At 63.8% G+C, this 54,394-nt stretch carries 61 protein-coding genes, 1 tRNA gene, 1 other RNA gene and 1 riboswitch (2 of these 64 cut by a window edge); of the genes, 30 read left to right on the plus strand and 33 right to left on the minus strand.

Annotation, left to right across the window (positions count from 1 at the left end; all coding sequences use genetic code 11):
* Both KTQ36_RS07410 and KTQ36_RS07415 read left to right on the plus strand, forming a co-directional pair.
* On the plus strand, nt 1–671 hold the 3' portion of the coding sequence (locus tag KTQ36_RS07410; protein ID WP_255554425.1) for a bifunctional 2-C-methyl-D-erythritol 4-phosphate cytidylyltransferase/2-C-methyl-D-erythritol 2,4-cyclodiphosphate synthase. 469 nt of this gene lie to the left of the window's left edge; 671 of the gene's 1,140 nt are visible here — the last part of the coding sequence; its start codon lies off the left edge, out of view; its stop codon occupies nt 669–671.
* The gene (locus tag KTQ36_RS07415) at nt 668–1,165 is read left to right on the plus strand and encodes a CinA family protein (protein WP_218633055.1); all 498 of its coding nucleotides are present in this window, start codon (nt 668–670) and stop codon (nt 1,163–1,165) included. Before KTQ36_RS07410 ends, KTQ36_RS07415 begins: the two co-directional genes overlap by 4 nt.
* Here the strand turns inward: KTQ36_RS07415 and KTQ36_RS07420 are convergent.
* From KTQ36_RS07420 to KTQ36_RS07430, 3 genes are read right to left on the minus strand one after another with little or no spacing between them, the layout of a single operon-like run.
* Entirely contained in the window at nt 1,126–1,587 is a 462-nt protein-coding gene (locus KTQ36_RS07420) for a type II toxin-antitoxin system RatA family toxin (RefSeq protein WP_218633056.1), read from the minus strand. The two genes, KTQ36_RS07415 and KTQ36_RS07420, sit on opposite strands and share 40 nt — an antisense overlap.
* 5 nt (nt 1,588–1,592) lie before the next feature.
* Nucleotides 1,593–2,516 (minus strand): lipoyl synthase, encoded by a 924-nt coding sequence (gene lipA, locus KTQ36_RS07425; protein ID WP_345777683.1) that lies wholly within the window; start codon nt 2,514–2,516, stop codon nt 1,593–1,595.
* A 47-nt stretch (nt 2,517–2,563) separates the two neighbouring features.
* Nucleotides 2,564–3,049 carry a hypothetical protein gene (locus KTQ36_RS07430; RefSeq protein ID WP_218633057.1) on the minus strand — a complete coding sequence of 162 codons (486 nt, stop codon included), beginning with the start codon at nt 3,047–3,049 and terminating at the stop codon, nt 2,564–2,566.
* Between the two features lie 101 nt (nt 3,050–3,150).
* On the opposite strand from KTQ36_RS07430, the gene KTQ36_RS07435 reads away from it, so the two are divergent.
* On the plus strand, nt 3,151–3,783 hold the full coding sequence (locus KTQ36_RS07435) for a carbonic anhydrase (protein ID WP_218633058.1): 633 nt from the start codon (nt 3,151–3,153) through the stop codon (nt 3,781–3,783).
* Between the two features lie 54 nt (nt 3,784–3,837).
* Here the strand turns inward: KTQ36_RS07435 and KTQ36_RS07440 are convergent, their stop codons facing one another.
* Nucleotides 3,838–4,167: a YMGG-like glycine zipper-containing protein gene (locus tag KTQ36_RS07440; protein ID WP_218633059.1), complete on the minus strand. Its 330-nt coding sequence runs from the start codon at nt 4,165–4,167 to the stop codon at nt 3,838–3,840.
* 107 nt (nt 4,168–4,274) lie between these two features.
* Here KTQ36_RS07440 and KTQ36_RS07445 point away from each other — a divergent pair, with 107 nt between their 5' ends.
* From KTQ36_RS07445 to KTQ36_RS07475, 7 genes are all read left to right on the plus strand, one after another.
* Nucleotides 4,275–4,991, plus strand: a complete 717-nt coding sequence (locus tag KTQ36_RS07445; protein ID WP_218633060.1) for an NYN domain-containing protein — start codon at nt 4,275–4,277, stop codon at nt 4,989–4,991.
* Nucleotides 4,992–5,071: 80 nt separating this feature from the next.
* A complete protein-coding gene (locus KTQ36_RS07450) occupies nt 5,072–5,599 on the plus strand; it encodes a pyridoxamine 5'-phosphate oxidase family protein (RefSeq protein ID WP_218633061.1) in 528 nt (175 codons plus the stop codon).
* A complete protein-coding gene (locus KTQ36_RS07455; protein WP_218633062.1) occupies nt 5,599–5,844 on the plus strand; it encodes a hypothetical protein in 246 nt (81 codons plus the stop codon). The genes KTQ36_RS07450 and KTQ36_RS07455 overlap by 1 nt, the downstream gene beginning before the upstream one ends.
* 425 nt (nt 5,845–6,269) lie before the next feature.
* The gene (locus tag KTQ36_RS07460; RefSeq protein WP_218633063.1) at nt 6,270–6,776 is read left to right on the plus strand and encodes a hypothetical protein; all 507 of its coding nucleotides are present in this window, start codon (nt 6,270–6,272) and stop codon (nt 6,774–6,776) included.
* A gap of 59 nt (nt 6,777–6,835) precedes the next feature.
* Complete coding sequence (locus KTQ36_RS07465) at nt 6,836–7,420, plus strand: pyridoxamine 5'-phosphate oxidase family protein (RefSeq protein WP_255554428.1); 585 nt, start codon at nt 6,836–6,838, stop codon at nt 7,418–7,420.
* 60 nt (nt 7,421–7,480) lie between these two features.
* Nucleotides 7,481–7,873, plus strand: a complete 393-nt coding sequence (locus KTQ36_RS07470; protein WP_218633064.1) for a hypothetical protein — start codon at nt 7,481–7,483, stop codon at nt 7,871–7,873.
* 10 nt (nt 7,874–7,883) lie between these two features.
* On the plus strand, nt 7,884–8,348 hold the full coding sequence (locus KTQ36_RS07475; protein ID WP_218633065.1) for a hypothetical protein: 465 nt from the start codon (nt 7,884–7,886) through the stop codon (nt 8,346–8,348).
* A gap of 6 nt (nt 8,349–8,354) precedes the next feature.
* On the opposite strand, the gene KTQ36_RS07480 is transcribed toward KTQ36_RS07475, so the two are convergent.
* The 5 genes from KTQ36_RS07480 to KTQ36_RS07500 all read right to left on the minus strand — a co-directional run bounded on the left by KTQ36_RS07480 (nt 8,355) and on the right by KTQ36_RS07500 (nt 15,356).
* Nucleotides 8,355–9,740 (minus strand): GGDEF domain-containing protein, encoded by a 1,386-nt coding sequence (locus tag KTQ36_RS07480; protein WP_218633066.1) that lies wholly within the window; start codon nt 9,738–9,740, stop codon nt 8,355–8,357.
* 87 nt (nt 9,741–9,827) lie between these two features.
* Nucleotides 9,828–11,507, minus strand: a complete 1,680-nt coding sequence (gene ettA, locus KTQ36_RS07485) for an energy-dependent translational throttle protein EttA (RefSeq protein WP_218633067.1) — start codon at nt 11,505–11,507, stop codon at nt 9,828–9,830.
* 68 nt (nt 11,508–11,575) lie between these two features.
* Nucleotides 11,576–13,207, minus strand: coding sequence for a long-chain fatty acid--CoA ligase (locus KTQ36_RS07490; RefSeq protein WP_255554429.1), 1,632 nt, complete (start codon nt 13,205–13,207; stop codon nt 11,576–11,578).
* Nucleotides 13,208–13,236: 29 nt separating this feature from the next.
* Nucleotides 13,237–13,566: a YbaB/EbfC family nucleoid-associated protein gene (locus KTQ36_RS07495; protein ID WP_218633068.1), complete on the minus strand. Its 330-nt coding sequence runs from the start codon at nt 13,564–13,566 to the stop codon at nt 13,237–13,239.
* On the minus strand, nt 13,566–15,356 hold the full coding sequence (locus tag KTQ36_RS07500; RefSeq protein WP_218633069.1) for a DNA polymerase III subunit gamma/tau: 1,791 nt from the start codon (nt 15,354–15,356) through the stop codon (nt 13,566–13,568). Before KTQ36_RS07500 ends, KTQ36_RS07495 begins: the two co-directional genes overlap by 1 nt.
* Before the next feature lie 98 nt (nt 15,357–15,454).
* Between KTQ36_RS07500 and ffs the strand changes: the two genes are divergently transcribed.
* Nucleotides 15,455–15,548, plus strand: an RNA gene (ffs, locus tag KTQ36_RS07505) — signal recognition particle sRNA small type.
* 173 nt (nt 15,549–15,721) lie between these two features.
* Here the strand turns inward: ffs and bla are convergent.
* From bla to KTQ36_RS07525, 4 genes are read right to left on the minus strand one after another with little or no spacing between them, the layout of a single operon-like run.
* Complete coding sequence (gene bla / locus KTQ36_RS07510; protein WP_218633070.1) at nt 15,722–16,594, minus strand: class A beta-lactamase; 873 nt, start codon at nt 16,592–16,594, stop codon at nt 15,722–15,724.
* Nucleotides 16,591–16,926, minus strand: a complete 336-nt coding sequence (locus KTQ36_RS07515) for a 2Fe-2S iron-sulfur cluster-binding protein (protein ID WP_218633071.1) — start codon at nt 16,924–16,926, stop codon at nt 16,591–16,593. Before KTQ36_RS07515 ends, bla begins: the two co-directional genes overlap by 4 nt.
* Entirely contained in the window at nt 16,923–18,020 is a 1,098-nt protein-coding gene (locus KTQ36_RS07520; RefSeq protein WP_218633072.1) for a cysteine desulfurase family protein, read from the minus strand. Before KTQ36_RS07520 ends, KTQ36_RS07515 begins: the two co-directional genes overlap by 4 nt.
* Nucleotides 18,017–19,078 (minus strand): cysteine desulfurase family protein, encoded by a 1,062-nt coding sequence (locus tag KTQ36_RS07525; protein ID WP_218633073.1) that lies wholly within the window; start codon nt 19,076–19,078, stop codon nt 18,017–18,019. The genes KTQ36_RS07520 and KTQ36_RS07525 overlap by 4 nt, the downstream gene beginning before the upstream one ends.
* A 111-nt stretch (nt 19,079–19,189) precedes the next feature.
* On the opposite strand from KTQ36_RS07525, the gene KTQ36_RS07530 reads away from it, so the two are divergent.
* Both KTQ36_RS07530 and KTQ36_RS07535 read left to right on the plus strand, forming a co-directional pair.
* Nucleotides 19,190–19,846 carry an alpha/beta hydrolase gene (locus tag KTQ36_RS07530; RefSeq protein WP_218633074.1) on the plus strand — a complete coding sequence of 219 codons (657 nt, stop codon included), beginning with the start codon at nt 19,190–19,192 and terminating at the stop codon, nt 19,844–19,846.
* Entirely contained in the window at nt 19,843–20,307 is a 465-nt protein-coding gene (locus tag KTQ36_RS07535) for a GNAT family N-acetyltransferase (protein ID WP_218633075.1), read from the plus strand. Before KTQ36_RS07530 ends, KTQ36_RS07535 begins: the two co-directional genes overlap by 4 nt.
* Here the strand turns inward: KTQ36_RS07535 and KTQ36_RS07540 are convergent.
* Entirely contained in the window at nt 20,304–20,480 is a 177-nt protein-coding gene (locus KTQ36_RS07540) for a hypothetical protein (protein WP_218633076.1), read from the minus strand. The two genes, KTQ36_RS07535 and KTQ36_RS07540, sit on opposite strands and share 4 nt — an antisense overlap.
* Before the next feature lie 51 nt (nt 20,481–20,531).
* On the opposite strand from KTQ36_RS07540, the gene KTQ36_RS07545 reads away from it, so the two are divergent.
* Nucleotides 20,532–20,807: a hypothetical protein gene (locus KTQ36_RS07545; RefSeq protein ID WP_218633077.1), complete on the plus strand. Its 276-nt coding sequence runs from the start codon at nt 20,532–20,534 to the stop codon at nt 20,805–20,807.
* On the opposite strand, the gene KTQ36_RS07550 is transcribed toward KTQ36_RS07545, so the two are convergent.
* Nucleotides 20,804–21,739 (minus strand): threonine ammonia-lyase, encoded by a 936-nt coding sequence (locus tag KTQ36_RS07550; protein WP_345777684.1) that lies wholly within the window; start codon nt 21,737–21,739, stop codon nt 20,804–20,806. The genes KTQ36_RS07545 and KTQ36_RS07550 overlap by 4 nt on opposite strands.
* A 187-nt stretch (nt 21,740–21,926) precedes the next feature.
* Between KTQ36_RS07550 and KTQ36_RS07555 the strand changes: the two genes are divergently transcribed.
* The 5 genes from KTQ36_RS07555 to KTQ36_RS07575 all read left to right on the plus strand — a co-directional run bounded on the left by KTQ36_RS07555 (nt 21,927) and on the right by KTQ36_RS07575 (nt 25,654).
* A complete protein-coding gene (locus KTQ36_RS07555) occupies nt 21,927–23,114 on the plus strand; it encodes a type III PLP-dependent enzyme domain-containing protein (protein ID WP_218633078.1) in 1,188 nt (395 codons plus the stop codon).
* Nucleotides 23,115–23,183: 69 nt separating this feature from the next.
* On the plus strand, nt 23,184–24,257 hold the full coding sequence (locus KTQ36_RS07560; RefSeq protein ID WP_218633079.1) for a 1,9-bis(guanidino)-5-aza-nonane synthase: 1,074 nt from the start codon (nt 23,184–23,186) through the stop codon (nt 24,255–24,257).
* 63 nt (nt 24,258–24,320) lie between these two features.
* Entirely contained in the window at nt 24,321–24,749 is a 429-nt protein-coding gene (locus KTQ36_RS07565; RefSeq protein ID WP_218633080.1) for an MAPEG family protein, read from the plus strand.
* Nucleotides 24,750–24,758: 9 nt separating this feature from the next.
* Complete coding sequence (locus KTQ36_RS07570; protein ID WP_218633081.1) at nt 24,759–25,178, plus strand: MAPEG family protein; 420 nt, start codon at nt 24,759–24,761, stop codon at nt 25,176–25,178.
* Between the two features lie 44 nt (nt 25,179–25,222).
* Nucleotides 25,223–25,654 carry an MAPEG family protein gene (locus KTQ36_RS07575; protein ID WP_218633082.1) on the plus strand — a complete coding sequence of 144 codons (432 nt, stop codon included), beginning with the start codon at nt 25,223–25,225 and terminating at the stop codon, nt 25,652–25,654.
* On the opposite strand, the gene KTQ36_RS07580 is transcribed toward KTQ36_RS07575, so the two are convergent.
* The 5 genes from KTQ36_RS07580 to KTQ36_RS07600 are packed head-to-tail and all read right to left on the minus strand — an operon-like array spanning nt 25,651 to nt 32,276.
* The gene (locus KTQ36_RS07580; RefSeq protein ID WP_218633083.1) at nt 25,651–26,835 is read right to left on the minus strand and encodes a class I SAM-dependent RNA methyltransferase; all 1,185 of its coding nucleotides are present in this window, start codon (nt 26,833–26,835) and stop codon (nt 25,651–25,653) included. The two genes, KTQ36_RS07575 and KTQ36_RS07580, sit on opposite strands and share 4 nt — an antisense overlap.
* Nucleotides 26,832–28,169: an NAD(P)H-hydrate dehydratase gene (locus KTQ36_RS07585; protein ID WP_218633084.1), complete on the minus strand. Its 1,338-nt coding sequence runs from the start codon at nt 28,167–28,169 to the stop codon at nt 26,832–26,834. The genes KTQ36_RS07580 and KTQ36_RS07585 overlap by 4 nt, the downstream gene beginning before the upstream one ends.
* Before the next feature lie 10 nt (nt 28,170–28,179).
* Nucleotides 28,180–29,001, minus strand: a complete 822-nt coding sequence (locus tag KTQ36_RS07590) for a 4-(cytidine 5'-diphospho)-2-C-methyl-D-erythritol kinase (RefSeq protein ID WP_218633085.1) — start codon at nt 28,999–29,001, stop codon at nt 28,180–28,182.
* Complete coding sequence (locus KTQ36_RS11495; protein WP_218633086.1) at nt 28,988–30,655, minus strand: tetratricopeptide repeat protein; 1,668 nt, start codon at nt 30,653–30,655, stop codon at nt 28,988–28,990. The genes KTQ36_RS07590 and KTQ36_RS11495 overlap by 14 nt, the downstream gene beginning before the upstream one ends.
* Entirely contained in the window at nt 30,627–32,276 is a 1,650-nt protein-coding gene (locus KTQ36_RS07600; RefSeq protein WP_218633087.1) for an electron transfer flavoprotein-ubiquinone oxidoreductase, read from the minus strand. Before KTQ36_RS07600 ends, KTQ36_RS11495 begins: the two co-directional genes overlap by 29 nt.
* A 95-nt stretch (nt 32,277–32,371) precedes the next feature.
* Here KTQ36_RS07600 and KTQ36_RS07605 point away from each other — a divergent pair, with 95 nt between their 5' ends.
* Both KTQ36_RS07605 and KTQ36_RS07610 read left to right on the plus strand, forming a co-directional pair.
* The gene (locus tag KTQ36_RS07605; protein ID WP_218633088.1) at nt 32,372–33,106 is read left to right on the plus strand and encodes a uracil-DNA glycosylase family protein; all 735 of its coding nucleotides are present in this window, start codon (nt 32,372–32,374) and stop codon (nt 33,104–33,106) included.
* Nucleotides 33,103–34,824 carry a lytic transglycosylase domain-containing protein gene (locus KTQ36_RS07610; protein WP_218633089.1) on the plus strand — a complete coding sequence of 574 codons (1,722 nt, stop codon included), beginning with the start codon at nt 33,103–33,105 and terminating at the stop codon, nt 34,822–34,824. Before KTQ36_RS07605 ends, KTQ36_RS07610 begins: the two co-directional genes overlap by 4 nt.
* Here KTQ36_RS07610 and KTQ36_RS07615 read toward each other — a convergent pair.
* Genes KTQ36_RS07615 through KTQ36_RS07650 form a run of 8 tightly spaced genes read right to left on the minus strand, consistent with a single transcriptional unit; the run spans nt 34,821 to nt 42,333 of the window.
* Nucleotides 34,821–35,399, minus strand: a complete 579-nt coding sequence (locus KTQ36_RS07615) for a retropepsin-like aspartic protease family protein (protein ID WP_218633090.1) — start codon at nt 35,397–35,399, stop codon at nt 34,821–34,823. The two genes, KTQ36_RS07610 and KTQ36_RS07615, sit on opposite strands and share 4 nt — an antisense overlap.
* On the minus strand, nt 35,399–36,160 hold the full coding sequence (locus KTQ36_RS07620) for an MBL fold metallo-hydrolase (RefSeq protein WP_218633091.1): 762 nt from the start codon (nt 36,158–36,160) through the stop codon (nt 35,399–35,401). The genes KTQ36_RS07615 and KTQ36_RS07620 overlap by 1 nt, the downstream gene beginning before the upstream one ends.
* Entirely contained in the window at nt 36,157–36,942 is a 786-nt protein-coding gene (locus tag KTQ36_RS07625) for a TatD family hydrolase (protein ID WP_218633092.1), read from the minus strand. The genes KTQ36_RS07620 and KTQ36_RS07625 overlap by 4 nt, the downstream gene beginning before the upstream one ends.
* Complete coding sequence (metG, locus tag KTQ36_RS07630; protein ID WP_218633093.1) at nt 36,939–38,441, minus strand: methionine--tRNA ligase; 1,503 nt, start codon at nt 38,439–38,441, stop codon at nt 36,939–36,941. Before metG ends, KTQ36_RS07625 begins: the two co-directional genes overlap by 4 nt.
* Before the next feature lie 20 nt (nt 38,442–38,461).
* Nucleotides 38,462–39,421, minus strand: coding sequence for a DNA polymerase III subunit delta' (locus KTQ36_RS07635; protein ID WP_345777685.1), 960 nt, complete (start codon nt 39,419–39,421; stop codon nt 38,462–38,464).
* Nucleotides 39,418–40,044, minus strand: a complete 627-nt coding sequence (tmk, locus tag KTQ36_RS07640; RefSeq protein WP_218633094.1) for a dTMP kinase — start codon at nt 40,042–40,044, stop codon at nt 39,418–39,420. The genes KTQ36_RS07635 and tmk overlap by 4 nt, the downstream gene beginning before the upstream one ends.
* A 3-nt stretch (nt 40,045–40,047) precedes the next feature.
* A complete protein-coding gene (locus KTQ36_RS07645) occupies nt 40,048–41,205 on the minus strand; it encodes a D-alanyl-D-alanine carboxypeptidase family protein (RefSeq protein WP_218633095.1) in 1,158 nt (385 codons plus the stop codon).
* A 54-nt stretch (nt 41,206–41,259) separates the two neighbouring features.
* Nucleotides 41,260–42,333: a lytic murein transglycosylase gene (locus tag KTQ36_RS07650; protein ID WP_255554430.1), complete on the minus strand. Its 1,074-nt coding sequence runs from the start codon at nt 42,331–42,333 to the stop codon at nt 41,260–41,262.
* A 136-nt stretch (nt 42,334–42,469) separates the two neighbouring features.
* On the opposite strand from KTQ36_RS07650, the gene KTQ36_RS07655 reads away from it, so the two are divergent.
* From KTQ36_RS07655 to rimK, 3 genes are all read left to right on the plus strand, one after another.
* Nucleotides 42,470–42,559, plus strand: a tRNA-Ser gene (locus tag KTQ36_RS07655).
* Nucleotides 42,560–42,567: 8 nt separating this feature from the next.
* Nucleotides 42,568–43,050, plus strand: coding sequence for an ATP-dependent zinc protease family protein (locus KTQ36_RS07660; RefSeq protein ID WP_255554792.1), 483 nt, complete (start codon nt 42,568–42,570; stop codon nt 43,048–43,050).
* On the plus strand, nt 43,047–43,952 hold the full coding sequence (gene rimK / locus KTQ36_RS07665; protein WP_218633098.1) for a 30S ribosomal protein S6--L-glutamate ligase: 906 nt from the start codon (nt 43,047–43,049) through the stop codon (nt 43,950–43,952). Before KTQ36_RS07660 ends, rimK begins: the two co-directional genes overlap by 4 nt.
* On the opposite strand, the gene KTQ36_RS07670 is transcribed toward rimK, so the two are convergent.
* Genes KTQ36_RS07670 through msrA form a run of 3 tightly spaced genes read right to left on the minus strand, consistent with a single transcriptional unit; the run spans nt 43,949 to nt 46,694 of the window.
* On the minus strand, nt 43,949–44,455 hold the full coding sequence (locus KTQ36_RS07670) for a sterol desaturase family protein (RefSeq protein ID WP_255554431.1): 507 nt from the start codon (nt 44,453–44,455) through the stop codon (nt 43,949–43,951). The two genes, rimK and KTQ36_RS07670, sit on opposite strands and share 4 nt — an antisense overlap.
* A gap of 32 nt (nt 44,456–44,487) precedes the next feature.
* Entirely contained in the window at nt 44,488–45,969 is a 1,482-nt protein-coding gene (locus KTQ36_RS07675) for an FMN-binding glutamate synthase family protein (RefSeq protein ID WP_218633099.1), read from the minus strand.
* A gap of 56 nt (nt 45,970–46,025) precedes the next feature.
* Nucleotides 46,026–46,694: a peptide-methionine (S)-S-oxide reductase MsrA gene (gene msrA, locus KTQ36_RS07680; RefSeq protein WP_218633100.1), complete on the minus strand. Its 669-nt coding sequence runs from the start codon at nt 46,692–46,694 to the stop codon at nt 46,026–46,028.
* 20 nt (nt 46,695–46,714) lie between these two features.
* Here msrA and KTQ36_RS07685 point away from each other — a divergent pair, with 20 nt between their 5' ends.
* The 4 genes from KTQ36_RS07685 (at nt 46,715) to KTQ36_RS07700 (ending at nt 51,185) form a co-directional block, all read left to right on the plus strand.
* Nucleotides 46,715–47,395, plus strand: a complete 681-nt coding sequence (locus KTQ36_RS07685; protein WP_218633101.1) for a TetR/AcrR family transcriptional regulator — start codon at nt 46,715–46,717, stop codon at nt 47,393–47,395.
* 46 nt (nt 47,396–47,441) lie between these two features.
* Complete coding sequence (locus KTQ36_RS07690; protein ID WP_218633102.1) at nt 47,442–48,638, plus strand: acyl-CoA dehydrogenase; 1,197 nt, start codon at nt 47,442–47,444, stop codon at nt 48,636–48,638.
* 61 nt (nt 48,639–48,699) lie between these two features.
* On the plus strand, nt 48,700–49,254 hold the full coding sequence (locus tag KTQ36_RS07695; RefSeq protein WP_218633103.1) for a LemA family protein: 555 nt from the start codon (nt 48,700–48,702) through the stop codon (nt 49,252–49,254).
* An 11-nt stretch (nt 49,255–49,265) separates the two neighbouring features.
* Nucleotides 49,266–51,185, plus strand: a complete 1,920-nt coding sequence (locus tag KTQ36_RS07700; RefSeq protein ID WP_218633104.1) for a DUF2207 domain-containing protein — start codon at nt 49,266–49,268, stop codon at nt 51,183–51,185.
* On the opposite strand, the gene KTQ36_RS07705 is transcribed toward KTQ36_RS07700, so the two are convergent.
* On the minus strand, nt 51,186–51,722 hold the full coding sequence (locus KTQ36_RS07705) for a GNAT family N-acetyltransferase (protein ID WP_218633105.1): 537 nt from the start codon (nt 51,720–51,722) through the stop codon (nt 51,186–51,188).
* Nucleotides 51,722–51,955, minus strand: coding sequence for a 50S ribosomal protein L31 (gene rpmE / locus KTQ36_RS07710; RefSeq protein ID WP_218633106.1), 234 nt, complete (start codon nt 51,953–51,955; stop codon nt 51,722–51,724). The genes KTQ36_RS07705 and rpmE overlap by 1 nt, the downstream gene beginning before the upstream one ends.
* A gap of 104 nt (nt 51,956–52,059) precedes the next feature.
* Nucleotides 52,060–52,201: riboswitch (cobalamin riboswitch) on the plus strand.
* Between the two features lie 98 nt (nt 52,202–52,299).
* Between rpmE and KTQ36_RS07715 the strand changes: the two genes are divergently transcribed.
* Both KTQ36_RS07715 and KTQ36_RS07720 read left to right on the plus strand, forming a co-directional pair.
* A complete protein-coding gene (locus tag KTQ36_RS07715; RefSeq protein ID WP_218633107.1) occupies nt 52,300–54,138 on the plus strand; it encodes a TonB-dependent receptor in 1,839 nt (612 codons plus the stop codon).
* Nucleotides 54,113–54,394, plus strand: partial view of an ABC transporter substrate-binding protein gene (locus KTQ36_RS07720; protein WP_218633108.1) — the 5' portion only. 477 nt of this gene lie beyond the right edge of the window; only the first 282 of its 759 coding nucleotides appear in the window; it begins with the start codon at nt 54,113–54,115; its stop codon lies off the right edge, out of view. Before KTQ36_RS07715 ends, KTQ36_RS07720 begins: the two co-directional genes overlap by 26 nt.

The raw sequence follows: 54,394 nt of genomic DNA on the forward strand, positions 1-54,394 counted from the left end.
CGCAAGCGTTTCGGACCGACATCCTCGCCAAGGCCTACGCCGCGTGGACCGGCGAGGAACCCACGGACGAAGCGCAGGTTGTGCAATCATTCGGCGCCGAGGTGGCGCTGGTCGCGGGGAGCCCGATGCTCGACAAGCTGACAACGGCCGAAGATTTCGCACACGCCGAGCAAATGCTCGCCGCCAATCTGGTGTCGCGCACCGGAATGGGGTTCGACGTGCATGGCTTTGCCGGATCCGGCCCCGTGATGCTCGGCGGCGTTGCCATCGACCATGAGAAGGGACTTTCGGGTCACAGCGATGCCGACGTCTGCCTCCATACCATCACCGACGCTCTGCTAGGCGCAGCGGCGCTCGGCGATATCGGCCAGCATTTCCCGCCTTCCGACCCGCAATGGAAGGGCGCGGACAGCGAGACTTTCCTCGCCCACGCCGCCAATCTGGTGCGCGAAAAGGGCGGTGTGATCGACCATGTCGACTGCACGATCATCTGCGAAGCGCCCAAGGTCGGCCCGCATCGCGATGCCATTCGCGCCAATGTCGCGCGCATCCTCGAGCTGGACGAAGGCGGGGTCAGCATCAAAGCCACCACCACCGAGAAATTGGGCTTCACCGGACGCCGCGAAGGTATCGCCGCGCAAGCCGTTGCAACAGTGAGGATGCCGACATGAGCCTCGTTCCGCAGAAACTCTTCGACCTCGCAGGCAAGGTCTTGGACGCCAACCGCGATGCGGGTCGGCGGATCGTAACCGCAGAAAGCTGCACCGGCGGGATCGTCGCCGCGGCCTTGACCGAGCATGCAGGCTCCTCCGACGTCGTACAGGCCGGCTTCGTCACCTATGCCAATCAGGCCAAGAGCCAGATGCTGCTCATCCCCGAGGCCATGATCGTCGCCCAAGGCGCGGTTAGCGAAAATATTGCGCTTGCGATGGCCAAGGGCGCACTCGACAAGGTCAAGACCGCGGATGTCGCCGTCGCGATCACCGGGATCGCGGGCCCGGGCGGCGGCACGTTCGACAAGCCTGTCGGCACCGTCTGGATCGCAAAGGCGCTACGCCGCGGCGATGTCGCCGAAGCCCATCTGCATCAGTTCGACAAGAATGGGAGCCGCGAGGAAATCCGGCTTCAGGCAGCGTCGGCGGCGCTCGAACTGCTGCTCCCGTAGAGCGCGGCAGCGCGCTGCTCGAAGGCGTTTGTCATCCGCCGTAGCGCACGATCGAACATCGAGCCTGCAAGGCTTTCGAATATCCGGTTCTTGAACGCAAAATCGACGCAGAAATGGACGTTCGTCCCGCCATCGTCGGCGGGCTCGAACTTCCAGTCATTCTTGAGATATTTGAGCGGCCCTTCGACATACTCAACTGTGATCTCTTCCGGACGCTTCTTCGTGACGCGGCTGGTGAAACGCTCCTTGAAGGCATTGAAGCCCACCACAAGGTCGGCGAGCATTTCGGTCTCGCTGTTCGAGCGGACGCGGACCGCGGTCACCCAGGGCAGGAATTCGTCATAGCGTCCGACATCGGCAACGAGGTCGAACAATTGCTCGGGCGTATAGGGAAGATGCTTCGTCTCGCTGTGACGCGGCATTCGGCTCAGGCCCCCATCCGCGCAAGCTTCTTGGCGCGCGCGTCCTGCATCTTCTTGAAATCGTCGCCGGCGTGATAGCTCGACCGTGTCAGCGGGCTCGCCGCGACCAGCAGGAAGCCCTTCGCACGCGCAATCGAGGCGTAGGCATCGAACGCCTTGGGCGTGACATATTCCTTCACCTCATGGTGCTTGGGCGTCGGCTGGAGATATTGGCCCATGGTGAGAAAATCGATGTCGGCGGAACGCATGTCGTCCATCACCTGGTGCACTTCGAGCCGCTCTTCTCCAAGGCCCACCATGACACCCGACTTGGTGAAGATCGACGGGTCGAGCTTCTTCACCTGCTCGAGCAGGCGTAGCGACGCGTAGTAGCGCGCACCCGGACGCACCGTCGGATAAAGGCGCGGCACGGTTTCGAGATTGTGGTTGAAGACGTCGGGACGCGCCTCGACGATCTTTTCGATCGCAGCCTCGTGCTTGTTGCGGAAGTCCGGCGTCAGGATTTCGATGGTCGTATCCGGCGTCTTGTCGCGCAGCTGTTGGATGACCTTCACAAACTGGTCCGCGCCGCCGTCGGGCAGGTCGTCGCGGTCGACGCTTGTGATGACGATATGCTCTAGCCCCATCTCCGCGGCAGCCGTCGCGACATGCTCGGGCTCTTTCGCGTCGACCGCGCGCGGCATCCCCGTCTTCACGTTGCAGAAGGCGCAGGCCCGCGTACACGTGTCGCCAAGGATCATCACGGTCGCATGCTTCTTGGTCCAGCATTCGCCGATATTGGGGCACGCCGCCTCTTCGCACACCGTGGCGAGGCCCAGATCACGCATCAGCTTGCGCGTTTCGGCATAGCCCTTGGACACCGGCGCCTTGACGCGGATCCAGTCGGGTTTGCGCTTCTTGGGCGCGTTCTGGTCGAAGGGGGCATTCATGAGGCGCGAGATAGCGATGAAGGCGCGCAATGCCAACCCGTGGGCGACTATTTCGCGCGGGCTTCCCACTCGTCGAGCGTGTAGCGTCGACCCGTCGTCAATTCTCCGGGCTGCAACGGATCGACCTCCCCCTCTCCAAGCGGCTGCAGTTCGACGAGGAGCAGCCCCTCATCGAGGACTGCAATCCGCTTCGGGCCCGAGAAGGAGGTGGACGCCCCGACCGAAACGCCCGACCAGCGACCTCCCGTGAACACCGAGGCGCTGACCGTCGTCGGCGGTGGCGTAACGACAAGATATTCACTCCCCACCAGATGCCGCTGCGAGGCATGGCCGGGCGCCGAAATCGTCACCTTGCCTCCGCGATCGGCAAGCAGCGGAATGTTGCACGGCGTCCGGCAGCTGTCGCCATATTCGCTTGTCACGAGCGCCCCGTCGACGTTGGCGTCGACGAACAGGAATTGCGCCTGACTGGTCGGGTGCCCGGATACGAAATTCTTTGCTCCGCATGACGCGAGCATGGGAACCAGGAGCAAGACAGCGAACTTTTTCACGACGACAGGATGGCGCAATCGCGCACGCTTGCAAAGTGCGGAAGCGCCGACTAGCCGAGACGCAGCAATCGTAGGGAGGCCTCATGAAGGGTTTTGGCAATCTTCTCGAAGGATATCGCCGCTTTCGCGACCGCAAGGTATCTGGCGAAGAAGGGAAATGGGTCGAGTTAGCTGAAGGACAAAGCCCGCGCGCCATCATTATCGCCTGCTCCGACAGTCGCGTCGATCCCGCGACCATCTTCGATACCGATCCGGGTGAAATGTTCGTGGTTCGCAACGTTGCCAACCTAGTGCCGCCCTTTGAAGAAAATGAAGGGCGCCACGGTGTGTCCGCTGCACTGGAATTTGCGGTCACCCAGCTCAAAGTACCCGAAGTCATCGTCATGGGGCACGAACGCTGTGGCGGCATCGGTGCCGCGCTGACCGGCTGCTTCCACGACGCGCCTCCGGGCGAAGGCGGCTTTGTGCATCGCTGGATGGAACAGGTCGACCAACTCGCCCAGGGCATCGCGAAAGAACATGGTGAAGGCCCTGATGCCGCGCGCATTCTTGAGGAAGCGGCAATTCGTCGCAGTCTTGCCAATCTCCGGACGTTCCCCTTCGTGAAGGAGCGCGAAGATGGCGGGACGCTCAAGGTTCTCGGCTGTCATTTCTCGATCAGCGAGGGGCAACTCTACCTCCTCGACGAGCAAGCGGACGAATTCCGCCCAATCTGACAAAAAGGGGCGGTATCGCTACCGCCCCTCTTCAGGTCTTTATGACGTCAGCGACTAGCAGCGCACGTCATAGTCGTAGACCGGGTTGCCGTTGTCATCGACGTAATAGCAATAGCCGCGTGTATCGCGGTAGTACTGCTTGCCCTTGATGACCGCACCGGCGACACCACCAAGCACTGCGCCAGCGGCCGCACCTTCCACGGTGGAAACGCCCGGGATGACCGCACCGGCAACAGCACCGGCAGCCGCGCCGATCGCAGCGCCCTTCACGGCGCGCTCGGTCTGCGTGTCACGATAGGGGTCGCCATAGCCATAGCGGTCCTGCGCACAGGCGGTCAGCGTGAGGCCGGTGGCCGTGGCGGCCATGATTGCGAATTTTCTCATCCTTACTCTCCCTTGGGCGGAATGAATTTGTGTACGCTTCGACGCTCGGAAGGGGGTTTCGTTCCGACGACGAGCGGCTATGTGAGACGAATGGGAATGAATGAACGATGAGCAGGCGAAACGATCACGATCCGGAGTCGCTCAATATCGCGCTCCTTATCGATGCCGATAATGCCAGCCCCGAACATCTCGACGAAGTGCTCCTGGTCCTTGGCGAGCTGGGCACGATCAACATCCGACGCGCTTATGCGAACTGGCGAAAACCCGCCCTGAAGGGATGGGTCGACCGTCGCGGCGACTACTCGATCTTCCCGGTCCAGCAGTTCGATATCGTCAAGGGGAAGTCGGTCACCGACATGCTGATGGTGATCGAGGCGATGGACCTGCTGCATGGCGGCACGGTCGACGGCTTCGGGATCATGAGCTCGGACAGCGATTTCCAACCGCTCGTGCTGCGAATCCGGCAGGAAGGCCTTCCCGTCTACGGCTTCGGCACCGCCAAGGCGCCGATTAGCTTCAAGAAGGCTTGCAACCGCTTCTTCGACGTCGCCAAGCTCTCGGAACGCGGGACCGACGGCAAGATCGAGGAAAGCAAGATCGACGAGGAACTGCTCAAGGTGCTCGGCGACGCCTTTCGCGCATCCACCCGCGACGAAGAAGGGTACACGACCCTGTCCGAACTCGGTCAGCGCGCGACCCAGATTTCCAGCTTTTCGGTGCGCAATTACGGCTTCCGCAGCCTTAAGGACATGGTCCGCTCGCTCCCGCATTATGACGTGAAGGCCAATGGCGACAGCGGCATCCGCGTGAAGCGCATGCGCTGATAGGACCTTTTGCCGTAGACCAGTCGAGCAACGCCTCCCCCGCCCGAACGTTGATGAGGGAAAGAAAGGAGAAGCGTTACATGTTCTTCGACAAAGACAAGAGCGACGCACAAGTCGCTCAGGAACTTGAGAAAAAGTTCTGGAAGGAGCTCGGCAGCAGCCCCTTTATCATGCTCGGCCTCCAAGGGGTCGAGGATAGCCGGACCCGTCCGATGACCGCACAGGTCGACGGAGAAGACGGGTCACGCACGATCTATTTCTTCGCCGATAATCGCGAACATCTTGTCCAGGGAATGGGGCAGCGCCATCGCGCGGTCGCCGCGTTCACCTCCAAAGGGCATGACATCTTCGCGCATATCCATGGCGAACTTGTGATCGACAATGATCGGGAGGTCATCGACCGTCTCTGGAATCCGATGATCGCCGCCTGGTTCGAAGACGGCAAGACGGATCCCAATCTTGTCCTGCTCCGCTTCGACACCGAACAGGCCGACATCTGGGAAGCCGATGCGGGCGCGACGCTCAAGGCAGCTGCGCTTTCCATGCTCGGCAAGGATCCGGGCGACGACTTCCAGGATGACAATCGCACGACGGTGGAGATCGACTAATGGCTGACGACAAACTCAATCGCCGAACCGAGACGGCCAAGCGCAACGATAATGCTGGCATGATCGAAACGTTGGTCGAGACGCCGTCCCAGCAAGGTCGCAATGGCGGCGTGCTGAATAAGGATGTCGCAACGCAGGCCGCCGAAGAGCGCATCGACGATCCCGATGCGACCGAAGGCGTGACCAAGGAAGACCAGATCGCCCACGGCATGTTCGAATTCTCGGACAAACGCGGCGACGTCTGACGAGAGCGAAATATTGCCGAAACCTTGGCGGGCCGCTCCGTTCTGGGACCCTTCCGGTTCCTGACGGGTCGGCCCGTCGCCATATCTGTTCGCTTCGTCTTTAACTGTTCACCCTCGATTATCGCTCACTTGCCGCGCGCCGGAAAACACTCTCTCGTTCCTGCACAAGTTGAGCGGGGGACTGCAGGTGCCGGGGTGGTGAGACCCCGGCACCTGCACCATTTTCGGGGAGGGTTTGCGTGCAACCGGACTTTGCCAAATGGCCGGCGGGTATCTTCGGCTTCGTCATCGGAATATGCGGGACGTCTGCATTCCTGCTGGCGTTCTAGCACCGGATCGACAGTCCCATTCTAGGGTTCCTTATAAGATATATCTCTTGAACGACACGCCTTCGTCCCCAATTATGGGACTGAAAGGACGGACCGATGCTCAAGAGTCTATTCTGGATCGGCGCCACCGGCGTGGCGCTGATCGCCGGCATCGCCTTGCACCATGGCGAGGACATCGAACGCGGGATCGAACATGGCGCTGCGGCCATCGAGGCCAATGTCGAACAATGGGAAGACGTCGGCGACCACTTCGAGCGCGAGATCGACCTGGCCGAAGAGGCGGTCGATAATGGTGCCGATGCCGAACAGAGCTATGAAGAAGCGCTCGCCACCGCATTGGTCAGCTCCGGCCTGTTCACGCTTGATAACATAGAAGAGATCGATGCCGCTGACGGCCAGACCGTCATGACCGTGGAAAACGGCACCGACGTGCATCTCGACGATGTCGTCGCACTCGCGCGTGAAAAGCTCCAAGCCGCCAATGACAGCGGCGACCCGTTGCCCGAGAGCCGAGGCCTCGATGCCGACGAGATCAACGACGTGATCGAGGCGTTGGACGAGTTGGGCGCATTCGACGGCAATGGCCGCATCCGCATTCAATAGGCGACGTCTTCGTCAAAGAGGCGGAACAAAGGTGCGGTGCAATCGATCATCCCAGCAGCATGAGCACCCCGCAAACTTTCGACCAGGTCCTCGCGGACGCTTCCGCCATGCTCGCCAACGGCGTCGTCGATCGCAGCCGCGCGGCGCATACGCCCGTCGTCGGAACCGCAGACGGCGACCAACGCATCATGGTGCTCCGCGCGTTCGATTCCGATGCCATGACTTTGCGATTTCATACCGATTCAAGAGCGCCGAAATGCGCGGTGATTGAGCAAGACCCAGCTGTCCACGTTCTCATCTACGACCGCGACCGCAAGGTCCAACTCCGTCTCGCTGGCGTCGGATCGATCGAGACTGAGGGACAACAGGTCGACGACGCCTGGTCGGAAGCGACCAACTTTGCGCGGCGATGCTACTTGGGGTCTGCGCCCGGCGCCCCGTCCGATATACCGACGAGCGGGCTGCCCGACCATCTCGAGGGCGTTGCGCCCACCGACGAGCAGCTCGTCGAAGCGCGTGAGAACTTCGCTCTTCTGCTCGTCGAAATCGAGACCATTGACTGGTTTTTCCTCGACCATCATGGCCATCGCCGCGCACGCATCGACCTGCGCGACCGCGGACAGGAAACGTGGCTCGCTCCATAAGACTTGTAACTGTATTGTTGTAGTGATACACTAAGCCTCTGAACTGGAGGTTTGAGTCGCATGAACAAGGAAGAAGCCCGCAACCGCGCCCGCGAGCATTTCGAACGAGCTCGCGCTGCTGCTGCCCAGGCCCGCGACGAGGCGCTCGCTGCGGCCGCCGAGGCGCGCACTGTTGCGCTGGAAGAAGCACACGAGGCAGTCGAACGGGCCCGCGAAGAAGCAGGCAATCTGCGCGAGGAAGCGTCATCGATCGCCGAACGCGTTCGCCTCGCGATCCTCGAGGCAGCCGAGAAGGCCGCAGAAGCCGCCGAACGCGCCGCCGAACGCGCACGCCGCGCGGCCGAAGACGACATCCACGAGATCGAACTCAAGATCGTGACCGAAGTCGACGACGAAGACGATGCGGACGAGAAACCGTCGGCCAAGAAACCCAAGAAAAAGAAAAAGAAGTAGGAGCGCTCAGGTGGGACGATTTGGCTGGATCGCGTTGACCGGCGTCGCCATGGCGGGCGGCGTGATGATCCACAGCGACACTTTCCGCGAGGGCGTCATCATCTCCGACCACCGGATCGAGGACAAGGCGGAGATCATCGAGCAACGCATCGACGAGATTGGCGAGCGCATCGAACGGGGCGAGATCGAACCCGACGAAATCGGCCAAGCCGTTGCCGAGGCCATCGAAGAGGCTGATGCGGAGATCGACGCACAGGCGGAGGTCGCGACTAGCGAGGCAGCCGACCAGACGGACGATGTGGACGCCAACGCACGCGCTCGCATCAACGGCGTAACCGACGAGATCGAACAGCTCCGCGAAGACGGTCTACTCTTGCAGGAGCAGTATAGCGCCCTGATCGCACAGCTTTCCGCGACAGTAGATGCAGACGGCGAAGAGGCGGCGGAAAATACGGAAGCCGAACCTGTCGAGTAGCGCGCCTTAGCTCGCCGCAAGACGCTCCATTTCCGTCTGTTCGTAGACCAGCACGAGGTTTCGTCCCTCATCCTTGGCGCGGTAGAGCGCGACGTCGGCATCGCGAAGCATCTGGCCGGCGATCTCGTGGCTCGGACGGAATTGCGCGATGCCGATGCTCAGCGTCACCTTGTCGGGCCCGTCGACCGGCCATTTTGTCGTCGCAGCGCGTTCGCGCAACGCATCGCATCGATCGAAGATGTCGCGTGCCGTTTCATCTGAAAAAATGGCGATGAACTCCTCGCCGCCAAGACGCCCCAATTCCCCGGTCGCCGCCAATTCCGCGCGCATCATGTCGGAGAGTGCGGCCAGGATCCGGTCGCCATGGATATGGCCAAATTCGTCGTTGATCGACTTGAAGTGGTCGATATCGATCATCGCGATCGCCAGCGGTTTCTTCGAGGCGCGGGCGTGCTCCATCGCGTCCTCGAGCCTGGCAAGGATTTTCCGGCGCGTGGCCAGGTTGGTGAGTTCGTCGGTTTCGGCCAGCACACGATTGCGCTCCGCCTCGCCCTGGTGACGGCTCAGCATGAACGCCAATGGAATGATCGAGGCGATCAGGCAGAGAAGATAGGCCTGGAAATAGATGACCTGTGCATCGAGCGTTTCGAACGCCGTGCTGACCGGCCCTGTTTCGTTGGCAGTGTAATAGCTGCCGATCGCAGTCACGAGCACCAGCGCCATCGACGCGCCCGACAGGCCGACCATGTAGGTCGCCGCTGCGATCCCCGCCATCGGCAGGAACAGCACCGGATATTGCGACTGCGCGAACGCCGCAGCCGTGAGTGCGGCCACGAAGCCGATCACGAGGAATCCACGCAGCGAAACCAGCGCGCGACGGCTCGCCTTGTCATGCATCATGAACATGATGGTCGGCGTCACCGTCGCCATGCCCAGAAACACCGTGCTCGACCAACTGGAGAGGAAACTGAGCGTGAAAGTGCCCGCTAAGACCCCAGCCATGATTGCGCTGGCGAGCGAACCGACGGCGATCGAAAGGACGAAGCGGGCCAGTGTCTTGGGATCGATGAACGACGCGCGTCGCCGGCTGCCCATCAGCAGCCAGACGAACAGTCCCTCCAAGATATTGGCGATCGTGTAGAGAAACGAGGTGACGACCCCTACCCCGCCGATCAGGTTCGCGGCGAAGCTGGCGACCGCAACGCCCATGATCAGCACGCCATGATGATCCTGACGAACACGCAGCAGCCCGGCGACGAAGATGCCGCTAGCGGGCCAGATGGCGGCGACATTGTCTTCCGCCCCGCTGACGACAAGCGCCAGAAGCGCGCAGGCGAAATAAAGCAGCGAATACGCCACCAACCTCGTCTGCTCGATGAAACGCCCGTCCATGCCAACCCCACTCGCGGGCTCCCCTGCCCGAACGGAGCTTCTATCGGGTAAACCCGCGCTTGTCAGCAACGGGTTTACCAAGGCGATTTAGCGCGTCAACTTCTTGTACTGGAGCCTCGTCGGACGGTCCGCGGCGTCACCAAGACGACGACGCTTATCCTCTTCATAGGCTTCGAAGTTGCCTTCGAACCATTCGACGTGGCTGTCGCCTTCGAACGCGAGAATGTGCGTCGCCAGGCGGTCGAGGAAGAAGCGGTCGTGCGAGATGACCACGGCGCAGCCCGCGAAATTCTCGATGGCTTCTTCTAGCGCACCCAGCGTTTCGACGTCGAGATCGTTGGTCGGTTCGTCGAGCAGCAGCACGTTGCCGCCCTGCTTGAGCATCTTGGCGATGTGGACGCGGTTGCGCTCACCACCCGACAGCTTGCCGACATTCTTCTGCTGGTCCTGACCCTTGAAATTGAAGGCGCCGACATAGGCGCGCGTCGAGGTATCGTGACCGTTGACCTGCATATAATCGAGCCCGTCGGAGATTTCTTCCCAGACATTGTTCTTTGGGTCGAGATCGTCGCGGGACTGGTCGACATAGCCAAGGCGCACCGTGTCGCCGATGTCGATTGTACCGCTATCGGGTTCTTCCTGACCGGTGATGATCTTGAAAAGGGTCGACTTACCCGCGCCGTTGGGCCCGATCACGCCGACAATGCCGCCCGGGGGCAGCGTGAAGCTCAGGTTCTCGAACAGCAGCTTATCGCCATAAGCCTTCGAGATGTTGTTCGCCTCGATCACCTTGCCGCCGAGACGCTCGGGGACCTGGATGACGATCTGCGCCTTGCCCGGCTTACGGTCGGACTGCGCGTCCTGGAGCTGTTCGAACTTGCGGATACGCGCTTTCGATTTAGTCTGGCGCGCCTTGGGCGACTGCCGGATCCATTCGAGCTCGCGCGACAGCGACTTCTGGCGCCCGCTTTCCTCGCGCGCTTCTTGCTCGAGGCGCTTGGCCTTCTTCTCGAGGTAGGTCGAATAGTTGCCCTCGTAAGGGAAATATTTTCCGCGATCGAGCTCGAGGATCCAGCCCACGACATTGTCGAGGAAATAGCGGTCGTGGGTGATCATCAGCACCGCGCCGGCATATTCCTTCAGGTGGTTTTCGAGCCATTCGACGCTCTCGGCATCGAGGTGGTTGGTCGGTTCGTCAAGCAGCAGGATGTCCGGCTTCTGGATCAGGAGACGTGTCAGCGCGACGCGGCGCTTTTCACCGCCCGAGAGGTTTTCGACCGACGCGTCCGAAGGCGGGCAACGGAGCGCTTCCATTGCGATCTCGAGCTGGTTGTCGAGCGTCCACCCGTCGACCGCATCGATCTCTTCCTGCAGCGTGCCCATCTCTTCCATGAGCGCGTCAAAATCGGTGTCGTCCTTGGGATCGCCCATCTCGGCGGAGATGGCATTGAAGCGATCGACCTTGTCGGCAATGTCACGCGCGCCATCCTTGACGTTTTCGAGCACCGTCTTGCTCTCGTCGAGCTGCGGCTCCTGCGGCAGGTAGCCGACAGTGATGTTCTCGCCCGGCCACGCCTCGCCCTGGAAGTCGGTGTCGATGCCCGCCATGATCTTCATGAGGGTCGACTTACCCGCGCCGTTGGGACCGACGATGCCGATCTTCGCGCCCTGATAGAATTGCAGGTTGATGTTAGAGAGCACCGGCTTGCTGGCACCGGGGAAGGACTTGGTCATGTCCTTCATGACGAAAGCATATTGGGCGGCCATGGGTCGCTTGTTCCTTGAATCGATAGGGAAATCGAGGCGCGGTTAGCCTATCGCGCGCGCTCGTGCAATCAGTCGCGTCCGGCGAGTTCCTCGACGCCCTCGAAACGATACTCGGCGAACTGTTCGCGGAGGGTCTTCTTGGAGAGCTTTCCGGTGGCGGTGTGGGGCAGCTCGTCGACAAACTCGACCGCGTCGGGCAGCCACCATTTGGCGACTTGGCCCTTCAACCCTTCAATCACTTCGTCGCCCGAAAGCTCGCAGCCGTCGCGCTTCACGCACACCAGCAGCGGCCGCTCGTCCCACTTGGGATGGTAGATGCCGATGCAGGCGGCCTCGGCGATCCCGTCGATGCCGACTGCGGCATTTTCAAGTTCGATCGAGCTGATCCACTCTCCGCCGGACTTGATGACATCCTTGGAGCGATCGGTGATCTGCATCGACCCGTCGGGATGCATCGCGGCGACGTCGCCCGTGTCGAACCAGCCATCGGCGTCGGCAGCATCCTCGTCGGCCTTGAAATAGCGCTGGATCGCCCAGGCGCCGCGGACTTGCAAATTCCCCGACGACGTTCCGTCGCGGGGCAGCTCGTTGCCCTCGTCGTCGACCGTGCGCAGTTCGAGCCCGAAGGGCACCCTGCCCTGCCGCGCCGTATAGTCGACCTGCTCCGCATCGCTCATGTCGTCCCAGCCATCGGGCTTGCCCGGCAGCGTGCCGATGGGCGCGAGTTCGGTCATGCCCCAGGCGTGGCCGACGGTGACGTCGCGGTCGCGGAACCACTTGATCATCGCGCGCGGCGCGGCGGAACCGCCGATCGTGACGCGTTTCAACGGCCCCAGCTCTTCTCCGGTCTTGGCGATATGCTGGATCATGTCGATCCAGATCGTCGGCACGCCCGCGCTATGCGTGACTTCTTCCTCTCGGAACAGGCTTACCATGCGCGGCGCGCTATAGTCGGCCGAGAGCACCATCTTGCACCCCACCAGCGGCGCGGCCCAGGGCAGTCCCCAGGCGTTGGCGTGGAACATCGGCACGATGGGCAGCGCCACGCTGGTCTTGGACAGGTCGAAACAGTCGGGCTGGATCTCGGCATAGGCGTGCAGGATCATCCCACGATGCTCGTAGGTGACGCCCTTGGGATTGCCCGTCGTGCCCGAGGTATAGCAAAGCCCGATCGGATCGCGCTCGTCGGCATTGACCCAGGCGAAATCATCGCCCTCACCGCCGATCCAGTCCTCGAACCCCTGGTCCGGAGCGCCGCCCTCGGGCGGGTCGAAACAGACATACTTCTCGACCGTGGGCCATTTGTCGCGCATCGCCGCCACCAAGGGCGTGGTCAGCGCGTCGTAGAGCATCACCTTATCTTCGGCATGATTGACGATATAAGCGAGCTGTTCGGGAAAAAGCCGCGGATTGAGCGTGTGCAGCACCGCGCCCACCCCGATCGCGCCATACCAGGCGATCAGGTGCCGCTCATGGTTCATCGCCAGCGTCGCGACACGGTCGCCCTTGCCGACGCCCATGGCAGTGAGCGCGCGGCTCATCTGCCGCGCCTTGCGCGCAACCTCGCCCCAATTGGTGCGGGTGGTGGAACCGTCCGCCCAGGCGGAGACGATCTCGCGAGACCCATGTTCACGTTCGGCATGGTCGACCAGCCTCATGACGTTCATGGGCCAATCCTGCATTCCGCCGAACAGGGTCATCGCTTAACTCCTATATTGAAATCAGTCCTTTAGAATGGCATCTTCATGCCGGGCGGCAACGGCATTCCGCTCGTTGCCTTCTTCATTTCCTCGGCCGCGGCCTGATCGGCTTTCATCCGCGCATCGTTGATCGCGGCGGCGACGAGGTCTTCGAGCATGCCCTTGTCTTCGGGCTTCATCAGGCTGTCGTCGATCTCGACGCCATTGATCTGGCCTTTCGCGGTCGCGCGGACCTTGACCAGACCGCCGCCGGCAGCGCCCTCGACCTCGATCTTGCCGAGCTCGTCCTGCGCCTTCTGGAGGTCTTCCTGCGCTTTTTGCGCCATTGCCATGATGTCTTCGATGCTGGGCCCTGCCATCAGCCTTGCTCCTGTACCTTTTCCAATGTTGCTTCCGGGAAGGCGTCGGTGACCGCCTTGACCATCGGATCGTTCAGTATCGCGTCTTTCGCGCGCTGCTCTTCCATCAACTCCTGTTCACGCAGGGAAGGTCCGCCGCCGCTTTCGACCATCTCGACCTGCCACGCCTGTCCGGTCGCCTCCTTGGCCTTTATCGCCAGTTCGCGCGCGAAATTGGCGTCGAGCGGCGACTTGGGCTGCAGCTTGAGCACGGGCGGCTCGAAGGCGGCAAGTCCGCACTGGTTGTGCAGCACCGCGCCGAGCGTCATCGACCCCGCATCCTCGATCGCCTTCACGAAGCCACGGAAATCCTGCGGCATCGGTTTGGCGTCGGGCTTCGACACGCTGTCGGGCGCCCCCTGCCCCATCGGCCCCGGAATGGGCGGCGGAGGTGCCGGGTCTGCGGGCGCAGTGCCCGCAGTCGCCTGTGGCACCGGCTTGCCGCCATTCAACGCATCGATGACCGCCCCCGGATCGGGCATGCCGGCGGCGTGAATGCAGCGCAGTAGCGCCATGTCCGCCGCCTCGCGCGGATCGGGCGCGACGCGCACGTCCTCGAGACCCTTGAGCAGCAGCTGCCAGAGCGCATGAAGCTGCGGCCAGCCAAGCTTGCCCGCGGTTTCCTCGGCATGCGCGCGTTCCTCGGCGGACCGCATAACGTCTCCGGCTCCGCCGGCCTTTGCGCGGCTGAGGCCATGCAATTGGTCGAGCAGCCCGCGCAGCAGAGCAGCCGGTTCGAGACCCAGCACATGCGCTTCGTCGAGCTTCTCCAGCATCGCCGCCCCATCGCCGGCCAGCAGTGTATCGAGGATGGTCGACACCCGCCGACGATCCGCCAGCCCGAGCATTTCGCGCACCTGGTCGGCAGTCACGCCCGCCTCGCCATGCGCGATGGCCTGGTCGAGCAGCGACAACCCATCGCGCGCCGACCCCTCGGCCACGCGCGCGATGATCGACAGCGCTTCCGGCTCGACCTCGACGCCTTCCTTGGCGGCGATCTTGCCGAAATGGTCCGACAGCAATTCAGCCGGGATCCGCTTGAGGTCGAAGCGCTGGGTGCGCGACAGGACCGTGATCGGCACCTTGTCCACCTCGGTCGTCGCGAAGATGAACTTCACGCGGGGCGGCGGTTCCTCGAGCGTCTTCAGGAGCGCGTTGAAGGCGCTCTTCGACAGCATGTGGACTTCGTCAATGATGTAAATCTTGTAGCGCGCCGACACGCTCGAATAGCGCACCGCCTCGATAATCTCGCGCACGTCGTCGACGCCGGTATGGCTGGCGGCGTCCATCTCGACCACGTCGATGTGGCGCCCCTCGGCAATCGCCTGGCACGGTTCGCATTTGCCGCACGGATTGATCGTCGGCCCGCCCTCGCCGTCCGGCCCGATACAGTTGAGCGCCTTGGCGATCAGACGCGCGGTCGAGGTTTTCCCGACCCCGCGCACGCCGGTCATCAGAAAGGCGTGAGCGATGCGGTCCTTGGCGATGGCGTTGGCCAACGTCTGGACCATCGCGTCCTGACCGATCAGCTGCGAAAAAGTCTGCGGACGATATTTGCGCGCTAGGACCTGATAGTCGTCTTTCTTCGGCGCCTCAGCCGGCGCGGGCTCCACGGCCTTGGTCTCCGTCGCGGGAGCCGGCTCGGCCTTGGCCTCTTCCTTCGGCTGCGGCGGCTCATCGAGCCCAAGCCCCATGGTCAGCGTATCGCGTTCTTCTTCGGCGTCCGGGAGAGGCGAATCATCGTCTTGCATCGCCATGAGCGTAGGCGAGCGCGCGCAGGGGTGGAAGGGCAATCGGCGCAACCCGTATCAGCCACTTGCATCGACGCGACTTCATCGCCATATGGCCTCTCGGAAGTCGGCGGACGACTTGCCCGTGAACCTGGTCAGGCCCGGAAGGGAGCAGCCACAGCGGTTTCGGTCGGGTCGTCGGCTTCCACCTTTTCCTTCCATCGCAGCAATCAACCCTCCCGGTCCTTCGGTTCGGTCGGGTCGTCGGCTTCCACCCTCCAAAATGCCGAGAGCAGCTTTAGCTGGTCGAGAGACATGACGGAGCGGCCAGCGGGTCACGACGCGAACCCGTCTGACGGCTTCAGGCCGCCCTGAAGCCGCTGCAGCTAATCAGCCAAGCTCGCCGCAATAATCTCACCGACCCGCGCATGCATTGCCTTCGCCTCGGCACCGGAAACGGTCGGTCGGTCAAGCATGACGGCGAACCAATACAGCCTTCCGTCGGGCGCTCGCACCCAACCGACATCGTTGACCTGTTGCCCCGGCTGGCCTTCAGGCTTGCACGTGCCGGTCTTGCCTCCTGCGCTCCACCCCTCCGGAAGGCCCGCCCGGACCCGGTCGAGACCGGTTGTCGCCTTGTGAGTCAGCCGCGCCAGCTGGTCGGCGTTTTCCTGCGGCAAAAGACCGCCGTCGATCAGCCGACGCATCATGTCGGCCATGGCGCGTGGGCTGCTCGAATCGCGCGGGTCGCCTGCCGCATTCTCATTGAGCGCCGTCTCGCGCCGATCGAGCCGGGTCACCGGGTCATGCCAACTGCGCCAAAATGACGTCACTTCTTCAGGCCCGCCGATCGCGTCGATCAGCAGGTTGGCCGCCAAATTGTCGCTGACCGACACGGTGGCATCGATGGCTTCGCGCAGCGTGGTCGTGCCGCTCTCACCGTCGAGCTTCGCCTCCATCACGGGCTGGTAGCCGGGAAAGTCATCTCGCGAGAAAGTCACCGAGGCGTCGAGATCGATGGCACCCTGGCGCGCCTTCTCGAACGCCGCGCCCGCCAACGCGACTTTGAATGACGAGCAAAAGGCGAACCGCTCTTCATCGCGATGAGAGAGAAGCACCTTCCCCTCATCGTCCAGCAGCACGACGCCAAGGCGTCCACCACTCGCCTCCTCGATCATCGCGAGAGATGCCGGTCGCTCCACCACTGGTGGCACCGCGGCACAGGTTGCGAGCGCCAGAGCGGCGGCAAGCGCCTTCATCGCCCGCTCCAATCCCTCGCGCCCGGCGGCACCTTGACCGTCAACGGCGTGTCGCTGTCGGGAATGACGATTTGGCAGGCGAGCCGCGATGTCCTGGTGACGTGCATGGCAAGGTCGAGCAGGTCGTCTTCTTCTTCGCTCTCGATCGGCAATCGATCGAAATCATCCTTGGACAGGATGACGTGGCAGGTCGAACAGGCCATTTGCCCCTCGCACGTGCCTTCGAGCGGCTGCCCATTCTTCTGCGCGACATCGAGCAGCACGCTACCGGGCTCCGCCTCGACGACCCGGTCGACCTCGCCATCCGCCTTGAGGAAACGGACCAGCGTCATTGGGCGCGTGCCGCCGCGTCGATGCGCTGGATCGCCTCGCGTAGCGCCTTTTCGTCCGTGTAGCGCCCGAAGCTGATCCGGATCGACGAGCGCGCCTCGCGGTCCGACAGCCCGATCGCCTTGAGCACGTGGCTCGGGCGACCCGACCCGCTCGCACAGGCACTGCCGAGCGAAATCTGGAGATCGCGCAGGTCGGATATCAGCCGCGCGGCATCGAGGCCTCCGCGCCTAATGTTGAGATTGCCCCTGTAACGATGCTCGGTCGATCCGTTGATGATCCAATCGTCGCCCAGTGCCAGCGTCGCGGTTTGCCAAAGCGCCTCGACATGCGCGCGATCCTGCTCGAACCGCTCTTCGGCGACCTTGGCGGCAGTGCCGAACCCGACGCTCAGCATCGGCGACAGCGTGCCCGACCGCAGCCCCTGTTCCTGCCCGCCACCATGAAGCAACGGCTCGGGTGCGAGCCCCTTGTCGAGCCAGAGCGCGCCAATGCCCTTGGGCCCATGGATCTTGTGCCCGCTGACCGCGATCATGTCGGGGCCGGACGGAATGACGATCCGTCCCAGTGCCTGCACCGCGTCGCACAGCATCAGCGCACCGGCCGCTTTCGCTTTCGCAGCGATCTCGGCGATGGGCTGGATCACCCCGATCTCGTTATTGACCAGCATCGCCGCGACGAAGTCCACGCCCCCGGTCAGCGCCGCATCGAGCGCCTCCATATTGACCAGCCCGTCTTGTCCCACCGGCACGATCTCGACCTCGTGCCCCACGCTGCGCGCCCATTCCGCGCAATCGAGCACGGCGGCATGTTCGGTGGCGAGCGTCACGAACCGCTTCACTCGCCGCGTTCTGAGCACCCCCTTGATCGCCCAGTTGATCGCCTCGGTCGCCGATCCGGTGAAGACACACTGCCCGTCGGGAACGCCCATCGCGCGCTCGATCCGCCCGCGCGCCAGTTCGATCGCCGCCGCTGCCTCACGTCCTGCGGTATAGGGGGCATGCGGATTGGCGAATTTGTCGCCCAGCCAGGGCTGCATCGCATCCACGACTTCAGGCGCCACCGGTGTCGTCGCCTGATAGTCGAGATAGGTCATGCAGCGAATTTCTGCAGCGCCTCGAGCAGTCGGTCAACATCTTCGCGGCTTGTGTCCGGGCCGAAGCTCACACGGATGAAATGGTTGGACACGCTTTCGGGCAGGCCCATCGCGGCGACCACTCGGCTCCCCTTCATCGCACCCGACGAACAGGCCGAACCCGAGCTTACCGCGATCCCCGCCAGGTCGAGCTGGACCAGCATCGCAGCCGAGGTCGCCCCCGGCATCGCGATCCCGCCGATCGTCGGAGTGCGCGGCGCGCCCTCGCCGATGATCGACCCGCCCATTTCCTTGACCTGGGCTTCGAAATAGTCGCGCAATTCCTTCAGGCGCGGCATCGCCTTGCGATAGCGCCCGGCCTCGATCGCTGCGGCAAAGCCCACCGCGTCGGGCACGTTCTGCGTGCCCCGCCGATAGCCCTTCTCCTGACCGCCGCCGACCGGCTCGAGCTGCCCCATGTCCTTGACCAGCAACGCACCGATGCCGGCAGGCCCACCCAGCTTGTGCGCCGACACGCAGATCATGTCGGCATCGGGCAGGTCCTTTTTGCCCGCGCCCTGTGCGGCATCGCACAGCAGGATCGATCCCGCCGCCTTCACCTTCTCGTAAATCGCATCGATCGGCTGCATCACGCCGGTCTCGTTGTTGACCATCTGGATTGCGACCAGCGCCGGTCCCTTGGCCAACGCCTCATCAAGCGCATCCATCTTCACGATGCCGTTCTCGTCGACCGGAAGCTCGATGCTGTCCTCGCCCATGCCGTAGGGCACGATGGCGTGCTCGGTGCAGCAGTGGATACGCCCCGGCACCCGCGCCAGCTGCGAGGCGACCAGCACCGCTTCGGAAGCGCCGCTGGTGAAGATGACGTCATGCTCCCAGCCCAGCGCCGCCGCTACCCGCTTGCGCGCCTTTTCCAGCATAGCATGACAATCGCGCGCTTCCTTGTAGGGCGAATTGGGGTTCGCCCAGCAATCGAACGCCTCGAGCATTTCCGCCCGCGCCTCGGGATGCAGCGGAGTCGCTGCCGCATGATCGAAATAGAGCCGCTGCCCACTCATTTCATCGCCCTCGCACCAATCACATTGCCCATTACGCGCTACCCCCTATATAGAAGCGCGTCCGCGCGAAACCCTTTCGTGCAACATTATTACATCGGAACCGAGTTTTTCATGCCCGAAGTCATTTTTCCCGGCCCTGAAGGTCGTCTCGAAGGTCGTTTCACCCCGGGTCCGCGCCCCCGCGCCCCCGTCGCGCTGATCCTTCACTCGCATCCGCAGGCCGGCGGGACGATGAACAACCGAATCGTCCAGATGCTGCACAAGGACTTCGTCCGCCGCGGCTTCGCGACGCTGCGCTTCAACTTCCGCGGCGTGGGCAAGAGTCAGGGCACGTTCGACAACGGCATCGGCGAACTTTCCGATGCCGCCGCCGCGCTCGACTGGGTCCAGCAGGTCCATCCCGAAGCCGAGGTGACCTGGGTCGCCGGTGTCAGCTTCGGCGCGTGGATCGGCATGCAGCTCTTGATGCGCCGCCCCGAGATTCGCGGCTTCATCTCGATCGCGCCGCCCGCCAACATGTACGACTTCGCCTTCCTCGCCCCCTGCCCCGCAAGCGGCATCATTATCCAGGGCACCAATGACGAGGTCGTGACCCCGTCCGCAGTCCAGAAGCTGGTCGACAAGCTGCGCACGCAAAAGCACATCACGATCGAACACAAGGAAATCCAGGGCGCGAACCACTTCTTCGCCGACGAGATTGACGAGCTGTTCAAGGAAATCGACACCTATCTCGACTTCCGCCTCGACCCGGATTGCCCGATCCGGTGAGCGACGTTGCGATCCGGCGGATCGGTGACGGTGACGTCGCCGACCTCCGGTCGCTCAACGCGCTCTTCCACGAAGTCTTCAACGCCGACGAACCCGACTATCGGGATTATGCCGAGGCGCCGCCATCGGACGCTTATCTCGCGGCACGCTGCACCGATCCCGACTTTCTCGCTCTCGGGGCATGGGAAGGCGACCGACCCGTCGGTGCCCTCGCTGGCTACATCCTGCGCAAATGGGAGCAGGAGCGCGCCGAAATCTTCATCTACGATCTCGCCGTCGCTGCCGACCGCAGACGCAGAGGCATTGCGACCGCTTTGATCGAGGCTGCGCGCGAGGTCGCACGCGACGTCGGCGCCTGGACATTATTCCTTGGCGCCGACCAGGGCGACGAAGGACCCATCGCACTCTACAGCAAGCTGGGACGCCGCGAGGACGTCCACCATTTCGACATCGAGCCCTAGATCGTCCAGATCAGCACGTTGCCGATCAGGATGATCGCCATCGCGACCATCATAAGCCCTCGCTGACGAGCGATCTTGTCGTCCTTCTTGAGAATCTGTTTGAAGCCGACCCCGCCAAGCAGGGCGGCGGCGATCATGGCGATGGACAGCGCGGCGGCAGCGATTCCGGACATGGGGCCATTCTATACGGCTTCTTAACGCTCGTCAGCCTAAACAGCGTGCTCATGAACGCCATCACGCCCATCAACGCCGGTGTCGGCCCCGAGCAGCGCCTCGAAGAAGCCTTCGAGCGTATCGAGGAAACCATCCTGCCGTGCATCGCCATGATGCTCGAGACTTTGATGGAATCGACTGCAGGCCTCGGCGATGCCGATCCCAAGGCGCTGGCAGCGGAATTGCAGATCCTCGCGGCCGAGCTCGAAGAGCTGATCCAGGCGGTCGAGCGTTCGAGCCCTGCCCAGCTCAATCCCGGCCCCTACCAGAGCCGCCAGGCGAGCTAGCCCACCAGCTCGGCGTGCAGCGCCGGGTCGATATTGCCCCCCGACACGATCGCGACATCGCCTGCGCGCGGTGTGACCACACCCGATAGCAGAGCCGCCAGCGCTACCGAGCCCCCCGGCTCGACCGTCTCGCCACATTCATGATGGGCAAAGGCGACCGCTTCACGCACCGCCTGTTCACTCACCTGGACCGCCTGCGCCCCGCGTGCTCGCAATACGTCGAGCGTCAACTGCGCGGGCTGCAGGGTCTGGATGGCATCGCACAGCGTTTCTGGCAGTGGCGGCGAAAGCCGCTCCGGCCGCCCGCTTTCGAGCGAACGCGCCATATCGTCCCAACCCTCCGGCTCGACGATCACGATTTCGGCCTCGGGGCATGCGAGCGCGATCCCCGATGCGAGCCCGCCGCCCCCGCAGCAGATGATGATACGCTCGAGGTCCGGAACCTGCTCGAGTAGCTCGAGCCCGATCGTGCCCTGTCCTGCGGCGATGTAAGGATCGTCGAAGCTCGGCACCAAGGTCGCCCCGCGTCGTTCGGCGATCTCGGCGGCGAGCTTTTCGCGGCTTTCGGTAAGCCGGTCATAGGTCACGATCTCGGCGCCTTCGGCTCGGGTGGCGTCCAGTTTCACGCGCGGAGCGTCTTCCGGCATGACGATGATGGCGTTCATACCAAGCCGTCGCGCCGCGATCGCCACACCGCGCGCATGATTGCCGCTCGAAAAGGCCACCACCCCCCGCGCGCGCTCCTCGGGCGTGAGCGCCAACAACCGGTTCGACGCGCCCCGCAATTTGAAGGCACCGCCCTCCTGGCGATTCTCCCATTTGACCGCGACATCGACCCCGGCAATCGGCACGGCGGTCACCGGTGTAAGGCGAACCGAGCCGGCAATCCGTTGGCCCGCGTCCAGCACATCTTGTCTGTCGATGCTCGCCACCCCAGCTAACCCCTTATGAAGACGATCGATTTTCTCGAGCCATTCACTATTCGGACAGCCCGTTTCGGCTAGTCCCAATCACCGCTTTACATTGCATTTCCGGCAAAATATATCGCCCCCGCTGCCCCATGGGACTTCCTCCGCAAGGCAGCCTGTTGAACACGACACCACCAGGAGGTCCCTTGAGTTGCACAAGCATCATTCCGCGCTGGGGCTAGCGACCGCCAAACGGCCGGTCCAACCCGTGACATTGCTGCGTCCACACGCTGCGCACCGCGCGGCGCGTTTCTTCGTGGAGAATTTCCCCGGCAAGTCGCTCTATGCGGTGAAGGCCAACCCGTCCGCCGACCTGCTGCAGGTGCTCTGGGATGCGGGCATTACCCATTATGACGTCGCCTCGATGGGCGAAGTCCGGCTCGTCGCGCGGACGCTGCCCGACGCCACCTTGTGCTTCATGCACCCGGTCAAGGCCGAGGAAGCGATCGCCGAGGCCTATTTCGTGCACGGCGTGAAGACCTTCTCGCTCGACAGCTATGACGAGCTGCTCAAGATTCGCCGCGCGACCAAGGGCGCCGCAGACCTGAACCTGCTTGTGCGTCTCAAGGTCTCGTCGGAGCACAGCAAGCTGAGCCTCGCGACCAAGTTCGGGACCGATCCCGACGAGCTCACCCACCTGCTGTTCGAAACCCGCCAGACCGCGGATGCGCTCGGCATCTGCTTCCACGTCGGCAGCCAGGCGATGACCCCGGCCGCGTTCACCGACGCGCTCGAACGCGTGCGCGACGCCATCGTGCAGAGTGCGGTCACCGTCGACGTCGTCGATGTCGGTGGCGGCTTTCCGTCGGCCTATCCCGGCATGGAGCCTCCCGCGCTCACCACCTACTTCGCCGCGATTCACGAGAAGTTCGAGGACCTGCCGATCAGCTATTCGGCCGAATTGTGGTGCGAGCCGGGCCGTGCCCTGTGCGCCGAGTATTCGAGCGTGCTGGTGCGCGTCGAGCGCCGCCGTGGCCAGGATCTCTACATCAACGACGGTGCCTATGGCGCCTTGTTTGACGCCGCGCATATTGGCTGGACTTATCCGGTCCGGTTGATCCGACAGGAGGAGAGCCATGCCGAGCTGGCCGAATTCTCCTTTTATGGACCGACTTGCGACGACATGGACTTCATGAAGGGTCCCTTCATGCTTCCGTCGGACATCCAGCAGGGCGATTTCATCGAGATCGGCATGCTGGGCGCCTATGGCTGTGCCATGCGCACCGGCTTCAACGGGTTTGGCGTCGAAGACCGCGTGGTGGTCAGTGACGAACCGATGCTGAGCCTGTACGGCTACGGCGCGGAACAGGCCGAGCCCTCAAACGTCGTCCGCCTGTAACAGGCTTTTGACATTAGCGAAGACGAGCGTCCGTGGCGCTGGCCGCGGCGTAGACGATAAGGATTTTTCATGAGCGACATTGCCACTCATCCCGCCGAAGACCAGATCGACCGCCAGAAAAAGGCCGAGCTGCTGTCGAACGTGGTCGAACATATCGACATCAAATCGTTCGACGCGCGCCCGATCGTCGATGCCATGGGCAAGATGAGCTTCACCTCGCGCGACCTCGCGCGCGCCACGCGCATCTACAACCAGATGCTCGAGGACGAAGATTGTTCGGTCATTCTCGTCGTCGCCGGCTCGACCTCGGCGGGCGGCTGCATGGATCTCTACGCCGACCTCGTGAAGCACAACATGGTCGACGCCATCGTCGCCACGGGCGCCACAATCGTCGACATGGATTTCTTCGAAGGTCTTGGCCACAAGCATTACCAGGCGCTCGAGATCCCCGACGACAAGGTGCTGCGTTCGCTCTACATCGACCGCATCTACGACACCTATATCGACGAGGAAGCGCTTCAGGACACCGATCACACGATCGCCGACATCGCCAACTCGCTCGACCCCAAGCCCTATTCGAGCCGCGCCTTCATCCGCGAGATGGGCAAATATCTCTCGGAGAACGGCAAGAAGGACAACAGCCTCGTCAAGCTCGCCTACGAGCATGACGTGCCGATCTTCTGCCCGGCATTCGTCGACAGCTCGGCGGGCTTTGGTCTCGTCAAGCACCAGGTCGACCGCATGAAGGCGGGCAAGGACTATATGGTGCTCGACGCCATCGCCGACTTCCGCGAACTGACCGATATCAAGATCAAGGCGGGCACCACCGGCCTCCTGATGATTGGCGGCGGCGTGCCGAAGAATTTTGCGCAGGACACGGTCGTGTGCGCCGAAATCCTCGGCCACGAAGACGTCGAGATGCACAAATATGCCGTACAGATCACGGTCGCCGACGTCCGCGACGGCGCGTGCTCTTCCTCTACGCTCCAGGAAGCGTGCAGCTGGGGCAAGGTCGATACCGCGCTTGAACAGATGGTCTATGCCGAGGCGACCTCGGTGCTCCCGCTGCTTGCCAGCGACGCCTATCACCGCGGCCACTGGAAGACTCGCGCCAAGCGCGCCTTCGGAAAGATGTTCGAATAGGTTCGCATTCGAAACGAACTTTGCTAGAAGGCCCTCCGAGACTTGAACTCGGGGGCCTTTTTCATGAAACCGCTGCTGCAACCGGCTGCCGTCCTCATCCTCTGGTCGATGGTGATGTGGGCCTGGCTTTATGCCACCCGTATCCCGGCCATGCGCAAGGCCGGCATCGATCTCACCGACCGCCATGGCGGCACGGGAAAGGATCTCGACGGCAACATTCCCGACAAGGTCCAGTGGAAAGCGCATAACTACAACCACCTCATGGAGCAGCCGACGCTCTTCTATGCCGTGGTCGTGATCCTCGCCCTGCTCGGTGACACCAGCGAAACGACGCGGCAGATCGCCTGGGACTATGTCGGCCTGCGTATCCTCCACTCGTTGATCCAGGCGCTCTGGAACCGCACTATCGTGCGCTGGGCAATCTTCATGCTCGCCTCGATCGCGCTCCTGCTCCTCTCGATCCGCGCCGTCGTCGGCGCCTTCTCCGCTTAAGGAAACTCTATGAACGACTACCCGCTGCTCGGCCCTGTGATCATCCTCGTCGGGTGGACGCTCGTCATGCTCATTTGGGCCAGCATCTCAATCCAGCGCGGGCTCAAGACCGCCGACACAAAGGGACTGACCAAAGGCGCGCGTGCCCGCGATCTCGAGGGACGCATGGACGACCGCTTCAGCTTTCCGCGCCGCAATTACGAGCATCTCGTCGAACAGCCGACGCTGTTCTATGCGATCGCCTTGGCGCTAGCTCTAATGGGCGAACGTGGCATCATCGCCCTCAGCCTCGCCTGGGCCTACGTCGCAGCCCGCATCCTCCATTCCATCGCGCAGGGCACCGGAGGCTCCCGCACGATCGGCTTTGCAGTCTCCTCGCTCGCGCTGCTCGGCTTGTTCATCATCGCGCTCATTGCATTCCTGAACTAGTTTCCAGTCGCGTTGCGTCAAACTAACCAAAAAGGGGGAAGATCATGGACTTTAATCCGCTCCTCGGCCCGGTCGTGGCACTCGCCTGCTGGACCATCCTCATGCTGCTCTGGTTCGCCGCGATGCTGGCGCCGGTGCTGGTCAAGAGCTGGGGCAAGATCCCCAAAGGCACGCGCGTGCGCGACATCGCCGAACTGCCCGGCATGGTGCAGTGGAAAAACCACAATTACATGCACCTCGTCGAGCAGCCGACCATCTTCTACGCGCTGGTCATCGCGCTGATCCTGATGGGCGACAACAACGCGATCAACGTCACGCTCGCATGGGGCTATGTTGTCTTTCGCGTTCTGCACAGCCTCGTCCAGGCGACCGTCAACAAGGTGGAAATCCGCTTCCTCCTGTTCATCGCCTCGACGCTGTGCCTCGCAGGCCTAGCGGTCCACGCAGGGCTCGAAGCCGCCCATCATCTCGCCTAGCGCGAGAAGCGGCTCGCCAGCTCGACATGGGTCGACCAGCGGAATTGTCCGACCGGTCGCACCCAGTCGAGCCGGTAACCGCCGTCGATGAGCTTTCGCGCATCGCGCGCGAACGTGGACGGGTTGCAGCTGACATAGGCGATCGAGGACACCGAGCTGTCCGCCAGCGCGCGCACCTGCGCTTCGGCCCCCGATCGGGGTGGATCGAGCACGACCGACCCGAAGCCCGCAAGCTCGTTCGGCTGGAAGGGATTGCGATAGAGATCGCGATGCTGCGCGGTGACCGAGCGCCCGGACCGGCGCGCGGCTTGCTGCAATGACAGGACCGCGTCGCGCCCCGCCTCCGCTGCAGTCACCTCGCGATCCTTCAGCGCGAAGGAAAACGTCCCCAATCCTGCAAACAGGTCGAGAATGGCGCCCTCACCCACCGCTTCTCTAACGGCCAGCGCCAGCGCTTCCTCGCCATCTTTGGTGGCCTGAAGGAACGCGCCCGGCGGCAGCCCGACCGGCACTCCGGACAGCGTGATCGTCACTGGCTCGGGTGCCCAGCGCGGCTCCGCCCCATAGCCCTCGTCGATGGTCAGCCGAGCGAGCTGCTGCGATGTCGCGAAGTCGGTCATGCCCTCGATTGCCGCCAGACCCTCGGCGCGTACCCCCGACAGCATCAGGTCGACGCCCTGGTCGGCGAGCGTCATGTGGACTTCGGCCACGCGCTTGGGCGGCACGAGATGGCGTAGCAAGTCGCGCAGCGGGCCGATCAGCGCGAACTGCTCGGGCCGCAGGATGTGACATTCCGCCAGGTCGACGACGCGGTGCGAGCGCTCCTCGTTGAAACCGAGCTTGATCCTGCCTCCGACGTTCAGTGCCTTGAGGCTTGCACGCCTCCGGCTTCGCGGCGGCGAGAGATGCGGCGGGCGGATTTCCGCCTCCAAGTCCTGCTTTCCCAGCGCCACGACAAGCCGGTCGACGCAATATTGCGCGTAGGCAGCGTCCGAGAGGTGCTGCAGCTGGCAACCGCCGCATTGCGGGAAATGCCGGCATGGTGGCTGCTGGAAATTGGGACCGCGCGCTGCGACCTGCCCGTTTTCGATCACATCGCCCGGCGCGGTCATGGGGAAATATTGCCCCGACGCCGTCACCCCTTCCCCGCGCGCCGCGACCTTGACGATCACTTCGGTCATGTGAGGTCCGGCAAGGCTGCGATCAAATCGTCGGCGATCAGCGGATCTCCCGCCCGCTCCGCTGCCCGCCCGTGGATCCAAACCCCGGCACAGGCCGCCTCGAACGCGTCCATCCCGCGTGCCCGGAGCGTCGCGATGATCCCCGACAGCACATCGCCCGTTCCCGCCGTCGCCAGCGCGGAGGGCGCGGGGGGCGCGAAGCCGAGCCGCCCGTCGGGCGCTGCGACCAGCGTGTCGGCGCCCTTGTAGACGACGACATTCTGGCAGCGCTGCGCCGCGACCAGCGCGCGGTCCGCCTTGCTGCCTTCGATATCGCCGAAGAGCGCCTTGAGCTCGCCTTCGTGCGGCGTGAGGATCACGTCGTGCCCGACGAGCCGCTCGGGGTCGCCGACATGCCGGATCGCGTCCGCGTCGAACACGATCGGCTTGGGCGCGGTCAGCGCTAGCGTAATGAGCACCGGAATATCTCCCATCCCAGGCCCCACCAGCAGGCACCCGATACGCTCGTCCTGCACGCTGCCCTGGTCGGTCTGGACGATCGCGTCGGGGAGCCCCTCGATCGGCTGCGATGTAAACAGGCGGACATAGCCCGCGCCCGACCGCGCCGCCGCCTTCGCCGCGAGCGCGATCGCGCCCGGCATCTCACCGGCGAGCAACTGCACGAGCCCGCGATCATATTTATGGCCCTCGGGCCGCGCCGGCGGCAGGACCGGCTCTGCAATCTCGAACCAGTCGCTCGCCGCATCGATGCCGATGTCGGCGACCGCGACTTGCCCGCAATGCCGCATGGCTGGCGAAAGGCGATGCGCCGGCTTGAGCGCACCCAAGGCGAGCGTCAGGTCATATTCTGGCACGTCGCTCAACAGTGCACCGCTGTCGGTCTCGATCCCGCTCGGCAGGTCGCAGGCGATCGTGAATTCGGCCCGCTCGGCAAGGCGCATCAGCGTCGCGGCCAGCGCATCGTCCAGCGGACGGCTCAATCCCGTCCCGAACAAGCAATCGATGAGAATCGGTGCCGGCTTCGTGTCGTCACCGAGACGCTCGACCTCACCGTCCCATGCCGTGCGCGCGTCGACAGCAAGATCGCTCTTGGGGTCCGCCAGTGCGGCGATCCGCACGTCGAATCCGCGATCGCGTAAATGCCGCGCCGCGACATAGCCGTCGCCGCCATTATTGCCCGGCCCAGCGAGCACCAGCACGGCGCGCGGTGCGCTGCCGAGCGCAACCGCTTCGGCCAGCGCTTCCCCTGCCCGCTCCATCAATTCGCCGAGCGAGCATTCGGCCGCCTGCTCGGCCTCGCGCATCTGCTCGAGAGTAAGGATGGTTCGCGTCATGGAGCGCGCTCTAGCGCAAATTGCTGGCGAGATGCCACCACTTGTCGGGCACGGCGGCGGCCGCAGTATCGCGCGCCGCGTCGCTGTCGAACAAGGCGAAACAGGTCGCCCCCGACCCCGACATGCGCGCAATATCGACGCCTTCACGGTTTCGCAGCCAATCGAGGACCTCGCCAATCTCCGGCACCGCGGCGATCGCCGGTGCCTCGAGGTCGTTGCGTCCCTCGCGCCAGTCCCCGTCCAACGCGCCCCGGTCCTGACCGTCCCAATTCGCGAACACGGCGGCGGTCGACACGGGCTGCCCCGGATTGACCAGCAGGACGGCGTCACCCGACACGCCGGCATCTTCCTCCACAAGTGTCGTCCCGCTTCCCGTTCCCCTGGACGTCATCGACAGCAGGCAAGCGGGCACGTCGGCCCCCAGGTCAGGCGCGACTTCGCTCGCATGCGTTGGATCGATCCCCCAAAGCCCTGTCAGGAGGCGCAGCGCCGCCGCTGCATCCGCCGAACCGCCACCAATTCCGCTCGCGACGGGCAGGCGTTTGTCCAGCATCAGCCGGGCACCACCCCGATGACCGGACGCCTCGCGCAACGCGTTCGCCGCCTTCAGGATGATGTTGTCGTGGCCCTTTAGCGCCGCCGCAAACGGTCCGACCGTCGTGATCGAAATTCCGTCGTCGACGATCGCGCTCACCCAGTCACCGTCGGTGCAGAAAGCGAACAACGTTTCCAGCTCGTGATAGCCATCGTCGCGCTTGCCGCGGACATGGAGCGCGAGGTTGATCTTCGCCGGCGCAGGCTCGCGGAGCCAACCGTCCTCAGGGCGCGGCATTGGCGTCGGTCAGGCCCAGCTGCAGCTTGTCGTCGAGCCGCGTGATGCGGTCCTCCTCTTCCGCCGTCGTCAGCGCCGCCTGCCAGGCGAAGCGCGCTTCGATGCGGCGTCCGGCTTTCCACAGCGCATCGCCATGATGCTCGTGAATCTCGGCCTGCAGCGGGTCGAGCCGGGCGGCTCGCGCGAGAATCTCGACCGCCTGTTCGTAACGCCCGAGCTTGTAATAGGCCCAACCAAGCGAGTCGGTGATCGACGGGTCGCGCGGTGCAAGGGCCGACGCCGCGCGGATCAACGCGTCTGCGCGCTCCAGGTCTTCGCCCTTCTCGAGGCTGATATAGCCCAGATAATTCATGATAACCGGTTCTTGCGGCGCCAGTGCCATCGCACTGTTGAGCAGGCCTTTCGAGGTCTCCCAGTCTCCCGCTTCGTTGTGCGCGACCGCCTCGAGGAACAGGACGGTCCAATCGTCAGGATTGAGCGTGCGTTCACGCGCATAGGCGTCGGCCGCCTCGGACCAGCGTTCGAGGTTGCTATAGGCGTCGCCCAGTCGCGCCCAGACGCCCGGCAGTGCGGGAGAGCGCTCGGTGTCGACCATGGCGATCGCCAGCGCCTCTTCGTCGCGATCGGCGTTGAGCAGCACCTGCAATTCGGTATCGCGCAATTGCGGCTTGAGCGGGGTCGTCTTGCGCACGCCATGGAGCGTCGCCAGCGCTTCGTCGGTCCGGTCCTGCGCGTCGAGCAGCAGCGCGGTGACCACCGATGCCTCGGCATCCTGCGGATCGACCGAACGCGCCAATTGCGCGAACGACAGAGGAAGGCGCGGGTCCGATGCATTATTAAGCTGCACCGCAAGCGCGACCATCAGCTGGGCGAGGCCGTCCGCCGGCCCCTCGATCCGCATACCGAGCGACTTGCCCGCCGACAGGCGTTTGCGCGCCGCCACGAGCAAGCCGTCATCCCCCTCAAGTAGCCGCAGCGCCTCATCGAGCGCTCCCGCATGCGCAAGGCCATCGGCATACGCCAGCCGGAGCGCTGCCTCGCGCCCACGCGCGCCCGCCAGCCGTTGCTCGATATAAGGAAGCGCCTCGTCCGGACGACTGAGCAGGAGGAGCATGTAGCCAAGCTGTTCTGGCGCATGGATACGCAGAGGTAGCTCGTCGCCCATGCCGGTCAGCTGCGACAGGCCATGATCCTGCGTGGCGGCCTTCTTGTTCGCCACCCCGGCCCAGCCGCGTACGAACGGCGCGATAAAGTCGTAGCTGACACGCACGTCCTCGGTCAGCAGCGTCAGCGCCTCGCTGAAGTCGCCATCCTTTTCGGCATTCTCGATGGCGCGCATCAGCAGCCAGAGCCGCCCGTCCATGTTGTAGGCGTCATGATGACGCTCGACGGCGGCGATCCTGCGCGCGAGGTCGAAGCGCCCGATCCCGATCGCCTCGGTCAACGCGTTGGCGGCAAGCGTGTCGTCTGCCGCCCCCGATTCGACCAGCTCGACGTAAAGCTCCGCTGCCCGCTCGCGATCGCCCAGCGCTTCGGCGGTCCGCGCCTCGAAGAACAGGTCGAGCCGCTCCGGCCCCGGGCTCGCGAGCGCCGGGGTCGCGAACAGGCTCGCTGCGAGGATCAGGCTACATGTTCGGATAATTGGGGCCTCCACCACCTTCGGGGACGACCCAGTTGATGTTCTGGGTCATGTCCTTGATGTCGCACGTCTTGCAGTGGACGCAGTTCTGCGCATTGATCTGCAACTTCGGATCGCCGACATCCTCGCCCACGATTTCGTACACGCCTGCGGGGCAGTAACGCTGTTCGGGACTGTCGTAGAGCTTGTAGTTGATCGCGATCGGGACCTCGTCGTCCTTGAGCGTCAGGTGGCTCGGCTGGTCTTCCTCGTGGTTGGTATTCGAGAGATAGACCGAGCTCAGGCGATCGAAGGTCAGCACGCCGTCGGGCTTGTCGTAGACGATCGGGTGCACGTCTTCCTTGGGCCGCATCTGCGTGTGGTCGGGGTGGTGACCCATCGTCCACGGCGTGCCGATGCCGATCTGGTTCATCCACATGTCGAAGCCCGCGATGACCGTGCCGATGGTCGAGCCATATTTGGCCACCGCCGGCTGCGCGTTGCGGACCTTCTTCAATTCCTTGCCGATCCAGCCGTCGCGAACCGCGGGTTCGTAGGATTCGAGCACATCGCCACGACGGTCCGCCGCCACCGCTTCATACGCCGCTTCCGCCGCAAGCATCCCCGACTTCATCGCCGTGTGCGTCCCCTTGATCCGGGGCACGTTCACGAAACCGGCGCTGCATCCGATCAGCGCCCCGCCCGGGAAGGCGAGCGTGGGGATGGACTGCCAGCCGCCTTCGTTGATCGCCCGCGCGCCATAGCTGACGCGCTTGCCGCCCTCGATCTCCGCACGGATCGCGGGATGCGTTTTCCAGCGCTGCATTTCCTGGAAGGGATTGAGGTAGGGATTGTCGTAATCGAGCGCGACCACGAAGCCCAATGCGACCTGCCCGTTCTCTTGATGGTACAGGAAGCCCCCGCCCCACGCATCGTGGAGCGGCCAGCCCTGTGTGTGGATCACGCGGCCCGGCTGATGCTTGTCGGCGGGCACGTCCCACAATTCCTTGATGCCGATCCCATAGACCTGCGGCTGCGAATTGGCGCGAAGGTCGAATTGCTCGACCAGCCCCTTGGTCAGGTGCCCGCGCGCGCCTTCGCCGAACAGGACATATTTGCCGTGCAGCTCCATCCCGCGCTGATAGTCGGGGCGATGGCTGCCATCCTTGGCGATGCCCATGTCGCCGGTCGCAACGCCCTTCACGCTGCCATCGTCGTTATAGACGACCTCTGCAGCGGCGAAGCCCGGGAAAATCTCGACACCCAGCGCCTCGGCCTGGCCCGCAAGCCAGCGGCACAGATTGCCAAGGCTTCCCGTGTAAGTGCCCTTATTGTGCATGAAGCTGGGCGTCAGGAGATGCGGGATCGAATATTTTCCGCCCTTGGTCAGTACCCAATGGTTATTGTCATTGACCTCGACCTTGAGCGGGCAATCCTTGTCGCGCCAGTCGGGGATCAACTCGTCCAGCGCCTTGGGGTCGATCACCGCCCCCGAGAGGATATGCGCGCCGACCTCGCTGCCTTTTTCGAGGATACAGACGGAAAGGTCGCGGCCCTTTTCCTCGGCCAGCTGCTTCAGCCGGATCGCAGCGGACAGGCCTGCGGGGCCTGCACCGACGATCACGACATCATATTCCATGGATTCGCGGTCGCTCATTCAATTCCTCTTGTCGCAGCCAGCCATCATTTAGGCGTTCCACGCTGTGCCAAGCCATTGACCGCATCGTCAACCTGCAAGAGACAGGGAAGTAGATGAGCGGGATGGGAATCGAACCGGGGCAAGCGGCCTCTTTGCTGCAATGGTGGCGCGATGCGGGCGTCGATGTCGCGGTGCGCGGGAACGCGCCCGCTTGGCTCGACGTCGCCAAGGCGCCGACTATCGCGAAGGCGCCGAAACCACGCGTGGAGGAACGTCGTCCGGCGCCTGCGCCTACCCCCGCCCCGGCACCGACCGCCAAAGCACCGGCCTTGCCCGCCGACGGTGACGAACTCGACGCATGGCTGGCGGCGCGGTGCGACGAGCGCGGTGCACGCCATGTCGCGGCAGTCGGCCCGGTCGGCGCTCCACTGATGATCATGGGCGACCGCCCGGATCGCGAGGATGTCGCCGACGCGAGCCCGTTCGGTGGTGACAATGGCACGCTTGCGAATGCGATGATCAAGGCGATGGGCCACGACGCCGACGCCATTCGACAGGCGCTGCTCGAACCCGGTCACCTGCCGGGCGAGCGGATCAACGATCACAAAACGCTCGGCAAGCTGGCACGGCGACAGGTTCGGGAGGCCAGCCCCAAGGCGCTCGTCCTCTTCGGCGATGCGACCGCGCGCGCCGTGCTCGGCGAACCGCTCGCCAAGGCGCGCGGCCACCTTCACACGGTCGAGGGCGTGCCCACTGTCGCCACTTTTCATCCGCGCTGGTTGCTGCAACGCCCGCAAGACAAGAAGCTCGCTTGGAACGACCTCCTCCTCCTGATGGGAACGAAATGATCAGATTTGCGCTGGCAGGCGTCGCCTTCCTCGCCTCTCCCGCATATGCGCAGGATCCGCTCGCTCCCCTGCCCCGCGTGCAGGAATCGGTCGCCGATCCGCGTGTCCAGGTGCAGACCGACTGGAACGCCCTCTTGAGCGCGATCGAATGGAAGCGCTGGGACGAGGCGCGGACACGGCTCCAGGCCGCTAACCCCGCCGATCCGATGTGGGCGGTTGCAGCGAGCGAACTCTATCTCGCCGCCGACAGTCCGCGCGTCGAAGGCAACGAAATTGCCTACCTGCTCGGCCTTGCGCCCGACCTACCCGACGCCGCGCAATTGGCGCGCCTTGCCGAACGACGCGGTATGAGCAACCTGCCGGTGGCCGGACAGTATCGGATGCGTACGCTTGGGAGCGCACCGCGCAGGCAGCGCGGGCGTTCGGTCGATGACCCGATCGCCAATACGCTACGCGATGCGCTCGCACCCTATATCGACGTCAACGACGCGGCCGCCGCCGAATCGCTTTACCGCAGCGGACTGCGCGAGGGACTGCGCGGCGATGCCCAGTCGGAAATCGCCTATCGCGTCGCGTGGATCTATTATCTGGTGGGCAACGACCAGCAGGCTCGGGCCATCGCTGCCGAGGGACGCGCCGCCTCGCGCGGGGACTGGCATGCCCGTTCGGCTTGGGTCGAGGGGCTGGCTAGCTGGCGCCTGCGCGATTGCAATGCCGCCTCGTCCGCTTTCCGTGCGGCCGCCTTGTCGACACAGGACCGCGAACTCGCCGCGGGCGGGCATTACTGGTCGGCGCGCGCGGAGCAGCAATGCCGCCGTCCGCACGAGGTGCAGGCGCGCATGCGTGCCGCCGCCGCCGATGCCGAAACCTTCTACGGGCAGGTCGCGCGCGAAACGCTCGGCATGACGCTTAAGCCCGTCGAACGGATCGAGGCGCCGTCCGAGCGCGATATGGCCGATGTTTCGCGCAAACCCAACGTAATCCGCGCCCAGCGGCTCGCAGCCCTGGGGCGGACGCAGCAGGCCGAAACCTATCTCAAGCACGAAGCGACGGTCGGCGATCCTCGCCTCCACGGCGCGCTGATTGAGATGGCCAAGCGGCTGCAGCTCGGCGGCGCTCAATACTGGCTCGCGACCAACGGTCCGCGTGGGGCAGCCGCCGATGTCGACGACCGTTATCCGGCCCCTGCGTGGCGGCCCGACAATGGCTGGCGCATCGATCCCTACATGGCGTTCGCGCACATTATACAGGAAAGCGATTTCCGTCCGTATGTCGTCAGCCCGGCTGACGCGGTGGGCCTAATGCAAGTTCGGCCCGGCACAGCGCGCGACGAAGCACGCCGACGCGGCCAACCCGCGCCAAGCGTCGCCGATCTGAAGCGCCCTGAGGTCAATCTCGACCACGGACAGGCGTTCATCGAACTGATGCGCAGCAACGGCGCGACCCGCGACGAATTGCTCCGCGTGATCGCGTCCTATAACGCTGGCCCGGTGCCCGTACAGCGCTGGGCGAATATCAACGATATGAACGACCCGCTGCTGTGGATGGAGAGCCTCAGCTATTGGGAGACGCGGCACTACATCCCCGCCGTGCTGCGCAATTACTTCATGTATCACGCGCTGGTCGGCAGCAGGGCGCCCGCACTCCGCGATCTCGCGCAGCATCGTACGCCGCGCTATCCCGTCTGCGGGACGGCGGGCGTCGCCTGTTCGCGCTAACGTTTGAGGATCAGGTAGCGGCCTTCACGGCTCCAGCGATCGAGCGACTGAAGATAATTCATCCCCAGCACGTTGACGCCGGGGATCGGGCTGACCTGGATGACGATATCGTCCTCGACGATTGGCCCGACCGCGAGGGTTTCTGCCCGTCCCACCTCGACACGCACGGTGCCATTGGCGGTCTGCACCTGCGAGCTGACGCCGCGCATGAGTGACAGGTTCGCAGCGTCGGCATGGGTCTTGTCGATGGTCGTGATCGTCGCACCGGTGTCGACGAGAAACTCGACAGGCACGCCATTGACCTGTCCCTCGACCCAGAAATGGCCGTCATCGCGCATCGGGATCCTTACCGTTCCGTCCGCCTCGACGATGGCGGTCCCGGACAGTTCGGAGCTCACCCGCTGTTTCACGTCGTCATAATCGACATAGACAAAGAACAGGAATGCGCCTGCGAAGATGGCAAGCCAGGTCATGAGCATCTTGACGAGCTTGCCCACGCCATCGCCTCTTCCGAACAGGCCGAAGGCGAGCATGCCCGCGTAAAACAGGATAATGCCGCCGGCGACCCACTCCATCAATTCCACTCCAGTCCGTCATGCGCCGGCGCCGCCCAGTCGGGAAGCGCGGCCCTGAGCGTGGCATAGTCCATGGAGTTGCCCATATGGGTCAACAGCAATTGCCCCACGCTGAATTGCTTTGCCGCGTCGAGCACCATGTCGAGATGCGCATGCGTCGGATGCGGGCGCTGCATCAGGCAGTCGGCGATCCACAGGTCCACGCCTTGGTAGAGCGCGGCCATCTCATCCGTAATCTCGTGGAAGTCGATTGCGTAGGCCATCGAACGCCCGCCTTCGTCGAAGCGCAGTCCGAGACTGGTAATCCCGCCATGCGGCTGGTCGACGACGCGCAAGCGCGCATCGCCAAAGCGGCCATCATCGTCGATCTCCTGGGGCGCATACATGGCCGGGTAGAAATCGGTGTCGAGGAAAGCATAGGCGAAACGGTCCTTCAGCCGCCCGATCGTGTCTTCGCGTGCCAAGAGCGGCATCCGCCCACCCAGAAGCTGGATCAGTGGGCGCAGCTCGTCGATTCCGTGCACGTGATCGGCATGGTCATGCGTAACAAGCAGCGCATCGAGTGCGGGGCTCCCCGCATCGAGCAGCTGCTGGCGCGCGTCGGGGCCGCAATCGACCAGCAGGCGCATGCCGCCGCTTTCGACCAGGATCGACGACCGCGTGCGGCGATTTCTCGGCTCTTCAGGGTCGCATTGGCCAAAACCCGTGCGCAGGTTGGGAACGCCGCTCGACGTCCCGCAGCCAAGGATGCGCAACTTCACCGCGTCGCTTTGCCGAACAGGGTATAGAAGTTCGCAGTCGTCGCGTCGGCAAGGATTTCGGGGTCCTCCCCGCGCAAGTCGGCGAGGAAGGCGGCAGTGTCGGCGACGAACGCCGGCTCGCACGTCTTGCCGCGATTGGGCACGGGAGCGAGAAACGGACTGTCCGTTTCGACCAGCAGGCGGTCGAGCGGCAGGCTCTTAGCAGTCTCCTGAAGTTCCTGCGCGTTCTTGAAGGTCACGATCCCGCTCATCGAGACGTAGCAGCCCAGCTCCATGCCCTTCTCGGCCAGCTCGCGGCTGCCCGTGAAGCAGTGGAGCACGGCATTGACCGCTCCGCCCTGCCGCTTGGCAGCGGCGGTGAGGATTTCGGCCGTATCTTCTTCGGCGTCGCGCGTGTGAATGATCAGCGGCAGGCCGGTTTCTTGGCTTGCCTCGATATGCGCTTCGAACCGCTCGCGCTGCGCCGCGCGGTCGGACTTGTCGTAATAGTAATCGAGGCCGCATTCGCCGATGCCGATGACCCGCGGATGCTCCGACTTGGCGACAAGTTCTGCGGTGCCAAGGTCGGGATGCGCATCGGCCTCGTGCGGATGGATGCCGATCGTGGCCCAGACATCGTCGTTGCGCTCCGCAGTCGCGACGATCTTGTCCCACTCGCTTTTGCGTGTGGAGATGTTGAGGAAAGCGGTCACGCCGCGTGCGCGGGCCGCTTCGAGCACCTCGTCCTGGCGCTCTTCCAGTCCTTCGTAATTCAGATGGCAGTGGCTATCGACGAGCTTCATTCGCTTTCCTCCACCAGTTCGAGCCGCGGGAAGGCCGGGGTCGGCTTGTCGATGGCCGCGCCGTCCTTGCCGCTGTCGAGCACTGCGAGCACCTTGGCGGCGCCTGACGGCACCACCGGCACGATTGCCTCGGCCAGCGGCCGGATGGCTGCGACCAGCGTACCGAGCACTTCTGCCATCCGCTCGGGGTCGGTTTTCTTGAGCGCCCAGGGCGCCATCTCGTCGATATAGGCATTGCAGGCGTAGACCGCCTTGATCCACGCTTCTATCCCGTCAGAGAAACCGAACGTTTCGAATGATTTGGGGAGATCCTCTTCACACGCCTTGCGAACCTGTTCCAGCAGGGCCTTGTCGGCTTCCTGCGTCCCCGCCTCGGGCAGGACGGCGTCGCAATTCTTGTGCACCATCGACAGCGTGCGCTGCGCCAAATTGCCGAAGCTGTTGGCGAGTTCGGCGTTGACGCGGGTCACCAGCCCCTCTTCGCCCACGCTGCCGTCCGAGGTCATCTTCACTTCGCGCATCAGGTAATAGCGCAGCGCATCGACACCGTAGCGCTCGAGCATCTGGTTGGGGTCGACGACATTACCGAGCGATTTCGACATCTTCACCCCACCCGCCGCGAGCAGGTGGCCGTGCCCGTAAATCTGCTTGGGCAGTTCGATCCCCGCACTCATCAGGAAAGCGGGCCAGTAGATGGTGTGGAAGCGCACGATGTCCTTGCCGACCAGGTGCACATCGCAGGGCCAGTAGCGGTCCCAGCGCGGCCCGTCGTCGGGATAGCCCGCGCCAGTGGCATAGTTGGTCAGCGCGTCGAGCCAGACATACATGACATGATCGGGACTGCCCGGCACCTCAACGCCCCAGTCGAAGCTGGTGCGCGAGACCGACAGGTCCTTGAGCCCGCCCTCGAGGAAGGCCAGCATCTCGTTCTTGCGGCTGTCGGGCTGGATAAAGTCGGGATTGGCCTTGATATGGTCGATCAACGGCTGGGTATAGTTGGACAGGCGGAAAAACCAGGTCTCCTCGACCGTCCATTCGACCGGCGTGCCCTGTGGGCTCAGCTTCTCGCCATCATCGCCCGCGACCAGCTCGTCTTCGTCATAATAGGCTTCGTCGCGAACCGAGTACCAACCTTCATACTTGCCGAGATAGAGGTCGCCCTTGTCGGCCATGGTTTGCCAGATCGTCTGCGCGGCCTTGACGTGATCGGGGTCGGTCGTGCGGATGAAGCGGTCGTAACTGACCTCAAGATCGTCGCACATCTTCTTGAACATGTTTGACATTTGCGACGCGAGTTCGGCCGGCGCCATCCCCTTGTCACGCGCCGCCTGGGCCATCTTCAGCCCATGCTCGTCGGTGCCGGTCATGAAGAAGACATCGCGGCCTTGCGCGCGCTGGAACCGCGCCATGACGTCAGCGGCAATCGCCTCGTAAGCGTGACCGATATGCGGTGCCCCGTTGGGATAGGAGATAGCGGTCGTGATATAATAGGGCTTCATGGCCGCTGCCCTAGCCCGCCTCAGGCAAGCGACGCAAGCACTCCGCCGAGCCGATAGACAGTCGCGCCCGGATCGAGGCTCAGGCGGGGGGCAATGGCCGCAGTCTCGCGCGCTTCGGCATAGGCGTCGAGCGCCCTCGCCCGACGGTCGCCCTCGCTGGTACGCGCTTCGTCGGCAATCAGGCCGGGCAGCGTTTCGAGAAACGACGCATAGCGCTCCGACGCCGCCTTGGTCGCAAGCGATTTGGCCAGCTTGGCGCGCGCCGCGCCGGTCGGATCGCCTTCGCGCATCAACCGTCGCGCTTCTTCTGCCAGCGGGAGCAGGTCCTGCTGCGCGATGGCAATCGCACGCCCCGCACTCCCCTGCCCCAATGCCGCCAGTCGCTCCGGGTCGCCCGCTTTGGGCAAGCGGTCACGCACGATCGTCGCGATGTCGCCTTCGCTCAGCGGCTGGAAGTCGAGGCGGCGGCAGCGCGACCGGATCGTCGGGAGCAAGCGTCCCGGCGCGTGGGTCACGAGGAAGAAAAGGGTCGAAGACGGCGGTTCCTCAAGCATCTTGAGCAGCGCATTGGCGGCAGGCGCCTCCATGTCGTCTGCGGCGTCGATGATGACGGTGCGCCGGTCGCTCATCGACGGCGTCACCTCGAACAGATGCCCGAGCGATCGAACCTGGTCGATCGAGATATTGCGCGCGAGGTTGGTCCCCGACTTGTTCATCACCCGCTCAAGCAGACGCCAGTCGGGATGCGACCCGGCTTCGAGCAAACGCGCGGTCGGATGATTTCCTTCCAGTTCGATCCCGGGTGCCGTTGGCTGCGGTCCGGCTGATTCCGCGAGCGCCCGCGCGGCCGCCATGCGCGCGAACTTTCCCTTGCCTACACCGCGCGGTCCGGCGAGCAGCCAAGCATGATGCGGCGTGCCCTTGCGTAGTGCGCCCAAAAAGCTGTCGATCGCCTTGTCTTGGCCCAGCAGCGAGCTCACGGCATCAGGTCCGCGATCGCCGCCATCAATCGCGCGGTCACGGTCGCTTCGTTGCCCGACGCATCGATCAGCTTGACGCGGTCGGGCTCCTGCTCGGCCAGCTTCCTGAACCCAGCCAATACTGCACCGTGATAAGCTGGCGAGCGACCACCGATGCGATCGGCTTCCCCGTCACGATGCTTGGCGCGCAGCACGCCCTCGCTGGGCTCAAGCGTCAGCACCAGCGTGCGATCGGGCAGAAAATCCTCGCTCCCGAATTCATGAAGGTCGCGGACCCGCGAGATGCCCAACCCGCCGGCTTCGCCCTGATAGGCGAGCGAGCTGTCGAGAAAGCGATCCGAGATGACCCACGCACCGCGTTCCAGCGCCGGTAGGATCGTCTTTTCGACATGATCGGACCGCGCCGCCGCGAACAGCAGCGCCTCCGCGCGGGCGTTCCAGCGTTTCTCTTCGCCCTGCAGGAGCAATTCGCGAATGGCCTCGGCGCCTTCGCTACCGCCCGGCTCGCGCGTCAGCACGACTTCGATGCCGCGCTTGGCCAAAAGGTCGGACAGCGCCTTCAACTGGGTCGATTTGCCGACCCCCTCGCCCCCCTCAAGCGCAATGACCCTGCCCCGCGTCACGGCCTAGTCGAGTCCCAGCGTCTGTTTGAGCCCGATCCATGCCTTCCCGAAAAAGCCAGCTTCGCCGACATCCTCGGCTGCTTCGAGCGGCAGCACGGCTTCGGGTCCATCGGTGACGACCACTAGGTCGGCGACGTGATCGCCCTTGGCAATGGGCGCCATCAGCGGCCCTTCATAGCGGATCGACATGCGCGGATCGTCGCGAACGCCAGCCGGGAATGTCACTGCCAGGTCGCGCGGTGCGACCAGGTCGACGCTGGCGCTGCTGCCCAGCTGCACCTTGGCCTGTCCGACCACGGCGCCTTCTTCGTAAAGACCCGCGCTATCCCAGGCGTTGAACCCCCATTCGAGCAAACGCACGCTCTCGCTGGTGCGCTGGCCTTGGCTGGTCAGCCCCGACACGACCATGATCAGCCGGCGGCCGTCGCGTTCGGCCGACCCCGTGAAGCCATATCCGGCTTCCTCGGTGTGGCCGGTCTTGAGCCCGTCCGCGCCCGCGACGCGCCCGAATAGCGGATTGCGGTTGGGTTGGGTGATCGGATTTCCGCCCATCGTCTCGCCCCAGGTGAAGCTGGGTTGTCCGTAAAACTGCTTGTAGAGCGTCGGATGCCGTTCGATCGAAGCGCGCGCCAGCTTCGCAAGATCGCGCGCGGTCACGACCGTGCGCCCTCCGTCGGGCCAACCGTTAGAATTGCCGAAGCGGCTATTCTCGAGCCCCAGTTCGTCGGCGAGGTCGTTCATCTGCTCGACAAACGCCTGCTCGGTCCCCGCGATACATTCGGCAAGGACGACCGACGCGTCATTGCCCGACACGGTCACGATGCCGTGCAGTAGGTTTTCGACGCTCACCTGCTCGTTGACCTTGAGAAACATGGTTGAACCCTGGTTGGACCATTGCTGCCAGGTCTCGGGCCGCACGGTGCACTGCTTGTCGAGCGCGAGCTTGCCCGCATCGATCAGCTCGAAAGCCACCTCGGTGGTCATCATCTTGGCCATCGAGGCAGGCGGGATCTGTCGATCCGCATCCTTCTCGAACAGGACCTTGCCCGACGACAGGTCGATCAGGATCGCAGTGTCGGCGGGCGTTTCGAAGGTGGGCGAAGCCGCGGCGGGCGCAAGGGCGAGCGCGCTGGCGGCGGCGAGGGTCAAAGTCAGACGCATAGGTGATTCCATGGAAGTGAACCTAGCGGCATGGCGCCGCGCGGCAAAGTGGGTTCAGCGCGCGATCGCGTCGGCAACCAGTCCGTTGGTGATCGCGTAGAAGTTGGAGCAGTTATAATCGAGGATCGGTCGGTAGTTCTGCGTCGTCAGGTACGCCGTCGCGTTGCGGCCGTCGGGTTCGATCAGCGTCGCGAGCACGTCGTCCGGCAGGGTCCGGCCTTCGAACCGCACGCCAAGCGACTTCCACTCGGCCACCGTCAGGAAGCGGCTGTGCCGCGCAAAGACGCGTTCGCAGCGCGGCGGGACGAGGTTGGATTTCACCGCCTCGCGGTTGAGCGAGGCCGGCACACGCACCGCGGCGCCCCAATGGATGCCCGGCTTCCAGCCCGCCTGCTTGAGATAGTTGGCGATCGAAGCGAAGGCATCGGGCTCGCTGTTCCAGATATCGGCGAACCCGTCCCCGTCACCGTCGGCAGCCAGCGTCAGGATATTGGTCGGCATGAATTGCGTTTTGCCCGCCGCCCCGGCCCAGCTGCCCTTGAGGTGCTGGCGCGTGTAGCCCTTGTCCATGAGCTTGAGCGAGGCGATGAATTCGCTTTCGAACAGGTCGCGGCGCCGCCCTTCCCAGGCCAGCGTCGCCAGCGATTGCGGCAAGTCGAAATTGCCCGTGATCCGCCCGTAGCTCGTTTCCTTGCCGTAGATCGCCAGGATCATGAACGGATCGACGCCGGTCTCGCGCTGTATCCGGACCAGCGTGTCATAATGCTGGCGATATTCCGCCTTGCCGCGCTGTACGATATCGTTGGTGACATGACGGCGGCGATAGGGCTCGTAAGGCGGGATGCCCGACCCCGGCCCGCCGCCCGGCTGCGAACGATCAAGTTCGATCACGCGCTGGTTGGGGCTCAACGACGGAATCACCGCATCGATGGTCCGCTGACTCACTCCCTCGCTACGCGCTTTCTGCGCGACATAGTTCATGTAGCTGCGAAAGCTGCCGCCTTGCGCCGACGCCGATCCCGTCTCGGTCCGATCGAGCGGCGCGAGTGGATCGCTCTCCTGCCCGCAGGCCGGGGTTGCCATGATCATGGCGGCGGCGGCGATCGTGGCGCCGATGGGGCGAGTCATGTCCATATCCTACGCTTGCACTTGGATGATGAACGGGAGGTGGCGCAATGCGTTGCATGACAAATTCGTCGCGGGCTCGAAACGGTCCGTCTCGGCTTGCGTGCGACGACCGTATTCCGTAGGCGCTTTTCGAAGCGGAGAGGTGGCAGAGTGGTCGAATGCTCCGGTCTTGAAAACCGGTGACCGGGCAACCGGTCCGTGGGTTCGAATCCCACCCTCTCCGCCACATTGCCGATGCAACAGGGGACGCGTTTGGCCTTACGATCGAGATTGCCGAAACCGAAATTGGGATGGCGCGAGTGGGTTCGCTTCCCCGACTTCGACGATGTGTTGGTGAAGGCCAAGATCGACACAGGTGCCCGCACCTCCGCGATCCACGCCTTCGACATTCGGAAGATTGAACGCGAGGGCGAGGACTGGCTGGCGTTCAATCTTCACCCGGTACAGCGTCACAAGGTACCCGAGATCGCTTGTGTGGCCCGCCTCCTGGAAGAGCGCTACATCACCTCGTCCAACGGCCAGCGGCAGCTTCGCCCCGTCGTGCGTGTCCCCGTCATCGTGGCATCGCGGACCTTCGACATCGATCTGACGTTGACCAATAGAGACGAGATGGGATTTCGCATGCTGCTCGGCCGAGAGGCCCTGAAGAAACGATTCCTCATCGACCCCGGCCGCTCCTACCTGGGCGGCAAGAAACCGAAAGAAGGTGACCAGTGAAGATTGCGCTCCTGAGCCGCAACCAGAAGCTCTACTCCACCCGCCGCCTGGTCGAGGCCGCGCAGGAACGCGGGCATGAGATCGACACGATCGATCACCTCAAATGCTATATCAACATCACCTCCAACAACCCGACGATCCGTTACAAGGGCGAGGACCTGCCCAAATATGACGCGGTCATCCCGCGCATCGGCGCCAGCGTGACCTTCTACGGCACTGCCGTCTTGCGCCAATTCGAGATGATGGGCGTCTACCCCCTGAACGAAAGCGTCGCGATCAGCCGCAGCCGCGACAAGTTGCGCTCGATGCAGCTCCTCGCGCGCAAGGGCGTCGGACTGCCCGTCACCGTCTTCGCTCACCAGACTAGCCGAGCCGACGAAATTATCGAGATGGCGGGTGGCGCGCCAGTCGTGATCAAGTTGCTCGAAGGGACGCAGGGCATCGGCGTCGTGCTGGGCGAGACGCAGAAAGCCGCGGAATCGATCATCCAGGCCTTCGGCGGGGTCGGCTCCAACATCCTCACGCAGCAATTCATCAAGGAAGCCGGCGGGTCCGACATTCGCTGCCTCGTGATCGGCGACAAGGTCGTCGCGGCCATGAAACGCACCGGCAAGGAAGGCGATTTCCGCTCGAACCTACATCGCGGCGGTAGCGCGGAGCTTGCCAAGATCACCGCCATCGAGCGCAAGACCGCGACCACCGCCGCCAAGGCGATGGGCCTGCGCGTATGCGGTGTCGACCTACTGCGTGCCAATCACGGCCCCGTGGTGATGGAGGTGAACTCGTCGCCCGGTCTCGAGGGTATCGAAGGCGCGACCGGCAAGGACATTGCCGGCATGATCATCGAGCACATCGAGAAGACCGCCAAGGAAGGCAACACGCGTACACGCGGCAAGGGTTAGGCGTCGGCCCCCGGCTGCGGTCGCTTGAGCTGCGCCTTCAGGTCGCGGATCGGCGGGGCATAGAGAAAGCCGAAGCTCACGCACCCTTCGCGCCCATCGACCGCGTGGTGCAGCCGGTGCGCCTGATAAAGACGTTGCAGATAGCCGCCTTTGGGCACGATCCGGAATGGCAGGCGGTTATGCACAAGCCCGTCATGCGCAAGGAAATAGAGCAACCCGTAGGTCGTGATGCCCGCCGCGACCCAGAATAGCCACGCGGTGCCGGTCAGCGTCGCGATCGCGAACAGCGTGATCGACAGGATTGCGAAAACCACCGCATAATAGTCGTTGCGCTCGAAAAGGCCCGTGCGCGGCTGGTGATGGCTCTCGTGCCAGCCCCAACCCCACTTGCCGTGCATGATCCAGCGATGCGCCGCATAAGCAGTCAATTCCATCAGCGCGACGACGCCGATGACGATCGCGAGCGCCTGCCACCAGGGCATTTGGGAGAGATAGGAAAGCATGGGATTATCTTAGCCTAGACTTCGCGTCGCGCCTACTCCTGAAGCGCCGGGCCGGGATGCAATTCGCTCATCAGCCGGCTGCGCCCGTCGGGGCACACGATCCGGACGTGCTGCCGCCCCAGATCGCGTGGGCTGCGGACGCCGCAACTATGGGCGATGATCCCGACTTCCTTGCGCATATGCTTGACGAAATGCTCGACGCGTTCGGCCTTATCCTCGGGGACCAGTCCGCGCTGCAGCCGCTTCTTGTGGGTCGTCACCCCGGTCGGACAGTTATTGGTGTCGCACTTCATCGCCTGGATGCAGCCGATGGCAAACATGAAACCGCGCGCCGCATTGACGAAATCCGCGCCCGTCGCCAGCGCCCAGGCGACATCCGAGGGCGTGATGAGTTTGCCGCTCGCCACGATCCGAATGCGATGTTCGAGCCCGTATTTCTCGCGCAGGTTGACCGCCAGCGGCAGCGCCTCGTGGATCATCATCCCGACATTATCCATCAACGGCATCGGCGCCGCACCGGTCCCACCGTCACCGCTATCGATGGTGATGAAGTCGGGCGCGCAATCCTTGCCCCGCTCGACGACCGCCGCGAAGAATTCGTCGAGCCATTGATCGTCGCCCAGGACGGTCTTGATGCCAACGGGGATGCCGCTCACCGACCGCATCCGCTCGATCATGTCGAGCAGTTCTTCGTTATTTCCGATTTCGGGATGGCGATTGGGGGAGATACTGTCCTGCCCCTGCGGGATGCCGCGAATGCGGGCGATCTCGGCGGTGACCTTCTTCGCAGGCAGGATGCCGCCCTTACCGGGTTTGGCGCCCTGCGCGAGCTTCAATTCGATCATCCGGACCTGCGGATGCGAAGCGATTTCCTTGAGCTTTTCTTCGTTGAGCGACCCATCGGCGTTGCGCGCGCCATATTTGGCGGTGCCGAGTTGGAAGACGACGTCGCCCCCGCCTTCGAGATGATGGTCCGACAGGCCCCCCTCGCCGGTGCAAACCCAGCAACCGCCGCGCGCCGTCCCAAGCGAAAGGGCGCGCACGGCAGGCTTGGACAACGAGCCGTAGCTCATCGCGCTCATGTTGAAGAAGCTCGGCGCCTCGTACGGTTTCTTTGCCCCCGGCCCGATGACCAGCGGCGGTGCCTCGACTGCATCCTCGTCGAGCGTCGGCCAGGCCGCGTTGACGAAGATGGGCGTGCCGACCGGCTGAAGCCGCTTGGTCGACCCGAATGGCAGGACATTGTCCTTATTCTCGGCTGCCCGCTCAACCCAGTTTCGCTGCGCGCGGTTGAACGGCATCTCCTCGCGGTCCATTGCGAAGAAATACTGGCGGAAAAAGTCGCCCAGATGCGTGAAGAGATGGCGAAAGCGCCCGATGACCGGAAAGTTGCGGCGCACTGTGTCCTGCCGCTGGCTGACATCGATCACGAACAGCACGAGGACGGCCAGGACGCCCAGTCCCACCGCGATCACGAACGCATCAGACAGCAATTGGGCAATTCGTTCGATCATCGCTTGGCTCCCGCTACCGGCGGCGAGGCTAGCAGGCGTCGGGGCGTGCGCAAGGCTTAGCGCCGGAGCCCCGGAAAGAGCCGGTCGAACGCGCGCACCTTCGGCGCGTCATGGGCAAGGATATAGGGATGGCGCGGGTTCTTGCGCATGAAATCCTGATGATACTCCTCGGCGCGGTAGAATTTGCCTTTCTCGATCGTGGTGACGATAGGGCGGCGGTAGGTCCCCGACTTGTCCAACTGCGCGATATAGGCGCGGGCGACCCGCTTCTGCCGTTCCGACTGCGGGAAGAACGCGGTTCGGTAATGCTCGCCAACATCGGGACCCTGGCGGTTTTTGAGCGTCGGATCCGCAATCACCGAGAAATAGGCGCGCAGCAATTGGGCATAGCTGACCTTGCGCGGATCGAAGACGACACGGACCGCCTCCGCATGCCCGGTATTCCCGCGGATGACCTGCTTGTAGCTCGGGTTCGCCACTTCGCCGCCGGCAAAGCCGGATACTGCCGACTGCACTCCGTCGACCCGTTCGAATACGGCCTCCACGCCCCAGAAACAGCCGCCGGCGAAGACCGCCACTTCGCGGTTCGCGTCGTTCGCGATGTCCAGTCGGGCTGCCGGCACGCGGTCGTAACCGCTCGCGTTGGCGGGCGCGCCAACAGAGGCAAAGGCGACAAGGATCGCAGAAGCGATGGTGGCGGCAAGCAGCGTTCGAGGCAAGGTCATGACCATGGTTCGTTCGTTCTTTGAAGAAAGTTACCACATTCGGCCTCTGGCGACAGCACGGGCTTTCTGCCACTGTCCTGCCCATGGGGAAGGTCAAGCGACAGGCACGGAGCGACGACACGCGCTCGGCGATCATGGCGGCGGGCACCAGGCTGTTTGCCGTCCAGGGGTTCGAGAAGACCGGCATCCGTGACATCGCCGTCGAAGCCGACGTCAATCCGGCGCTGATCTCCTATCATTTCGGCGGCAAGGAAGGTCTTATCGAAGAGATCTTCGCCGACGCGATCGACACGGCAGCGGAGGCGGTCGAGGACGGTCGGTTCGTCGACGCAGAGTTTCCCGAGAAAGAGCTTGTGCGGCTCTACGCGAAGAGCCTGTCCAGCCAACCCATGCTCGTCCTGATGTCGCTTCGCTCGCAACTCGACCCCGAGCGGGTATTCAACGAAAATCTCCTGCCGCTTTATCGTCGCTTCCGGACGCTGACCAACGACATGCTCGACACGCTTCCCGACGATGCGCCGGGCAAGACGCTCGACCCGAACCTCGTCTACAGCATGATCCTGTCGCCGCTTCAGATGTACTTCGCTGCGCACCAGATTCGCGAAGGGGCAAAGGGAAGCATGGAGCCGACGGCCAGCTCATTGCCCCCGGAAGAATTTGTCCAGCGATTGGGCGACTTCATCAGCGCAGCGCTGAGATAGCAGACAAGGCTGGCATCCCTCTTTTCCCTCCGCTAAAGGCCCCGCCATGGCACATCATCACCCCAGCGTTTCGCCGTTCGACGCGAACGATCCTTTCGACCTCGACGGCCAGCTCACCGACGAAGAGCGCATGGTCCGCGACACTGCGCGCGCCTATGCCCAGGAGAAGCTCCTTCCCCGCGTGAAAGACGCTTTCCTCAAGGACAGTTTCGACCGCGACATCATGTCGGAAATGGGTCAGCTCGGCCTGCTCGGCGCGACCGTGCCTGAAGAATATGGGGGCGCGGGCCTCGGCTATGTCAGCTACGGCCTCATCGCGCGCGAAGTCGAGCGCGTCGACAGCGGCTATCGCAGCGCCTGCTCGGTCCAGTCCTCGCTCGTCATGTTCCCGATCCACGCCTACGGCACCGAGGAACAGAAGAAAAAATGGCTTCCCAAGCTCGCCAGCGGCGAAGCGGTCGGCTGTTTCGGTCTGACCGAACCCGACGCGGGTTCGGACCCCGGCGGCATGCGCACCCGCGCTAAGAAGGTCGATGGCGGCTACGTCATCTCGGGCGCCAAAATGTGGATCACCAACTCGCCCATCGCCGACGTGTTTGTCGTCTGGGCCAAGTCGGACGCACATGGCGGCGCGATCCGCGGTTTCCTGCTCGAGAAGGGCATGAAGGGCCTTTCGGCACCCAAGGTGAAGGAAAAGCTCTCGCTGCGTGCCTCGATCACCGGCGAAATCGTCATGGATGAGGTCGAAGTGCCCGAAAGCGCCATGTTCCCCGAGATCGAAGGCCTCAAGGGTCCCTTCGGCTGTCTCAACCGCGCCCGCTACGGCATCGGTTGGGGCGCGATGGGCGCAGCGGAGGCCTGCTACGAAGCAGCGCGCGACTATCTCCTTGAACGCAAGCAGTTTGGTGTTCCCCTCGCCTCCAAGCAGATCCCGCAACTGAAGCTCGCTGACATGGTCACCGAGATCACGCTCGGCCTTCAGGCGGCGCTACGCGTGGGTCGTCGCCTCGATGATGGCGTGCTCATCCCCGAGACGATTAGCCTCATCAAGCGCAATAATTGCGGCAAGGCGCTCGAGATCGCCCGCACCGCGCGCGACATGCATGGCGGCAACGGCATTTCGGCCGAATATGTGCCGATGCGCCACGCCATGAATCTGGAAACGGTCAACACCTATGAGGGCACGCATGACGTCCATGCGCTGATCCTCGGCCGTGCCATCACCGGTATTCCGGCCTTTTAGGTCTCTTTTTCCTTTAACAATTCCGCGCTAGGCTCCCCCTCACACAAGGGGGAGCCTCGCCATGGAATTGATCGTTTTCTTCGTCGTGCTCGCCGTCCTGCTGCTGTGGGGCGTTGCGATTTACAACAAGCTGGTGCGCCTGCGCGCGCTGGTCCATGAGGCCTTTTCGGGCATCACAGTACAGCTGCGCCGCCGCGCCGACCTCATTCCAAACCTGGTCGAGACGGTGAAGGGCTATGCCAGCCACGAAAAGGAAACGCTCGAAAATGTCATCGCCCAACGCGGCAATGCGGTTAGCGCCAAGGGCGTCGAGGCGACCGCCGCTGCCGATGCCGCAATGACCGGCCTGCTCGGCAAGCTGATGGCGGTGGTCGAGGCCTATCCCGATCTCAAGGCCGACGAAAACTTCCGCAAGCTGCAGGACGAGCTGAGCTCGATCGAACACGACCTGCAGGCTTCGCGGCGCTATTACAACGCCACCGCGCGCGACCTGAACACCCGCATCCAGTCGGTGCCCGACAACATCATCGCAGGGCCGACCGGCTTCAAGACCGAGCCCTATTACGAGGATGCCGACGAAAGCATCCAGAGCGCGCCCAACGTCGACTTCGGCTAAGGGGTAGCCCGATGCGTGCGCTTCTCGCGGTCCTGATCGCGTTCCTGACGCTGTTCGCCTCGCCGGCAGCAGCGCAGGAGCGGATCCAGTCCTTCCACAGCAATCTCGACATCGAAGAGGACGGCACGCTAACCGTCACCGAAACCATTCGCGTGATGGTCGAAGGACGCCAGATCCGCCGCGGCATCTTTCGCGACCTGCCGACCCGCTACGAGCTTCCGAATGGCGGCAATGCGAAGGTCGGATTTACCTTTCTCGACGCCTCGCTCGACGGTCGCGACGTCCCGACCAAGCTGGAGCGCATGTCCAATGGCGTGCGCATCCGCATCGGCGATCCCGATGTACTCGTCAGCCATGGCAGCCACGCCTATCGCATCCGCTATTCGGTGCGCCGCGCGGTCGGCCACTTCGAAGACAAGCCAATGGACGAATTGTGGTGGAATGTCACCGGCGACGGCTGGGCCTTCCGCATCGACAAAGCGTCCGCGACCATCCGACTGCCCCAGAACGCGCGCTTCGGAGAATTGATCGGCTACACTGGAGAATATGGCTCGACGGAACAGGCCGCGCGGGTCGTGCGCAACGAGCCCGGCAATGCCAAGATCGAGACCACACGCACCCTGCGCCCGCGCGAAGGCTTCAGCATCGTCGCGACCTTTCCCAAGAATATCGTTGAGCCGCCGACCGAGCAGGAAAGGCTTGCCCGCACCATCGCCGACTACGCGCCGCCGGTCGCCGCATTTTTCGGCCTGTTGCTCGTCATCGCCTATTATGTCTGGGCCTACGTCCATGTCGGTCGCGATCCCAGGCCCGGCACGATTGTCCCCCTCTTCGCACCTCCAGACGGGATCACGCCCGCCGCTATTCGCTACGCCATCAAGCGGAAGATGGACCATCGCGGATTCGCGGCGGCGCTGGTGGACGCCGGCGTGCGCGGCCACGTCACGCTCGAACAGGATGGCGGCGGCTTCCTATCCAAGGGGAAAATGAAGATCCGCCGCAACTCGCTCGATGCCCGGCAGCCGCTCGACCCAGCCGAGGAGCGCATGCTTTCCAAGTTGGTCGCCTCGGGCGAGACGCTGGAAATGGATAACGAGAACCACAGCAAATTTTCCAAGGCGCTTGGCACGCTCGACAAGCATTACAAGAAGATATTCGAGGGCAAGGCCTTCCACCGCAACTATGGCTGGGCCTTCGCGGGCCTGCTGACACTGATCGGCGCGCTCGCGCTCGTGGCCGCCGCGATCGTCTGGTCCGAAGACCTCGTCAGCCCGCTCATCCCGATGATTACCGTCGCGCTCCTCCTGATCGCGGTGCTGCTCATGGCCGGCGCGCCCGACAAGGGTCAGCCCGGCCGCAAGCTCATCCTCGGCCTCGGCATCTTCGCCGCGCTGATCGCGGGCGTGATGTCGCTCGGCATGCTCCCGATGGCCTTCGTCGGCGGCGGCGCGGTCATGATCATGCTGGTCCTGCTGCCTGCGACGATCATCGTCATCTCCGGCTTCATCTGGCTGGACGCGCCGACCGCCTCGGGCCGCGCGCTGCTCGACCGGATCGCCGGCTTCAAACAATATCTCTCGACCACCGAAGGCAAGCGCTTCGACCGTATGCAGCGCCCGGGCGAAGACCTGTCGCTGTTCGAACGCTATCTCCCCTATGCCATCGCGCTGGGCGTGGAAAATCAATGGGCGGAGAAATTCGAAAGCGCACTCGCCGCGGCCGCCAAGGACCCGACCCGCGACCAGGGCTTCACCTGGTATTCGGGCAGCCACGATGTCTGGCACAACCCGACGGGCTTCACCACGGCGGTCGGCGCCAGCCTCGCCAGCTCGATCAGCTCGGCCTCGACCGCGCCCGGCTCGTCGAGCGGCTCGGGCGGGGGCGGTTTCTCCGGCGGTGGCGGTGGCGGTGGTGGAGGCGGCGGCTGGTAATCAGCCCGTGTAGGACCGCTTCAGCACGTCGATTTTTTCATTCTCGTCGAGGTCGCTGCGCTGGACGAGGTCAAAGCCGAGCTTTTCGGCCAGCTTGAACGAAGCCGCATTGCCAGGCGAGATCATCGCCCAGATATCGCGCTTGAGGTTCGCATCGGCCCATTCGAGCGCGGCCCGGCACGCCTCGCCCGCTACACCCTTACCGTGCACGTCCTTGCCGAAGATCCAGCCCATTTCGGGCTGCCCGTCCCAGATAGGCTCGATCCCGCGCTGCGCGTCGAAGAAGCCGCAATTTCCGACCACGCGGCCGTCATATTCGACCATCCAGCCTCCATAGCCCAGCACGCTCCACATCCCGACCGACGAGATGACGCGCCGCCAGTGGTCGGAACGCGACATGGGCGGCCCTAGAAACTCTTGCACTTCGGGTTGCGCCATGATCGCTTCATGCGCAGCAAAATCCTCCGCGACGAAGCCGCGAAGGATCAAGCGTTCTGTGCGAATGGTCGGGGCGGGATGATCCGCCACGAGCCCCATTACTTCTTGGTCGAAAGCGACGAAAGGCCGCCGAACTTCTTGTTGAAGCGCTCGACACGGCCCCCCTGGGCTGCCTTGCGGCTGCCACCGGTCCAGGCCGGGTGCGATTTCGGGTCGATGTCGAGGTGCAGCGTGTCGCCTTCCGAACCCCACGTCGAGCGGGTTTCGAAGGTGCTGCCGTCGGTCATTTCGACCTTGATCATATGGTAATCGGGATGGGTATCGTTTTTCATCGTCTTTTCCTGTGTTTAGGCTGGTTTCCGACCAGCCCCATGAGGATCGAAGCGCGCCCTAGCGAAAAGCCTTCTGCTTGACAAGCAAAAGCTCCCCGGAATAGCGCTCGCCACAGGAACGAGGTTTCGCCCCTGTAGTGGGGGCGGCGAAGAGGGAAGCCGGCGAACATCCGGCGCTGTGCCCGCAACTGTGATCCGCGCATGAGCCGCAGAGAGCCAGATACCGACCCCGATCCGTCGTCCGTTCCGGCTGCCGGGGTCAGCGGCGGGGCGTGGATCGGCATGGGCGCGATGCGTCCGTCCTTTCCGCCGTGACGACTTGTCACGGATGAAAGGAAAAACCCATGTTCGATCTCCCCCCTATCGACGCCGAATTCCCGGACGAGAAAATCGTCATTACCGCCTCCCGCGACGAGGTGGACGCCGACGCGACAAGCGACGCGATCAGCCTGCTCGAGCCCGAAACGCTCGACCAGCTCGGCGAAGCGCGCGTCGTGCCCCTGCTGCGGCTTCTTCCCTCGGTCGCGTTGGCCGAGACGGGTCCCGCCGGCACCCAGGCGCAGGTCCGTATCCGCGGCGCCGAAGCCAGCCACACCTTGCTGTTCATCGACGGCATCAAGGCCAACGATCCTGCCGCAGGAAACGAGGCGCGTTTCGAATTGCTCGGCGATAGCGCGGGCGATGCGCTCGAATTGAAGCGCGGGCCGCAGTCCGCCTTGTGGGGCGCCGAGGCCATTGGCGGTGTCGTAGCCCTGCGGAGTGCAGCGGCGGAGGCCCGCAGCGTGTCGGCCTTTGGCGAATATGGCAGCGACGACTTCCAGCGTCTCTCGTCCCGCTTCGCAGCCGGCGGCGAAACCGGCCAGCTCGTCGCCGCCGTCGGCTATCAACGCAGCGACGGCATCGACAGCTTCGGCGATGGAGGCGAAAAGGACGGATATTCGCTGTTCACCGCGCGTGTTGCGGGCGAGCTCGACCTTTCCACCGGCATCACGCTCGAAACCTCGGGCTTCGCGATCGACGGCAAGAGCGAATTTGACGGGTTCGATCCGGTCTTCTTCACCCGCGCCGACACGGACGACGAAACCGACAACCGCCTCGCCGCGGGCCGCGTCGGCCTCTCTTTGACCGATATCGGGGTGGATCGCGCCCGGTTCGGCATTTCCTATCTCGACAGCCAGAACATCAATTTCACCGACGGCGCCGAGACCAATCGGACCGCCGCCGACCGACTAACGGTCAATGCCCAGCTGGCCGAAGATATCGGCAACTTCACGCTGATCTCCGCGGTCGACCACGAGGCCGAAGACTTCGAGGCCGACGATGTCGCCTTCGGTGGCCTCACGCGGCAGGACGTGTCGCGCGAGCGCACCGGCATCCTGGCCGAGGCCCGTTGGACCCACGATCGGCTCACCGCCGACATTGCCGTCCGTCATGACATGTTCGAAGGCAGCAGCAACGCGACGAGCATTTCGGGCGGCCTGCTCTACGCGCTGGACGACCGCTTCTCGCTTTTTGCCAATTATGGCGAGGGGATCGCGCAGCCCAGCTTCTACGACCTGTTCGGCTTCTTTCCGGGCAGCTTCGTCGGCAATCCGCAAGTAAAGCCGGAGCGCTCGCGCGGCGGCGACATTGGCGTGCGATACGCCGACGACCGACTGTCCGGCGCAGTGACGATCTTCCACCAGCGGCTCGACAACGAAATTGTCTCGATTTTCGACGGGATCAACTTCACGTCGTCGGTCATCAACGCGCAGGGCAAGAGCGATCGCTGGGGCGTTGAGGTCGAGGCCGGCGCACGACTGTCCGATGCGCTGAGCGTATCCGCCAACTATAGTTATCTCGACGCGGACGAGCCGGATGTCTCGGGCGCGGATTTGGCGGAAACCCGACGCCCCAGGCACCGCGCGGCAATCCATGCCACCGGAAACGTCGACCGCCTCTCCTACGGCGCCAGCCTCGCCATCGTCGGCGCTCGCGATGATGTCGACTTCGACCTTTGGCCCGCCAGCCGCGTGACACTCGACAGCTATGCACTGCTGTCCGCGCGGATCGGATACAGGCTCAATGACACGCTCGAACTCAACGTCCGCGGGACCAACCTTACGGACAGCGATTATCAGGACGTGGTCGGTTACAACACCCAAGGGAGGGCGGTCTTTGCCGGCATTCGCATCACTGGCTAGCGCCGCGCTCGCGGCAGGCAAAATTGCGAGTCTCGACCTGTGCGCGGACGAGTATCTGCTGCTGCTTGCACCGCGCGAGCGCATTGCCAGCGTCAGTCACTTGGCCGACGACGAACGCGACAATGCGCTGAGCGAACGGGCGCGCGGCATCCCCGCCAATCGCGGCTCGCTCGAAAGCCTGCTGGCAAGCGACGCGAAGATCCTGCTGACGACGCGGCCGCTGGGCCGGTTCGACCGCGACCTCGCAGCGCGGCTC

The sequence above is a fragment of the Sphingomicrobium clamense genome, assembly GCF_019264355.1.
Lineage (GTDB): Bacteria > Pseudomonadota > Alphaproteobacteria > Sphingomonadales > Sphingomonadaceae > Sphingomicrobium > Sphingomicrobium clamense.

Coding starts and splice junctions, on each gene's coding strand:
- KTQ36_RS07415 (WP_218633055.1), top strand. CDS start 668: ATGAGCCTCGTTCCGCAGAAACTCTTCGACCTCGCAGGCAAGGTCTTG.
- KTQ36_RS07420 (WP_218633056.1), bottom strand. CDS start 1,587: ATGCCGCGTCACAGCGAGACGAAGCATCTTCCCTATACGCCCGAGCAA.
- lipA (WP_345777683.1), bottom strand. CDS start 2,516: ATGAATGCCCCCTTCGACCAGAACGCGCCCAAGAAGCGCAAACCCGAC.
- KTQ36_RS07435 (WP_218633058.1), top strand. CDS start 3,151: ATGAAGGGTTTTGGCAATCTTCTCGAAGGATATCGCCGCTTTCGCGAC.
- KTQ36_RS07440 (WP_218633059.1), bottom strand. CDS start 4,167: ATGAGAAAATTCGCAATCATGGCCGCCACGGCCACCGGCCTCACGCTG.
- KTQ36_RS07445 (WP_218633060.1), top strand. CDS start 4,275: ATGAGCAGGCGAAACGATCACGATCCGGAGTCGCTCAATATCGCGCTC.
- KTQ36_RS07450 (WP_218633061.1), top strand. CDS start 5,072: ATGTTCTTCGACAAAGACAAGAGCGACGCACAAGTCGCTCAGGAACTT.
- KTQ36_RS07455 (WP_218633062.1), top strand. CDS start 5,599: ATGGCTGACGACAAACTCAATCGCCGAACCGAGACGGCCAAGCGCAAC.
- KTQ36_RS07460 (WP_218633063.1), top strand. CDS start 6,270: ATGCTCAAGAGTCTATTCTGGATCGGCGCCACCGGCGTGGCGCTGATC.
- KTQ36_RS07465 (WP_255554428.1), top strand. CDS start 6,836: ATGAGCACCCCGCAAACTTTCGACCAGGTCCTCGCGGACGCTTCCGCC.
- KTQ36_RS07470 (WP_218633064.1), top strand. CDS start 7,481: ATGAACAAGGAAGAAGCCCGCAACCGCGCCCGCGAGCATTTCGAACGA.
- KTQ36_RS07480 (WP_218633066.1), bottom strand. CDS start 9,740: ATGGACGGGCGTTTCATCGAGCAGACGAGGTTGGTGGCGTATTCGCTG.
- ettA (WP_218633067.1), bottom strand. CDS start 11,507: ATGGCCGCCCAATATGCTTTCGTCATGAAGGACATGACCAAGTCCTTC.
- KTQ36_RS07490 (WP_255554429.1), bottom strand. CDS start 13,207: ATGACCCTGTTCGGCGGAATGCAGGATTGGCCCATGAACGTCATGAGG.
- KTQ36_RS07495 (WP_218633068.1), bottom strand. CDS start 13,566: ATGGCAGGGCCCAGCATCGAAGACATCATGGCAATGGCGCAAAAAGCG.
- KTQ36_RS07500 (WP_218633069.1), bottom strand. CDS start 15,356: ATGCAAGACGATGATTCGCCTCTCCCGGACGCCGAAGAAGAACGCGAT.
- bla (WP_218633070.1), bottom strand. CDS start 16,594: ATGAAGGCGCTTGCCGCCGCTCTGGCGCTCGCAACCTGTGCCGCGGTG.
- KTQ36_RS07515 (WP_218633071.1), bottom strand. CDS start 16,926: ATGACGCTGGTCCGTTTCCTCAAGGCGGATGGCGAGGTCGACCGGGTC.
- KTQ36_RS07520 (WP_218633072.1), bottom strand. CDS start 18,020: ATGACCTATCTCGACTATCAGGCGACGACACCGGTGGCGCCTGAAGTC.
- KTQ36_RS07525 (WP_218633073.1), bottom strand. CDS start 19,078: ATGAGTGGGCAGCGGCTCTATTTCGATCATGCGGCAGCGACTCCGCTG.
- KTQ36_RS07530 (WP_218633074.1), top strand. CDS start 19,190: ATGCCCGAAGTCATTTTTCCCGGCCCTGAAGGTCGTCTCGAAGGTCGT.
- KTQ36_RS07540 (WP_218633076.1), bottom strand. CDS start 20,480: ATGTCCGGAATCGCTGCCGCCGCGCTGTCCATCGCCATGATCGCCGCC.
- KTQ36_RS07545 (WP_218633077.1), top strand. CDS start 20,532: ATGAACGCCATCACGCCCATCAACGCCGGTGTCGGCCCCGAGCAGCGC.
- KTQ36_RS07560 (WP_218633079.1), top strand. CDS start 23,184: ATGAGCGACATTGCCACTCATCCCGCCGAAGACCAGATCGACCGCCAG.
- KTQ36_RS07565 (WP_218633080.1), top strand. CDS start 24,321: ATGAAACCGCTGCTGCAACCGGCTGCCGTCCTCATCCTCTGGTCGATG.
- KTQ36_RS07570 (WP_218633081.1), top strand. CDS start 24,759: ATGAACGACTACCCGCTGCTCGGCCCTGTGATCATCCTCGTCGGGTGG.
- KTQ36_RS07575 (WP_218633082.1), top strand. CDS start 25,223: ATGGACTTTAATCCGCTCCTCGGCCCGGTCGTGGCACTCGCCTGCTGG.
- KTQ36_RS07580 (WP_218633083.1), bottom strand. CDS start 26,835: ATGACCGAAGTGATCGTCAAGGTCGCGGCGCGCGGGGAAGGGGTGACG.
- KTQ36_RS07585 (WP_218633084.1), bottom strand. CDS start 28,169: ATGACGCGAACCATCCTTACTCTCGAGCAGATGCGCGAGGCCGAGCAG.
- KTQ36_RS07590 (WP_218633085.1), bottom strand. CDS start 29,001: ATGCCGCGCCCTGAGGACGGTTGGCTCCGCGAGCCTGCGCCGGCGAAG.
- KTQ36_RS07600 (WP_218633087.1), bottom strand. CDS start 32,276: ATGAGCGACCGCGAATCCATGGAATATGATGTCGTGATCGTCGGTGCA.
- KTQ36_RS07605 (WP_218633088.1), top strand. CDS start 32,372: ATGAGCGGGATGGGAATCGAACCGGGGCAAGCGGCCTCTTTGCTGCAA.
- KTQ36_RS07610 (WP_218633089.1), top strand. CDS start 33,103: ATGATCAGATTTGCGCTGGCAGGCGTCGCCTTCCTCGCCTCTCCCGCA.
- KTQ36_RS07615 (WP_218633090.1), bottom strand. CDS start 35,399: ATGGAGTGGGTCGCCGGCGGCATTATCCTGTTTTACGCGGGCATGCTC.
- KTQ36_RS07625 (WP_218633092.1), bottom strand. CDS start 36,942: ATGAAGCTCGTCGATAGCCACTGCCATCTGAATTACGAAGGACTGGAA.
- metG (WP_218633093.1), bottom strand. CDS start 38,441: ATGAAGCCCTATTATATCACGACCGCTATCTCCTATCCCAACGGGGCA.
- KTQ36_RS07645 (WP_218633095.1), bottom strand. CDS start 41,205: ATGCGTCTGACTTTGACCCTCGCCGCCGCCAGCGCGCTCGCCCTTGCG.
- KTQ36_RS07650 (WP_255554430.1), bottom strand. CDS start 42,333: ATGACTCGCCCCATCGGCGCCACGATCGCCGCCGCCGCCATGATCATG.
- KTQ36_RS07660 (WP_255554792.1), top strand. CDS start 42,568: ATGCAACAGGGGACGCGTTTGGCCTTACGATCGAGATTGCCGAAACCG.
- KTQ36_RS07670 (WP_255554431.1), bottom strand. CDS start 44,455: ATGCTTTCCTATCTCTCCCAAATGCCCTGGTGGCAGGCGCTCGCGATC.
- KTQ36_RS07675 (WP_218633099.1), bottom strand. CDS start 45,969: ATGATCGAACGAATTGCCCAATTGCTGTCTGATGCGTTCGTGATCGCG.
- msrA (WP_218633100.1), bottom strand. CDS start 46,694: ATGACCTTGCCTCGAACGCTGCTTGCCGCCACCATCGCTTCTGCGATC.
- KTQ36_RS07690 (WP_218633102.1), top strand. CDS start 47,442: ATGGCACATCATCACCCCAGCGTTTCGCCGTTCGACGCGAACGATCCT.
- KTQ36_RS07695 (WP_218633103.1), top strand. CDS start 48,700: ATGGAATTGATCGTTTTCTTCGTCGTGCTCGCCGTCCTGCTGCTGTGG.
- KTQ36_RS07700 (WP_218633104.1), top strand. CDS start 49,266: ATGCGTGCGCTTCTCGCGGTCCTGATCGCGTTCCTGACGCTGTTCGCC.
- KTQ36_RS07705 (WP_218633105.1), bottom strand. CDS start 51,722: ATGGGGCTCGTGGCGGATCATCCCGCCCCGACCATTCGCACAGAACGC.
- rpmE (WP_218633106.1), bottom strand. CDS start 51,955: ATGAAAAACGATACCCATCCCGATTACCATATGATCAAGGTCGAAATG.
- KTQ36_RS07715 (WP_218633107.1), top strand. CDS start 52,300: ATGTTCGATCTCCCCCCTATCGACGCCGAATTCCCGGACGAGAAAATC.